Source organism: Marinactinospora endophytica (genome assembly GCF_054780875.1).
The window spans coordinates 801,169-858,839 of the sequence record NZ_BAAGVM010000001.1; the positions used below are offsets into that span (position 1 = coordinate 801,169).

The 57,671-nt window shown below is 71.5% G+C and carries 46 protein-coding genes (2 of these 46 only partly in view); 22 read left to right on the forward strand and 24 right to left on the reverse strand.

Features of this window, described 5'->3' with window-relative positions; all coding sequences use genetic code 11:
• The 5 genes from ACYVHU_RS03500 to ACYVHU_RS03520 form a co-directional block, all read right to left on the reverse strand.
• On the reverse strand, positions 1 to 596 hold the 5' portion of the coding sequence (locus ACYVHU_RS03500) for a transglutaminase-like domain-containing protein (protein ID WP_498947450.1). The gene continues 16 nt to the left of window position 1, outside the view; only the first 596 of its 612 coding nucleotides appear in the window; it begins with the start codon at positions 594 to 596; the stop codon falls past the left edge of the window.
• Positions 589 to 2,181: a macrolactam cyclase family protein gene (locus ACYVHU_RS03505; protein WP_498947451.1), complete on the reverse strand. Its 1,593-nt coding sequence runs from the start codon at positions 2,179 to 2,181 to the stop codon at positions 589 to 591. Before ACYVHU_RS03505 ends, ACYVHU_RS03500 begins: the two co-directional genes overlap by 8 nt.
• Positions 2,182 to 2,251: 70 nt before the next feature.
• Positions 2,252 to 2,380, reverse strand: coding sequence for an albusnodin family lasso peptide (locus ACYVHU_RS03510; protein ID WP_498947452.1), 129 nt, complete (start codon positions 2,378 to 2,380; stop codon positions 2,252 to 2,254).
• A 338-nt stretch (positions 2,381 to 2,718) separates the two neighbouring features.
• Entirely contained in the window at positions 2,719 to 2,982 is a 264-nt protein-coding gene (locus ACYVHU_RS03515) for a hypothetical protein (protein ID WP_498947453.1), read from the reverse strand.
• 1,061 nt (positions 2,983 to 4,043) lie between these two features.
• Entirely contained in the window at positions 4,044 to 4,586 is a 543-nt protein-coding gene (locus ACYVHU_RS03520; RefSeq protein WP_498947454.1) for an ATP-binding protein, read from the reverse strand.
• A gap of 131 nt (positions 4,587 to 4,717) precedes the next feature.
• Here ACYVHU_RS03520 and ACYVHU_RS03525 point away from each other — a divergent pair, with 131 nt between their 5' ends.
• The 7 genes from ACYVHU_RS03525 to ACYVHU_RS03555 all read left to right on the forward strand — a co-directional run bounded on the left by ACYVHU_RS03525 (position 4,718) and on the right by ACYVHU_RS03555 (position 8,242).
• A complete protein-coding gene (locus ACYVHU_RS03525) occupies positions 4,718 to 5,575 on the forward strand; it encodes a helix-turn-helix domain-containing protein (RefSeq protein WP_498947455.1) in 858 nt (285 codons plus the stop codon).
• Positions 5,572 to 5,883, forward strand: a complete 312-nt coding sequence (locus tag ACYVHU_RS03530; RefSeq protein ID WP_498947456.1) for a DUF397 domain-containing protein — start codon at positions 5,572 to 5,574, stop codon at positions 5,881 to 5,883. The genes ACYVHU_RS03525 and ACYVHU_RS03530 overlap by 4 nt, the downstream gene beginning before the upstream one ends.
• A 243-nt stretch (positions 5,884 to 6,126) precedes the next feature.
• A complete protein-coding gene (locus ACYVHU_RS03535) occupies positions 6,127 to 6,249 on the forward strand; it encodes a hypothetical protein (protein WP_498947457.1) in 123 nt (40 codons plus the stop codon).
• The gene (locus ACYVHU_RS03540) at positions 6,242 to 6,436 is read left to right on the forward strand and encodes a hypothetical protein (protein WP_498947458.1); all 195 of its coding nucleotides are present in this window, start codon (positions 6,242 to 6,244) and stop codon (positions 6,434 to 6,436) included. Before ACYVHU_RS03535 ends, ACYVHU_RS03540 begins: the two co-directional genes overlap by 8 nt.
• A 6-nt stretch (positions 6,437 to 6,442) precedes the next feature.
• Complete coding sequence (locus tag ACYVHU_RS03545) at positions 6,443 to 6,571, forward strand: hypothetical protein (protein WP_498947459.1); 129 nt, start codon at positions 6,443 to 6,445, stop codon at positions 6,569 to 6,571.
• 157 nt (positions 6,572 to 6,728) lie between these two features.
• Positions 6,729 to 7,358, forward strand: coding sequence for a DUF4352 domain-containing protein (locus ACYVHU_RS03550; RefSeq protein WP_078759833.1), 630 nt, complete (start codon positions 6,729 to 6,731; stop codon positions 7,356 to 7,358).
• Positions 7,359 to 7,762: 404 nt separating this feature from the next.
• Positions 7,763 to 8,242 carry a hypothetical protein gene (locus tag ACYVHU_RS03555; protein ID WP_200813480.1) on the forward strand — a complete coding sequence of 160 codons (480 nt, stop codon included), beginning with the start codon at positions 7,763 to 7,765 and terminating at the stop codon, positions 8,240 to 8,242.
• 544 nt (positions 8,243 to 8,786) lie between these two features.
• Here the strand turns inward: ACYVHU_RS03555 and ACYVHU_RS03560 are convergent.
• Complete coding sequence (locus ACYVHU_RS03560) at positions 8,787 to 9,629, reverse strand: Rossmann-fold NAD(P)-binding domain-containing protein (RefSeq protein ID WP_498947461.1); 843 nt, start codon at positions 9,627 to 9,629, stop codon at positions 8,787 to 8,789.
• Complete coding sequence (locus ACYVHU_RS03565) at positions 9,626 to 10,051, reverse strand: nuclear transport factor 2 family protein (RefSeq protein ID WP_078759831.1); 426 nt, start codon at positions 10,049 to 10,051, stop codon at positions 9,626 to 9,628. The genes ACYVHU_RS03560 and ACYVHU_RS03565 overlap by 4 nt, the downstream gene beginning before the upstream one ends.
• Before the next feature lie 87 nt (positions 10,052 to 10,138).
• On the opposite strand from ACYVHU_RS03565, the gene ACYVHU_RS03570 reads away from it, so the two are divergent.
• Entirely contained in the window at positions 10,139 to 10,747 is a 609-nt protein-coding gene (locus tag ACYVHU_RS03570; protein ID WP_498947463.1) for a TetR/AcrR family transcriptional regulator, read from the forward strand.
• Between the two features lie 170 nt (positions 10,748 to 10,917).
• On the opposite strand, the gene ACYVHU_RS03575 is transcribed toward ACYVHU_RS03570, so the two are convergent.
• Positions 10,918 to 13,524, reverse strand: coding sequence for a hypothetical protein (locus ACYVHU_RS03575; protein ID WP_498947465.1), 2,607 nt, complete (start codon positions 13,522 to 13,524; stop codon positions 10,918 to 10,920).
• Positions 13,525 to 13,950: 426 nt separating this feature from the next.
• On the opposite strand from ACYVHU_RS03575, the gene ACYVHU_RS03580 reads away from it, so the two are divergent.
• Positions 13,951 to 14,934, forward strand: a complete 984-nt coding sequence (locus tag ACYVHU_RS03580) for an AF_0692 family protein (protein WP_498947467.1) — start codon at positions 13,951 to 13,953, stop codon at positions 14,932 to 14,934.
• A 187-nt stretch (positions 14,935 to 15,121) separates the two neighbouring features.
• Here ACYVHU_RS03580 and ACYVHU_RS03585 read toward each other — a convergent pair whose 3' ends face one another.
• From ACYVHU_RS03585 to ACYVHU_RS03605, 5 genes are all read right to left on the reverse strand, one after another.
• Entirely contained in the window at positions 15,122 to 15,922 is an 801-nt protein-coding gene (locus ACYVHU_RS03585; protein WP_498947469.1) for a GNAT family N-acetyltransferase, read from the reverse strand.
• Positions 15,923 to 16,031: 109 nt separating this feature from the next.
• Positions 16,032 to 16,982, reverse strand: a complete 951-nt coding sequence (locus tag ACYVHU_RS03590; RefSeq protein WP_498947470.1) for an STM4015 family protein — start codon at positions 16,980 to 16,982, stop codon at positions 16,032 to 16,034.
• 568 nt (positions 16,983 to 17,550) lie between these two features.
• Complete coding sequence (locus ACYVHU_RS03595) at positions 17,551 to 18,540, reverse strand: aldo/keto reductase (protein WP_498947472.1); 990 nt, start codon at positions 18,538 to 18,540, stop codon at positions 17,551 to 17,553.
• Positions 18,541 to 18,549: 9 nt separating this feature from the next.
• On the reverse strand, positions 18,550 to 19,434 hold the full coding sequence (locus tag ACYVHU_RS03600) for an aldo-keto reductase family protein (protein WP_498947474.1): 885 nt from the start codon (positions 19,432 to 19,434) through the stop codon (positions 18,550 to 18,552).
• Between the two features lie 275 nt (positions 19,435 to 19,709).
• Positions 19,710 to 20,756: an MDR/zinc-dependent alcohol dehydrogenase-like family protein gene (locus tag ACYVHU_RS03605; protein ID WP_498947476.1), complete on the reverse strand. Its 1,047-nt coding sequence runs from the start codon at positions 20,754 to 20,756 to the stop codon at positions 19,710 to 19,712.
• Between the two features lie 276 nt (positions 20,757 to 21,032).
• Here ACYVHU_RS03605 and ACYVHU_RS03610 point away from each other — a divergent pair, with 276 nt between their 5' ends.
• A complete protein-coding gene (locus ACYVHU_RS03610) occupies positions 21,033 to 21,908 on the forward strand; it encodes a helix-turn-helix transcriptional regulator (RefSeq protein ID WP_432935715.1) in 876 nt (291 codons plus the stop codon).
• A 346-nt stretch (positions 21,909 to 22,254) separates the two neighbouring features.
• Here ACYVHU_RS03610 and ACYVHU_RS03615 read toward each other — a convergent pair whose 3' ends face one another.
• Complete coding sequence (locus ACYVHU_RS03615) at positions 22,255 to 23,127, reverse strand: alpha/beta hydrolase family protein (RefSeq protein WP_200813498.1); 873 nt, start codon at positions 23,125 to 23,127, stop codon at positions 22,255 to 22,257.
• 1,432 nt (positions 23,128 to 24,559) lie between these two features.
• On the opposite strand from ACYVHU_RS03615, the gene ACYVHU_RS03620 reads away from it, so the two are divergent.
• The 9 genes from ACYVHU_RS03620 (at position 24,560) to ACYVHU_RS03660 (ending at position 34,574) form a co-directional block, all read left to right on the forward strand.
• A complete protein-coding gene (locus ACYVHU_RS03620) occupies positions 24,560 to 25,051 on the forward strand; it encodes a hypothetical protein (RefSeq protein WP_498947478.1) in 492 nt (163 codons plus the stop codon).
• Between the two features lie 1,170 nt (positions 25,052 to 26,221).
• The gene (locus tag ACYVHU_RS03625) at positions 26,222 to 26,884 is read left to right on the forward strand and encodes a histidine phosphatase family protein (RefSeq protein WP_498947479.1); all 663 of its coding nucleotides are present in this window, start codon (positions 26,222 to 26,224) and stop codon (positions 26,882 to 26,884) included.
• An 812-nt stretch (positions 26,885 to 27,696) separates the two neighbouring features.
• On the forward strand, positions 27,697 to 28,320 hold the full coding sequence (locus ACYVHU_RS03630) for a TetR/AcrR family transcriptional regulator (RefSeq protein WP_498947481.1): 624 nt from the start codon (positions 27,697 to 27,699) through the stop codon (positions 28,318 to 28,320).
• Entirely contained in the window at positions 28,313 to 29,314 is a 1,002-nt protein-coding gene (locus tag ACYVHU_RS03635; RefSeq protein ID WP_144290655.1) for a glycoside hydrolase family 113 protein, read from the forward strand. The genes ACYVHU_RS03630 and ACYVHU_RS03635 overlap by 8 nt, the downstream gene beginning before the upstream one ends.
• Positions 29,311 to 30,141: a CPBP family intramembrane glutamic endopeptidase gene (locus ACYVHU_RS03640; protein ID WP_498947483.1), complete on the forward strand. Its 831-nt coding sequence runs from the start codon at positions 29,311 to 29,313 to the stop codon at positions 30,139 to 30,141. Before ACYVHU_RS03635 ends, ACYVHU_RS03640 begins: the two co-directional genes overlap by 4 nt.
• Positions 30,142 to 30,968: 827 nt before the next feature.
• Positions 30,969 to 31,607 (forward strand): TetR/AcrR family transcriptional regulator, encoded by a 639-nt coding sequence (locus ACYVHU_RS03645; RefSeq protein WP_159457199.1) that lies wholly within the window; start codon positions 30,969 to 30,971, stop codon positions 31,605 to 31,607.
• Positions 31,608 to 31,661: 54 nt separating this feature from the next.
• Entirely contained in the window at positions 31,662 to 32,300 is a 639-nt protein-coding gene (locus ACYVHU_RS03650; RefSeq protein WP_078759812.1) for a GNAT family N-acetyltransferase, read from the forward strand.
• A 773-nt stretch (positions 32,301 to 33,073) separates the two neighbouring features.
• Positions 33,074 to 33,592, forward strand: a complete 519-nt coding sequence (locus ACYVHU_RS03655; RefSeq protein ID WP_078759811.1) for a P-loop NTPase family protein — start codon at positions 33,074 to 33,076, stop codon at positions 33,590 to 33,592.
• 472 nt (positions 33,593 to 34,064) lie between these two features.
• Positions 34,065 to 34,574, forward strand: coding sequence for a DUF5956 family protein (locus ACYVHU_RS03660; protein WP_144290654.1), 510 nt, complete (start codon positions 34,065 to 34,067; stop codon positions 34,572 to 34,574).
• Positions 34,575 to 34,856: 282 nt separating this feature from the next.
• Here ACYVHU_RS03660 and fxlM read toward each other — a convergent pair whose 3' ends face one another.
• On the reverse strand, positions 34,857 to 36,104 hold the full coding sequence (gene fxlM, locus ACYVHU_RS03665) for a methyltransferase, FxLD system (protein WP_498947487.1): 1,248 nt from the start codon (positions 36,102 to 36,104) through the stop codon (positions 34,857 to 34,859).
• Positions 36,105 to 36,206: 102 nt separating this feature from the next.
• Between fxlM and ACYVHU_RS03670 the strand changes: the two genes are divergently transcribed.
• A complete protein-coding gene (locus ACYVHU_RS03670) occupies positions 36,207 to 37,055 on the forward strand; it encodes a DUF2637 domain-containing protein (RefSeq protein ID WP_078760033.1) in 849 nt (282 codons plus the stop codon).
• A gap of 84 nt (positions 37,056 to 37,139) precedes the next feature.
• On the opposite strand, the gene ACYVHU_RS03675 is transcribed toward ACYVHU_RS03670, so the two are convergent.
• The 9 genes from ACYVHU_RS03675 to ACYVHU_RS03715 all read right to left on the reverse strand — a co-directional run bounded on the left by ACYVHU_RS03675 (position 37,140) and on the right by ACYVHU_RS03715 (position 54,614).
• Positions 37,140 to 37,967 carry an SAM-dependent methyltransferase gene (locus ACYVHU_RS03675; protein WP_159457198.1) on the reverse strand — a complete coding sequence of 276 codons (828 nt, stop codon included), beginning with the start codon at positions 37,965 to 37,967 and terminating at the stop codon, positions 37,140 to 37,142.
• 76 nt (positions 37,968 to 38,043) lie between these two features.
• Positions 38,044 to 38,703, reverse strand: coding sequence for an O-methyltransferase (locus ACYVHU_RS03680; protein ID WP_432941452.1), 660 nt, complete (start codon positions 38,701 to 38,703; stop codon positions 38,044 to 38,046).
• Positions 38,704 to 38,763: 60 nt separating this feature from the next.
• The gene (locus ACYVHU_RS03685) at positions 38,764 to 40,245 is read right to left on the reverse strand and encodes an amino acid adenylation domain-containing protein (protein WP_432941449.1); all 1,482 of its coding nucleotides are present in this window, start codon (positions 40,243 to 40,245) and stop codon (positions 38,764 to 38,766) included.
• Between the two features lie 37 nt (positions 40,246 to 40,282).
• Positions 40,283 to 41,509 carry a GNAT family N-acetyltransferase gene (locus tag ACYVHU_RS03690; protein ID WP_078759805.1) on the reverse strand — a complete coding sequence of 409 codons (1,227 nt, stop codon included), beginning with the start codon at positions 41,507 to 41,509 and terminating at the stop codon, positions 40,283 to 40,285.
• A gap of 47 nt (positions 41,510 to 41,556) precedes the next feature.
• Positions 41,557 to 41,754: an MbtH family protein gene (locus ACYVHU_RS03695; protein WP_078759804.1), complete on the reverse strand. Its 198-nt coding sequence runs from the start codon at positions 41,752 to 41,754 to the stop codon at positions 41,557 to 41,559.
• A 23-nt stretch (positions 41,755 to 41,777) separates the two neighbouring features.
• Complete coding sequence (locus ACYVHU_RS03700; protein WP_078759803.1) at positions 41,778 to 44,087, reverse strand: M28 family peptidase; 2,310 nt, start codon at positions 44,085 to 44,087, stop codon at positions 41,778 to 41,780.
• Positions 44,088 to 44,140: 53 nt separating this feature from the next.
• Entirely contained in the window at positions 44,141 to 45,193 is a 1,053-nt protein-coding gene (locus ACYVHU_RS03705) for a 3-methyl-L-tyrosine peroxygenase-related protein (protein ID WP_078759802.1), read from the reverse strand.
• On the reverse strand, positions 45,193 to 52,752 hold the full coding sequence (locus ACYVHU_RS03710; protein WP_498947491.1) for a non-ribosomal peptide synthetase: 7,560 nt from the start codon (positions 52,750 to 52,752) through the stop codon (positions 45,193 to 45,195). Before ACYVHU_RS03710 ends, ACYVHU_RS03705 begins: the two co-directional genes overlap by 1 nt.
• A 62-nt stretch (positions 52,753 to 52,814) precedes the next feature.
• Positions 52,815 to 54,614 (reverse strand): condensation domain-containing protein, encoded by a 1,800-nt coding sequence (locus ACYVHU_RS03715; protein WP_078759800.1) that lies wholly within the window; start codon positions 54,612 to 54,614, stop codon positions 52,815 to 52,817.
• A gap of 363 nt (positions 54,615 to 54,977) precedes the next feature.
• Here ACYVHU_RS03715 and ACYVHU_RS03720 point away from each other — a divergent pair, with 363 nt between their 5' ends.
• Together ACYVHU_RS03720 and ACYVHU_RS03725 are read left to right on the forward strand one after the other, a co-directional pair.
• The gene (locus tag ACYVHU_RS03720) at positions 54,978 to 56,390 is read left to right on the forward strand and encodes a cytochrome P450 (RefSeq protein ID WP_432941441.1); all 1,413 of its coding nucleotides are present in this window, start codon (positions 54,978 to 54,980) and stop codon (positions 56,388 to 56,390) included.
• 22 nt (positions 56,391 to 56,412) lie between these two features.
• Positions 56,413 to 57,671: the 5' portion of an FAD-dependent monooxygenase gene (locus ACYVHU_RS03725; protein WP_078759798.1), read on the forward strand. It continues 232 nt past the right edge of the window; the window shows 1,259 of its 1,491 coding nt (coding positions 1-1,259); the start codon lies at positions 56,413 to 56,415; the stop codon falls past the right edge of the window.

Here is a 57,671-nt window from a genome sequence, read left to right on the forward strand (position 1 = left end):
TTCTTCTCGGGAGCGATGGTCAACAGCTTGGCGCACCGCCGGGTGCTCGGAGGTTCGGCGACAGGGGTCCCGCCGACCGAGATCCAGGCGTGCAGAACGATCGGGTCGCAGCGGACTCCGTGATGCCACGCCACCGCCCGCCCCTGGAGAGCGATCGCGACGACCGCGGCCACCGATGATTCCAGGCAGGCCATCCGGCCGGGCAGAAAACCGAAGTGTCGAACTGCGTTCACCGTCTCCTCGGCAAGGGCCGATGTCGCTATGCACCGGGGGATCGAGGATGCTCGGCGCACCAGCCCGACCATCCGGCGCATCCGCCTTCTTCGCGCTCCGATCGTGGCGACGATCAGCATCACGACGACGCCCAGGCCAGCGGCCAGGAGCGCCCGTGCGGATACCCGGGGCGGAGGCTCCCACCCCAGCGGCACTTCGTGGGTACTCCACGACGGCTCCCACGGTACGCGCGGGACCGGCGGCTCGGCGGAGGCTTCCCTCCACCGATCGGCAACAGCCGGAGCCAGGAGCCGGGTCCGCCCGGTCGCGTAGTCCACGACCAGCAGCCACCCGTGATCCAAGGCGCACGCGCGCTCAGACATCCGCCGCCTCCTTCCAAGGGACGGGCTCCAGTGCCCGCCACCACGCCTCGAAGGCGACGACGAGTTCGATCGGGCCAAGGTCTCCGGCCCCCGCGGCAAGAGAGCGCATCCGGGCGCGGGCTGCCGGAACGTCGATGAGGCCGACTTCGGCGAGGTGCCCGTCCAGAAGGGCGTCCACCTGCGGCAGGGATCGGCGCAACCCTTCGTAATGATCAGCGGTGGTGGTGGCCTTGGTGGTCCTATGACGCAGCGCGGAGGGCAACACGTCGGCCATCGCCTCTACCAGCACCGGCTTGTACCGGGCGGGCTCGGGCATCTCCTCCGAGCTCATCGACAGGTAGGCGTCGATGACCTGGGCGTCGAAGAAGGGGTTGTCCAGCCGCACCCCGAAAGCAGCAGCGAGTTCAATGTCAGCCCGCGCCGATCGGGCGCTGTCGATGAGCGTACTGATGATCTTGTGGTGCGTCCGGCTCGGCAGCTCCAGACCGGTACGCGGCAGTGTGGACGCCCGGCCATGGTTCAAAGCTTGGCGCAGGGACATGCGTCGCACCTGGGCGAACCGGCTCGCCGCCCCGAGAGTTCGGAAGGGATGCCTGCGAATCGTCTCAGCGAAGTAGACCGAGGGGGTCACCAGCAGCGCGTCTCCTCCGTCCCCGGTCATGTGAATGCCGGAGCCGTGGGTGTCCAGCCAGCGCATGTGGTCCCGAAAGCTGGCGAGGGAAACGGCGCTCACCGGGGGCTCGTCGGTCGGGGGAAGGACGAGATCGCTGTAGGGGGCGTGCGTGTGGTCCCGGCTGATCCAGGCATGGGCCAGGCCCGGGGCGCCGATCGCCCCGTGGATGTAGTCCAAGTCTCCTCCGCTCGTGATCCCTGCGGGGTGAAGCGTCGTCGCGATGATCGTTCGGGAGGTCGGGGCCAGCCGGCGGGCGGCGAGCAGGGAGAGGCTAGTGGAGTCGAGCCCTCCGGAGAAGTCGCTTGTGGGGTTCTCGAACCGGTCTACGCGGAGGGCGACGGCATCCTCCAGCGCCCTGCGGAGCCTGCGTGCGACCGGAACGGGCGACGGGCGCGGTGTCCATACCGGAGTCGCCGTCCACCCCCCTCGGTTCAGGTGGACGCGGTGTCCGGCGGGCAGGCGCTCGATATCGGCGAACAGGGCGTGCTCGATGGGTTGGCGTTTGATGAACGCCGCGACCGCGCCGAGGTCGAGCCTCAGCGGGGAACGCAGGGAAGCGAGCGCCCGGGCGCTGGTGGACCAGATGACCTCACCGTCGTCACCGTGGCGGACATAGACCGGGAGAGCGCCGAGGCTGGTCCAGATGCGGATCTGCTTGTCTTCGAGGTGGACGGCGACGTAGGCCCCGGGCCATCGCCAGGACACGTCATCGGGGACGCCTGGACGGACCGCATCGGCCACCTGCTCCCGGTTGGCTCCGCACAGCCCGAGTAGGACGAGGACGCCATTCTCCGTGATGGTAACGATGGGCGGGTCTGCTGTAGGCGTGGCCCAGAGATCGGGCAGCCCTGGCAGCGTACGCGTTCCTGAGGGGAGCTTTCGTCGGCGCGCCCCGGCTATGCCTCCGAACAACCTGCCTCCTCATCGTAGGGAGGGGCGCCCGCCCCGAGCAGGCGCCCCCGTGTTGCGAACAGGCAGGCGGCTAGTTGTAGATCTTCCGCTTGTCCTCGTTGTCGTCAGAGCCCTCGCCCAAAGTGAGGACGGCGGCGTCGCCCAGGTCGATAATGGCCTCCTCGGCCTCGGGTGGGGCAGGGGGCATCGGAGCGTTCATGCTTGGTGATCCTTTCTGTTCGAGGGTGGACGGGTACCGTTGGCCCGGCACCGGGATCACACACCAGGAGGAGGGCTCGCGGTGTGTGGAGCTTTCTTACTATGTCTTCGGGCCAGCAGCAGGCAACGGCCAGCCGCGAAGACGGCGGGAAGCGGACACATCCCCGACGCGTGCGCGGACATCTCTAGCCGTGCGTGGAACACCCCCACTGAGGGTGTGTCCGCTGAGTGCAGCCATGCACACCACACTCCGGACCGGTCTGCTCCCGGCTCATCTTCTCCATGGCGGTCTTCATCGCGTCTTCTTCGTCTGTCACAAGATTTCCTTCCCGTGGTGGACTACTCGGCTTCGTCTTCCTGCGGAGCGGGGACATATCGGGCGGCCCAGAGGCCCGGAAGCGGGCGTCCCGAGGTGATCCACCGGTGGAGCGCGTTGAACATGCTGTCCGCGTGCTGGAGGGCGAACAGCGCCTGCTCCCGGGTCACGTCGGGGTCCCTGTGGTCTCGGAGGGCATCCGAGACACAGTCGAAGAGGAAGTCCGCGCGTTCACGCTCTGCGCGGTCTTGTCCCTGTAGAGCGCTCTGGTTGTTCTCTCTGTTCATAAGGCTGTCCAGGTCGTAGGGGCTAGGGGACGGCGTTCGTCGCGCGGGCCACGGCAGCGGTCACCGCGGCCGCGCATCCGGTGCACGCTTTCGTGTGCGCGACGAGGGCCTCCACCGATGCCTCCCAGATCTGGACCATGAGGTCGGGGTCATAGGTCCGGATCCAGGCGTTCAGGCCCCGGCCGGCCGGACATGCGGGGGCAGGGATACGCACAGCGCGGCGTGAAGCCGTACCCGGCCCGCACCCTCGTCCGACAGCAGCGTCCAGCCGCGTTTCCGCAGCCGGGCGGACAGCTCAGGGAACGCGTGGTAAGCGTCCGGGGCCGGGCGGGAGGACGGTCCCCGCCCGGAACACGGATCGGCACCTCCACACATTGTGGTCACACGCCCTCCCCGACCTGTTACGCGATCCAGATGCGCCACCTGCTTCCCGCAGCCGGATCGTGCTTTCGATGTCCATCGTCAGCGGCGGTGATGTAGAAGCGTTGGTCATCTTCAGGCGTCCATGCCATCGGGTGGCCTGGATCCTCAGCACGTCCTCAATCAGGTACCTCCGGTGCTCCCCTGGGGGCCGGGAGTGTCGGATCGCGCCGCTCTTCGCCCACCTGAGGAGGGTGGTCTGATGAACCTGTAAGGGACGCCTTGTCTCAAGAGCGGTCATGAACAGGGACTTCAGAGGGCGAGCGGCATCATCAATGTCGTCGGGCTCCGAAGAGACGCCGATGCAGACCATAGGGGGCAACAAGGGCTCCTTCGTGGGATTCGTGAAAGGCGCGACGGTGCGGGGCGAGCGCATCAAAGGGACGGACGCTCTCACCACTGGGGAGGTGGGTTCACCGCACCGCCGCGCCGGTCTGGTGGGGTATGTCGGATGATCTGCCTATAGAGCAGATCAAGGTCAGGAGCGGAGAGCTTGAGAGGGTGGTCTCCTCCTCGTCGGAAGGCCCAGAAGCGGCGTGACCCAGGACCCCAGAACACGACCCATCTGGCCCCGATGTGCCGCTGGAAGTCGCGTGCTGCCCCTCGCTGAAGTGCATCGTCCTCGCGTTTCCAGGTCACCGCTACCGCTCCTGGGTGCGGTCGATGTCGAACCACACTGTGGTCCGGCCGCCCTCGTGATGTAGGAACCCCCACCGAGTGGACATGTCCTGCACCATTCGGAGGCCGAATCCGCCGAGGTCGCCCCCGCCGGCCTCGATATCGACGTCCTTGATCCGAGGCCCATGCCCAGGCTTCTTCGGTCCGTCGTCGATGACCTTCACTTGAGTGGTCGCCCCGGTCTTGCTGACGACGATGACGACTTCACCACCAGGGTCTCCGCTACGACTGTGGCGCACCGCGTTCGCGAAGAGCTCTGTGGTGAGGAGAGCGATGTCGTCGTTCTCGGCCATGGGGCGTCCTGCGCAGGCGCGGACCCATCGTCGGGCGACGACCGAGAGTTCCCGGAGGCCGTAGATCGCAACTGCGTCGCCCATCGGCAGGTCCCGATTCCGGCTGGTGATCACTGGCGTCCTCAGGTCCATGTCACGGACACGACGCGGGGGCGGCAGTTCGGGCACGGACGGCTTGGTCCTCTGTTCCTGCAACTTGATCACCTTGCCCACAGAGATCACCCTCAGTTACGACTCGGGGACGTTCGGGGTTCGCCGATAGAGCAAGAATGCACGTAAGCCCAGTCACATGCAAGGGGTTCAATGCAACCTGTCATATGCATGGCTCGGTGTAGAGTGCGGCCATGGGCAGGCATATCCCCACCGTGCGCACTCGAAGGCTTACGAGCGAGCTGCGAAGGCTCCGTGAGCAGGCTGGTATGACGTGGGAGGACGTCTATGAGCCGATGGGTTGGTCCGAGTCAAAGATGTATCGGATCGAGAACGACAAGTCGCGCGTCCTCCCTCGCGACGTCAAGCGGCTCCTCACCCTCTACGGCGTCACCGGCGAGGAGTTCGATGCGCTGATGGAGCTGGCCCGGAAAGCCACCGAGAAGGGCTGGTGGCACGAGTACGGCCAAGACCTGCCGACCTGGTTCAGCTTCTACGTCGGCCTGGAAGACGCAGCCGCCAGCCTTCGCGAATACCAGATGTCATTGGTTCCGGGGCTCCTTCAGACCGAGGCGTACATGCGCGCAATCCTGTCCACCGCACCTGTGACCGATAGCGATGACGGGATCGAACGCAAAGTCAAGGTTCGCCTTGCTCGGCAGGCCCGCGTCACCGCAGCCGACAACCCACTCAGCCTCTGGATGATTCTCGATGAGGCCGTGATCCGTCGTCTGGTGGGCGGTCCCAGTGTCATGCGCGGACAGCTGGACCACCTCGTTGACCTTGCAGGTCTTAGGACTGTAACTCTTCAGGTGCTTCCTTTCAGTGCTGGCGAGCACGCTTCGATGCTCGGTGCCTTCGTCCTTCTGGAGTTCCCTGGCGCCGACGACCCAGATGTGGCGTACCAGGAGTCTCAGACGGGAAGCCTCTACGTGGAGAAGCCCGAGCAGGTCGGCCGGTATAGCCTGATGTTTGATCACCTGCGAGAAAAGGCGCTCAGCGGTAAGGAGTCGCTGTCGCTCATCAAACAGGTTGCGAAGGACCTGAAGTGAACAGCACCGAGATAGCACAGGAGTCCCAGATGGACCTGTCACAGGCCCGATGGCGCAAGGCTCGAAGGAGCGGCAACAACGGAGGCGCTTGCGTCGAGGTGGCCGCGCTGCCAGGCCGCGACGTGGCCGTGGAGAACAAGCGTGGAGACGATGAGGTCTTCGTAGTCCGCGACTCCAAGAATCCGGGTCGGCCAGCGTTGGTCTACACCCGCGCCGAATGGGATGCCTTCGTTGAAGGCGTCAAAGACGGCGAGTTCGACAGCGAGAAGCTGATCGCCGCGATGAAGAGCACAGTGACGGCTGGGTAGTTCGTCCTGCCGCTTGCGTGCTCCTGTGCACTACCCCCATCTCCTCCTCTTCCTCCAGACCCTCAAGGCCCGCTCTTGGGGGTCTCTCTTCTGGGGGATCTCTACTCTGTGGACACGATGTCGCAGGCAGCGAAGGAGTGAATCGCGGTGGCGGAGACGCCGATTCAGCACTTCCGAGCGGCCCAGGATCTCTGGGATGCCGGCCTTGCCCGAGCAGCCCGTGAAGGGCGGTCTCTTCCCTCCGTGCTGCGTACTCTCCTGCGGGCCTACGGGGACGGCACCCTGGTGGTGGACGAGGGCCGTATCACGATCATCCAGCCGCACCAGCTTGAGCAGGCCAAGCGGAAGGCGGAGGGAGATGGGTAGGGCGCATGGGCGTCTGCTCCGCTGGGACGAGATCGAGCGGGACCACGGTATCCCGTGGGGGACCTTGGTGTCGTGGGTCCGCCGGGGCCACCTCCGCCACTTCGCCACCGCCGGCCGGACGCACCTCTACCTTGAGGCCGGCATGCTGAGGTGCCAGGCCGAGGCCGTCCAGAAGCCGTCGTCCTGATGGGTGATGGTGACCTCCGACGACGAGGTCACCATGCTGATCAGCCGGATGATGGCGAAGCTGGACGCGCCGAACCGGGTGCTCGTCGCCAACACGGTGCGCGACGCCCGGCTGGGGGATGACGGGCGGGACTAGGGCGTGTCCCGGCGCTCCACGGGCGCAAGGACGCGACGCGCGACGGCGCGTTCGGTTGACACGGTGGCCGAGGTCGGCCACCGTGTCCGATTTGCGAATTACGTGGTTCGTGTTGTCCGTATGGTCGGGATCCCCCAGTATGTCGAGGAGCCCCCGCATGGATCAGCACCCTCAACAGCCCGTTCCGTCCTCGTCGCCCGCGCCGTCGTCCTCCCCGAAATCCCGGAACGGCGCGCCCCGCTGGATCGTCCTGGTCGCCGCCGCGGCGGTCGCCTTCGGTGTCGGAATCGCCGCGGGCTGGTTCGGCCATCAGACCTTCGGGGTCACCACCATCGAAGGGGCGCTCGCCGGGGGCGGCGGGGAGCCGGCGCAGGCCGTCGATCAGGCCGGGGAGGCCCCCGAGGGACCCCCGCCCCTGGGCACCACCTCGGACGGCCTGTTCGAGTACGAGGTCGTCTCCATCGACCGGGCCGCCTCCTACGACGACACGGAGTGCGGTAACCAGTACCAGGCGGCGGGCGAGTTCGTGACCGTGACACTGGGCGCGACGAACATCGGCAACGCCGCGGCGATCCCCGCGGTCGACCCGGGCGAGGTCACCGCGTGGTCCGCCGAGGGCAACAGCTACTCGACGTTCATCGACATCTGCTCCTTCGCCGACTCCACCAATCCCGGCAACTCCACCGAGTACACCGTGACCTTCGACGTCCCCGAGGGGACCGAGTTCTCCGTACTGGAGATCACCTCCTACGAGTCGAGCAAGACCGCCGTCATCCTCGCCGAGTAGCCGGTCCGGACGCGCGGACGCCACCCCGTCCGTTCGAGCAGCCGCGCACAGGGCGTATGAGCCGGACCTCGCGGCCGATCTCGCCGACGTCGCGGCGACCACGTGGCCGGGATGGCCGTTGGGACGGTCCAGGGCCGCGGTGTCGGCTGACACGTTTCGCCGGCGGTCGCTTCGCCACCGCGCGGACACGGTTGGCGGGGTGGGGACGCGCGAACGTTCACGCCCCGCTGGACGTGGCGGCCGGTCCGCCCGGGGTGAGGGTCCGGCCGCCCGATCCCGGTGCGTTCCGACACCGCGGGGACCGGATCCCCTTGCAGGGCGGGGCGGGAACCGATCCGGCGGTTAGCGTGTCTTACCCGAGTCGGGCGATCGCGGTCTGCGGGCCGGTGCGGAAGGACGGTGGCGTGGTGGATCCCTCGGTTCTGGCGGGGCTGGCGGCGAGCGGGGCCGATGTGGTGGTGCAGGCCATGGCCACCGACGCCTGGATCATGGTGCGCGACCGGATCGCGGGCCTGTTCGGGGCGGGCCGCGAGCAGGTGGCCGGGGAACTGGAACAGGCCCGTGCCGAGGTCGTGGCCGATGACGCCCTGGCCGCCGACGCGGCCGCGGAGTGGCGCAGCCGGTTGCGCCGCCATCTGGCCGCCCATCCCGAATCGGTGGAGGAGCTGCGCGCCGTCCTGGCCGAGTTCGCCCCCGGTGAGCGGGGGCGGGTGGTCAACACGATCACCGGTGACGTGTACGGCACCGCCATCCAGGCCGGCACGATCCATGGCGGCGTGCGCACCACCACCTACGGCGGTGAGCACGCCGAGCGGCGCGGCCCCCGGGCCGGTCGTGACGTGTCCGAAGGGCAGGCCGGCCACGGAGGGACGGAACGCGGTTGAGCGTGGCCGCGGGGAGCCGGGCGGGCTCGGGGGCGCGGTGCTCCCGGACGGGGGAGCGTGGGGCCGGTGGGGCGCCGGCCGGTCGGCGCCTCGACCGCCTCCGGGGGGACGCGGTGCCGGCCTGACCCGTCCCGAGACGTCGTGGACCCGAGCGGAGGGGGAGCGGCCGTCGGTGTCGGCCGGAACAGGGGCGCGGGCGCCCTGCGCCACGACCGCCGGTTCGGCGTCCCCGGCCGAGGTCCCGCGTCCCCGTTCGACGCCGTGCGAACACGTCTCCGTGCCATCCGGTGTTCCGCCCTCCCGCGTCCGAAGCCGGACACGGGAGGGCGGGGCGCGAGTGGGGGCGGACGGTGGCGTCCCCTCGTGAGCGGCGACCGAGGGCTCGGGGCGGCCCTGACCGGGCGCTCGGCGGTGGGTCAGAGGCCGTGCCGGCCATCGGAGCGCGGGAGGCGACGGGGCGGTCGCCACGTGCCCGGCGCCGCGGCCACGACGGCCGGGCCGAGACCCCGCGGCGTAGACCGGGCCCCTCGACCGCCCCGGAACGTCAATCGCCGGGCCGCGTCTCCTGTTCGAGGAGGGCGCGGAAGGACCGCGCGGGTCGGCCGGTGACGCGCTGGACGGTGTCGGTGACACGCTCCTCGGCCCCCTCGGCGATGGCGTGGTCCATGTCCGCGAGCAGGGCGGCGAACCGCGCCGGAACCTGTGCCGTGAGGTGGTCGCGCATCTGCTCGCGGGACAGGCGGCGGTGGACCACCGGCCGGCCGGTGACCTCGGTGATGATCGTGGCGATGTCGTCGTAGCTGAGCGCCTCCGGTCCGGTGAGGACGAGATCGGTGTTGGGGGCATGCTCGTCGGTCAGGGCGTGGACGGCGACGGCAGCGATGTCCCCGGCGTCGACGAAGCCGACCCGGCCGTTCCCGGTGGCGGTCAGGAGGGCGCCGTGCTCACGGATGCCGTGGGCGTGTATATGGGTGCCGGTGAAGTTCTGCATGAACCACGAGGGCCGCAACACCGCCCACTCCGCGAACAGGTCGGGCAGGGCCTGGTGCACCGCTCCCACCGCGGGGCCGCCAGCGGGGATGGCGGAGGAGCTCAGCAGCACCGCGCGGTGTATGCCGGCGGCACGGGCCTTGTGGAGGAAGGGCAGCATGGTCGCCGCCGGGTCGAGGTCGCCCACGGGCGGTACGAGGTAGACGCGGTCGACCCCGTCGAGGGCCGCGCTGTGGGTCGAGGAGGCGTACCAGTCGAAGGCGACCGGCTCCGCGCCGGGGACCGGGGTGGCGTGGCGGCTGGCGGCTTTGACCCGGTGACCGGCGGCCGTCAAGCGCGCGGCGGTGCGGCTGCCGGTGGTGCCGGTGGCGCCGATGACCAGGGTGGGGGCGCTCATCGCCTGCCTCCGGTGAAGTCGATGCCGGGTTCGAGGACGGCGAGGGGGTTCCAGTAGTCGCGATAGGAGGTGATGTGACCGTCCTGAACGGTCACGACGGCGATGTAGGTCATGTCGAAGGGGCTGTCGGTCTCCACCACGCGGCCGACGCCGCGCATCTCGACCACGATGGTCTGCGGATCGGTGGTCTGGTGGATGCGCAGTGCGGGGAAGTCGTGCAGGTCGATGTGGTCGGGGTAGGCGCGCATGTAGGCGGCGATGGCGTCCCTGCCCTCCAGGCGCCGGGGCCAGCCGTCAGGGGCGAAGGGGAACTCCATGACGCCGTCCTCGGCCCATAGGCCGACCCAGGCGGGAATGTCCTTGTCCAGTAGCAGTCGCAGGCTGTGGCGGTACAGCTCTGCCGGGGAGGTCGGTGCGGACATGGGCGTCCTCCGTCTCGTAGAATCCGGACCTTGAGTCCGCTTCCAAAAATACGGACCCGCGGTCCGTTTTGCAACCGGAGGAGCCGCATGCCCGAGCACAGGTCCCGCAAGGACGCCGTCCGCAACCGCGAGGCCGTTCTCACGGCTGCCGACACCCTCTTCTCCCGCTGCGAGAGTCCCGAGGAGGTCACCATGGCCGATATCGCGGCGGCGGCCGGAGTCGGCAAGGGGACGCTCTTTCGGGCCTTCGGCGACCGCGTCGGGCTGCTGCGCGCGCTCTACGAGGCGCGGCTCGAACCGCTCAGGGAGGCCGTCGAAACCGGCCCGCCGCCCCTGGGGCCCGCCACCCCGCCGCGGCAGCGCGTCCCCGCCCTGCTCGACGCCCTCCTGTGCTTCAAGCTCGACAACCGGCACCTCGCGGTGGCCCTGGAGGAGAGCGGGAGCGCCAGCCCCTACCAGGTGGAGCACTACGAGCGCTGGCACGGCCTGCTCCGGGCCGCGCTGGGGCGGATCCCGGACCTGACCGACAGTGACTTCACCGCCCACGCCCTGCTGGCCGCGGTCCGCGCCGACCTCGTCGAACACCTGGCCGGCCAACAGCGCGTGCCGCGCGAGAGGCTGCGGGCGCGACTGGCGGACTACACCGCCAGGGTCCTGGCCCCCGGCCCGCCGGGGCAATCGACCACCGAGGACTGATCAGGCGTTCGGCGGAATCGTGCCGGCAGACCGGCCAGGGGTCCGGGGAGGATGCGCCGGGAGGCTCCGACGCCTGACCACGGGTCCTCGGCGGGCCGCCAGGAGACGGGACGGGAGGGCGCCCCTCGGGCGCCCTCCCGTCCGGGACGGCCGGCTCGGCCGAGGAAGGCTCAATCGGCGAGGCCGGCGCGGTCGGCGCGGACCCGCTCCACCAGCGCCTCGCGGCGGCGCAGGAGCTCGGCGGCGGCGGTCACCACCCGGACCACGCCCGCACGGGTCGCGCCGTGCGTCACCTCGGGCAGCCGCTCGGCCAGGACATGAAGCACCCCCTCCTCTCCCTCGGCCAGGTGGGCGTCGAGCAGGGCCCGGGCCTGGTCGGGGCCGACACCGCGCAGGGCGCGGGACGAGCCGGGGTCGCGGAGTTCGAGGAAGTGCCAGAAGCCGACGGGCGGGTAGAACGGCAGACCGCCCTTGGTCCGCTCGCGAAGCTCCACGGGCGCGATGAGCACCTCCCACTGGAGGGTGTCGTCGTCCGCCGAGTAGCAGCAGACCTCCTCCCGGTGAGTGATGTCGCGCCCCTGGGTGACGACGAGGTCGACGTCGGTGCCGGGGAAGCGCAGGATCGCGTAGGGGTCCCCCATGGCGCGGGGGCGGTGGTGCCGGGCCCGCCGGCCGTCGGCCCCCTCGATGACGTAGTCGTCGGAGTAGGCGCCGGGGCGTTCGGTGGCGGCGGCGATCCGGAACCCGGAGAGCCCGTCGGCGTGGCCGAGAGGCGAATCGACCCCGTCGGGAAGGCGGACCAGGGACAGGTTCTCGTAGTCCCAGCGCAGGCCCTCGCCCGGGTCGCCGGAGAAGAAGTCGGGCAGGGACGGATCCGAGGCGACGCCGTCGCCGGTCCAGGCGTGCCAGCCCGGGGGCTCTCCCCGGTCGTCACCGAACCACACGGTGGTGCCGTCGGTCATCTGCCCCGACCACCGGTGCTGCGGCGGGGTCGGCAGGAAGCGGTATCCCGACCACTCGCTCTTGGAGAAGGAGGAGTACTCCTTGGCCCAGCTCGCCGTCTCCTCGTCCTGTGCCCAGTCCGGCACGGGAGTGTCGGGCCGGTCGGACCAGTACGCGGTCTTGGGGTGCCCGTCGAGGTCGGCGACGAGGAAGCGGCCGTCCAGACGGCGCACCACCGGGGGTCTGCCCTCACGCGCGGGCAGGTCGAGGTCGGCGACCCGTCCTGTGTGGTCCACGGCGATCGCGCGGTCCCGCCCCACCAGGGTGAGGGTCGGCCAGGAGGAGCACACGCGCAGCACCGCGTCGGGGCCTCCGAGCTCGGCGACGGCCGCGTCAAAGGCCGGCCAGCCCAGTTCCTCGGGCAGGCCGCAGCGCAGGGCGCGCAGCAGGGGGCCGACCGGGTCGATGGCGGCCAGGTCGTCCTCGACCCCTTCAAACGCCGCGATCGCGGCGGGGTCCAACAGGCTGTCCAGGGCGCGCAGGCTGGAGGCGGCGCGAGGAAGCCCGGCCCCGCCGATCTCGGCCATGAGGCGTTCGACCCGGGAACGCACCAGGGGGACCACCTCCGCCACCTCCGGGAAGAGCCCGATGGCGCTGCGCGCGCCGGGGCGCACCGTGCGGTGCGGGTCACGGTGGTACCGCGAGACCTGCCGCTCCACGCGCGGCCCCAGCACGGGGTGGCCGAACAGGTGGCGCAGGTGGGGGCCTTCCAGGAAGAAGAACTCCAGGCCGCGCGGAGGGATCTGGACCGGGATGTCCTCGGCCAGACAGGCGGCGAGCAGCGCGGCGTCGAGCCTGACGTGTCCCACCTCCGATGACCAGGTGTCGATGGGGCGGTCCTCCGCCCTCAGCCGTGGGGCCAGCCGCGGGAGGATCCCGTACAGCCCGGACGGCATCCTCTGCACCATGACCCCCTGCTGGGTGCCGATGAACTTGTGCAGGCGGCTGAAGCGCTGGAGCCAGCCCGCCACCCCTCCCCGAGGGGTGATATCGCCGCGGGCCAGGGCGTCGACCGCCCCGGAGGCGTCGAGCATGCGCAGCCACGCGCCGCCGTCGTTCCTGGACCAGCGGTCGGGCGGGAACAACTCCCAGAACGCGGCCAGGTGCTCCCCGGGGGGCGGGGTCGCGGCGAACACCTTGGCCGCCCCCGTGAACAGGGCCGGTGGCACGGCGGTGCCCCGGGAGGCGGCGAGCACCCCGGCGAGCGCGCGGGACTGCTCCTCCTTCCCCACGCCGGCGGCCTTGGCGCTCTTGGCCAGCAGGCTGTGGGTGCTCGCCGCCGGGGCGCTGCCCGCGGCGGCGCGGGCGGTGACCAGTTCGGCGAGGGCCGGATAGGCCCGTTCCGGGGGGAGGGTCTGGGTGATCCACTTCTGGAAGGCGCTCACCTCCTTGGCGGGCAGGACGCCGTGCCGGGCCATGAGGAGGGTCTGTGCGGCGTGGTGGTCCACATCGACCGCGAGGCCGTGTTCGGCCTCGGCCTTGCGGGCCCGGGCGTGGGCGCGGGGCGCGGCCCACAGGCACTTGGCCCCGCCCGTCAGGAGCAACGCCCGCGCCACGCTGTCCCAGAACCAGGGCCGGAGTTCGGGGGGCAGTTCCTCGGCCTGGTAGTCCATGAAGCGCAGGAAGCGGTCGGCCTTGCGGTGCACGCTGGGCAGTTCCCTGCGTACCCGCTCCATGGCCGCTTCTGCCAGGGGGAGGGATTCGGGACGGTTTCGGCGCGTCCAGTCCGTCAACAGGCGAACATCGTCGAGGGGCGCGGGGGTGGTGAGGGACATGGCCGGATCATGGCAGGGGCCGGTGACAACCCCTACGTGACGGGCCGGCTCGCTGGTCACGGCCGGGCGGGGAGCCGGGGTCGCCTTCCCGAGGCCCTGTGCGGTGGCCGCGCGGCGCCGGCCGGAATCCGGTCCGCCGCCGGGCTCGGTGAAGCGCCGTCCGGTCCGGGCGGCGGCGGGCCCGGACCGTGCTCGGCCACCGCGGGGCGTGTCGCGGGTCGGCCGCGCCGTCTGCGCGGGCGCGAGGTGTGCTCCGCCTGTCCGACCGGTCAACCAGGGGCAACCGGAAATGTCAGATAAGTGGCTTTTAGGAGGGTGTCGGGTGGTGAGGCGTGACGAGAACATCGCCGTGACGGGCGACCCCGCCCTCCCGCATCCGGACACCGCCGGACGCGGTGGCCCGCCGTTCGAAGGCCCGTGATCCGCATGTCCCGTGTGCTGCCCGCCCTGGTGCTGTTCGTCCTGTCCCCGTTCGTCGCCGAGTACCTGTTGGGCAACCTGTCCCTCACCGACCCCACGACCCTCATGTCCTCCCTCCCGCTCGCCCTGCTCTACGGCGGCGGGGCGCTCCTCATCCGGGAGACGACCCGGCGCGCGGGCCGGGGGTGGCCGACGATCCTGCTGCTCGGCGCGGCCTACGGGCTGGTCGAGGAGGGCGTGGTGACCCAGTCGCTGTTCAACCCCGACTTCATGGGATACCGGCTGCTCGACTACGGCTACGTCCCGGCGCTGGGCACGGGACTGCCGTGGGCGGTGTATGTGATCGGCATCCACACCGTATGGAGCATCGCCGTGCCCATCGCGCTGACCGAGGCGCTGTTCCCCGGCCGCGCGCCGTGGCTGCGCCTGCCGGGGCTGGTCATCGTCGCGGTCGGCTACCTCCTCGCCGCCGCCGCGCTCACCGCCGGCCTGATGTACGGGAACGGGAGGTTCGCCTCGACGGCGCAGTGGGTGGTGGTGGGCGGCATCGTGCTCGCGCTGGTGACGGCGGCCTTCGTCCTGACCCGCCGGGTGCCCGGACCCGAGGCGGACGACGCCGCGGCGGCGGGCCCGCTGTGGGTGCCCGCCGCGGTGGGGTTCGGGGGCGGGGCGGTGTTCTTCCTCGCCTACGCCCAGGAGCCCCTTCTCCCGCCGGCCCTCGCCCTGGCGATCCAGGCGGCCGCGGTCGTCGCGGTGGTGGTGTGGGCGGTCCGGCGCTCGGCCCGCCGCGCCTGGACGGACCGGCACCGCTGCGCGCTGGCCGCGGGGACCGCGCTGGTCTACTGCTGGGGCGGATACGTCATCCACCTGTCCCACTTCGGGACCGCCTTCGCCGGACTGGCCGTGCACACCGCGGTGGTCGTGGTGGGCCTGGCCGTCGTGGCGGGCGCCGTCCGCAGATCCGCGACCCACGCCGCCGCGCCGCGCTGACCGTCCCACGCGCGCCTCGGACCTCCCCGTCCCTCCTCGGGGATGCCCACGCGGCGGACCGGGCCGGGCGGACACGGCACGCCCGCGAGGCCCGCCGGCATCGTCCCCGGGTTCCCCGCTTCCGGCGTCGCGAACGCGCTCCGAGGCTGTGGGGCGCCCACACGGCCGGGCGCCCCGAGGCGGCGGGTCAGTTCCTCAGGCCGTAGAAGTGCAGCGGCGAGTTCGGCTCGAAACCGATGCGGGGGTAGACGGGCGCTCCCGCCGCGGTCGCGTGCAGGGTGGCCCGGGTCAGGCCGGTGGCCCGGGCGCCCTCGTACAGGGCCTTTCGCGTCACCGCCTCCGCGTACCCCCGGCGCTGCCACTCCGGGGCCGTGGCGACGAGCGCGACGAAGAGACGACCGTCCGCCTCCACCGTCGCGGCGCACGACACCGCGACACCGTCGCGTAGCCCCAGGTAGGCGTGCGCGCGCTCCTTCCACAACGCCGACCCGAGGAGCCCGTCGCGGCCGTCCTCCAGCGGGAACCCGTAGGCGCGCGAGTTCAGGTCCGCGTAGGCCCGTAGCTGTTCGTCGGTGCCCACCCGCTCGAACGTCAGGTCGGGGTGGAACGGTTCGGGGATGGGAAGGAGGTCCCCGGCCATGCCGGCGCCGGAGAAGGCGTACTGTAGGCCGGCCCTCTCAGCGGCCGCCCGCACCCCCGCGCGCGCCTCCTCGTCGAGGAGGTCCTCGAAGAGCCACAGGAACCCGGCGCGCCTCTTGGCGCGCATGATGTCGGCCGCTTGCTCCAGGCGCTGTTCGAGGAGCGCGCCGTCCGCGCCGACCTCGGTCAACGTGACGCAGTTCCAAAACGCGAACCGGCAGTCGGCCCAGCGGACCGCGATGCCCGGAAGGTCCCGCACATCGGCGTCCGCGTCGCGGTCGAGCACCATGGCGCGCCAGGCCACGGCGAGCTGTTCCATCGATTCGATCGACTCAGCGCGAACCGTCATCACGACCCCCGGTGGTGGAGCTGGGAGAGAGCCCGTCCAGTAAACGCCACCCCACCGCCCCGCGTCCGGCCGATGGCGACATTCGTGACGCTCCCGACGGTCGCGACGCTCACTCGCCCGCCGCCACGTACCTTCCCCCCACCCGGCCGGCCTGCTGCCTTCCGGCGAGGTTGACCCGCACCCCCGAGGGTTCCAGGGCCGCGCGCAGGCGCCGCATCATCTCCTCCGACAGGAAGTGGTGTTCGAGGTCGAGCAGCCTGAGGTGGGTGAGCGGCTGCCCGTGGAGGAGGGCCTCGGCGCCGGCGTCCCCGAGGGTCCCCCGCCCCAGGTGCAGGGAGACGAGCCGGGCGACGACGGGGGCGTGGGCGACGGCGGCGGCGACATCGTCCTGTATGTCGCTGTCCTGGAGGCCCAGGTGTTCCAGCGAGGGCAGGAGGTCACCGTCGAGAATGGGGGCCAGGTCGGCGACGGCAGTGGTGCGCCCGTAGTACCACTCACCAAGCCACAGGTCCAGGTGGCTCAACGCGGGCAGGTCGGATTCGACGAGACCGCGCACCACCTGAACGGGCAGGCCGCCGTTCTCCAGGCGCAGGACACGCAGGTGCTCGTGCCGCACCGGCGACAACAGGTCCTCGCTGGCCCCGCGCACACCGAGTTCCTCCAGGTAGGGGTAGGCGGACAGGACGGGGGACACGTCGCTCTGGGCGATCCAGGACAGCTCCGACTCCTCGGAGTCGAGGTCGGCGAGGTAGACGGCCTTGAGCCCGGTGAGCCGGTCGGCGGCGGCGGCGAGCAGCTCGACCGTCTCGCCGGGCTCGTCGAACTCGATCTCGTTCCCGTAGGCGCCCGCGCCCAGGATCAGGGCCCGTACCCGGTCTGCGTCCACCGTGTCGAGGAAGCGTTCCCAGCACTCCTCGAACTTCTCATCGTGCTCTCTCTCGCCCGTGGCCAGCTTCCAGGCGACCGCGTCGGCCGCCGGCAGCGGTGCCTCCGGGGCGTCCGGCTCGGGGAACTCATAGACGGGGAGCCCGTACAGCTCGCTGAGGTGCTCAAGGGTCATGCGGCGGTTCCCTTCGGGGGGCGGACGACGGCCACGGGCGGCGGGCGCGCCGATCCCGGCCTGTGCGCTGTTGTTCTACCAGCGTCCGCCGACGCCCGTGGCACCCCGGCGAGGACGGGCGCGGGGAGGGGGGGGCCGCGCCGCGCCACACCGTGAGGCCGGCCTTCGGCGGGCGCGCCCCCGCGCGGGTCCGCCGGGCGACGGGCACCCGGCCGACGTCGCGCGCCGGGGCGAGGGGCACGGCGCCACCGCGTCGCCGAAGGGCCGTGCCGGCGACGCGGTGGCGTGCACGGCCGGGAATCGGGCCGGTCACGCCAGTCAGGACGACGGCGCGGGCACTTCGTGCCCGGCCCGGGGCGGCCCGCCGGTGACCGCCCGCGCGCTGGACGGGGCGCGGGGTCCACGACCGCGTGGACACGCCGCCGGCCGGCGCCCCCGCGACGCCCCGCCCGGCCCGCGCGCCGCCGGCCGCGGTCCCCGTCCACGTCGGGGCCGTCCCGGACGGGAACCTCCCCGCGACGCGAACGGGGCCGGACACACATCGCGCGTGTCCGGCCCCGCACCGTCCTCACCGGCCGACCATCGCCATCCCGGCGGCGTTGTAACGGTCCCCTCGGACGCCCACCCGCGCGGCGAGCGCGTCGAGGTCGGCGGTCTCGTCGGCCGAGAGCGCCACCCGGGTGGCGTCGGCGTTCTCGTCGACCCGGCTACGGCGTCGCGTCCCGGGGATCGGCACGATCCACGGCCGCTGGGCGAGCAGCCAGGCGAGCGCGACCTGTCCCGGCGTGCTCCCCTTCGTCTCGGCGAGGACACGGACGTGTTCCACCAGCGCCTTGTTGGCCTCGATGTTGTCCGCCTCGAACCGCGGGATGGTGGCCCGGATGTCGCCGGCGGTGAACTCGGTCGACGCGTCCACGGTTCCGGTCAGGAAGCCCTTGCCCAACGGGCTGAAGGGGACGAAGCCGATGCCCAGTTCGCCGCAGACCGCCAGCACCCCCGCCTCGGGGTCACGGGTCCACAGCGAGTACTCGCTCTGCACCGCCGTGACCGGGTGGACGGCGTGGGCCCGCCGGATCGTCTCGGCGCCGGCCTCGGACAGCCCGAAGTGGCGCACCTTGCCGGACTCGACGAGCTCGCCGACAGCGCCGGCGACGTCCTCGATCGGCACGTCGGGGTCGACCCGGTGCTGGTAGAAGAGGTCGATCACCTCGGTCCCGAGCCGTCGCAGCGAGGCGTCGGCGACCCGCCTGATCTGCTCGGGCCGGGAGTCGGTCCCGGCCATCCTGCCGTCGCGGATGTCCCAGCCGAACTTGGTGGCGATCACGACCTCGTCGCGCAACGGCGCCAGCGCCTCGCCGACGAGCTCCTCGTTGACGTAGGGCCCATAGACCTCGGCGGTGTCGAAGAAGGTGATCCCCGCCTCCTCGACGGCGTGCCGGATCACGCCGATCATCTCGCCGCGGTCGCCGGGGTTGGGGCCGTAGCTCTGCGACATGCCCATGCAGCCGAGTCCGATCGCGGAGACCTCCAGCCCCTGGCCGAGCGTGCGCGTGTGCATGGTGCCTCCTCAGGCTTCGGGGATGTCGATCCAGAAATTCTCGCGGGTGATGTCGGCGGGCTCGGGACCACCGCGGACACCGGTGTCCAGCGCGTCGATGGCGGCGAGCTGGTCGGCGGTGAGCTCGAAGTCGAAGACGTCGAAGTTCTCCGCGATCCGCGACGGCGTCACCGACTTGGGGATCACCTGCCGGTTCTGCTGGAGGTGCCAGCGCAGCATCACCTGGGCGGGCGTCCTGCCGTGCGCGGCCGCGATCTCGCCGATCACCGGGTCCTCCAGCGTGGAGCCCTTCGATCCGTCGCGGTAGAAGGTGATGCCGCCGATCGGCGACCACGCCTGGTTGAGGATCCCGTGCTCGGTGTCGTAGGCGAGCAGCTCGGACTGCCGGAAGTAGGGGTGCACCTCGATCTGGTTGACCGCGGGCACGACCTCGGTCTCGGCGAGCAGCCGGTCGAGGTGGTCGGGCATGAAGTTGGAGACGCCGACCGCGCGCACCCTGCCGTCGGCGTACAGCCTCTCCAGCGCCTTGTAGGCCTGCACGGTCCGCTCGAACTCCCCGGGCAGCGGCTGGTGCAGGATCAGCAGATCGATCTGGTCGATCCCGAGTTTGCCCGCGGACTTGTCGAAGGCGTGCAGCGTGTCGTCGTAGCCGTAGTCACTGATCCAGACCTTGGTCTCGACGAACACCTCGTCGCGGGCCAGGCCGGAGCGGCGGAGGGCCTCCCCGACCTCGCGCTCGTTGCCGTAGGCCGCGGCGGTGTCGATGTGCCGGTAGCCGGTCTCCAGGGCCGTCGTGACGGCCGCGATGGTCTCCTCCGGCGGTGTCTGGTAGACGCCGAACCCGAGGACCGGTATCCGTACATCGTTGTTCAGGGTGAAGTTCGGGATGCTCATGTTTTCCTCACGTTAAGTCGGTTGCGGCTCGCCCGGAAGCGTCCGACGTACCGGATACTCGCGCTGTCCCCGCGCCGGATCGGACCGCGCTCCAAAGAAAAGGGGCGGTGCGGGCTTGGGCGCCCACCCCTCGGCGCGGCGGCCCGGTGCACGATCGGCCGCTACCCGAAACGGGGCGTCAACGCTCTCCTCCGGTTCCCCGGAGGGGAGGCTGTCGGTAAAGACGGCGGATGGCCGGGCGGCGCGCCCCCGGCGCCGATGGCCGGACCAGGAGGTCAGGGGCGGATCATCGCCTTGAGCGCCTCGCGGGCGTCCATGGCGGCGTAGCCCTTCGGGGTCTCCTCCAGGCTCACCGTCCGGTCGAAGACCCTGCCGGGCCGGACCGTCCCGTCCAGGACCGCGGGCAGGAGCCGGTCGATGTAGGCGCGTACCGGGGCGGGGCCGCCGGTGAGGGTGACGTTGGGGCCGAACAGGCTGGCGAAACCGACCGGGGCCTCCTCGTACTGGGGAACGCCGACGCGGCTGATGACCCCTCCGGGACGGACCACGCCGACCGCCTGCTCGTAGGCGGGCATGTGGCCGACCGCCTCCAAGACGATCGCGCTACCGCCGGCGGTGAGGTCGCGGACCCGCTCGATCCCCTCGGCACCGCGTTCGGCGACGACGTCGGTGGCCCCGAACTCGCGGCCGAGGTCGGTACGCGCCCGGTGCCGTCCCATCAGCACGATCCGTTCGGCGCCCAGCTGCCGGGCGGAGAGCACCGCGAGCAGGCCGACGGCGCCGTCGCCGATGACCGTGACGGTGCTGCCCTCGGTCACGCCGCCCGTGACGGCGGCGTGCCAACCGGTGCCGTAGACGTCGGAGAGGGTCAGCAGCGAGGCCAGCAGCGCGTCATCGGCGCCCTCGTCGACCGGCGCCTTCACCAGGGTGCCGTCGGCGAGGGGGACGCGGACCGCCTCGGCCTGGCCGCCGGCGGTGCCGATGCCCGGATCGCTCCAGAAGCCGCCGCGCACGCAGGAGGTCTGCAGGCCGGCCCGGCAGAACTCGCACGCGCCGCAGGAGACGGCGAACGGCGCGATCACGAAGTCGCCCGCGCGCACCGAGGTGACCTCCGCGCCGACCTCCTCGACCACGCCGACGAACTCGTGTCCCATCGGCGTCCCCTCGGCGGAGGGCGGCATGGAGTGGTAGGGGTGCAGGTCGCTGCCGCACACGCAGGCCCGGACCACGCGCACCAGCGCGTCGGTGGGCTGCTCGATCTTCGGGTCGGCGGCGTCGACGACTCGGACGTCACCGGCCCCGTACATGTAGGTCGCTCGCATGGGCCCAGTCCACACCGGTTCCGCGGCCCGGGGGAGTCCCGCTCGTTCCGAGTACCGGCAGTACCTCCCAGAGCGAGGCGCCACGAGAACGGGGCGGCCGAAGGGCCGCGGCGCGGCGGGGCACGCGCGCCCCGCCGCCGGGCCACCACGGCCGCGCTCCGAGCCACCGCGACAGGCCACCCGTGTCGCAGGTGGCGGACCGGCGGGACCCGCCCCGGCCGACGCAGGGCATGACAGTACCTCCCTCGCCGTGCGGGGCCCGCCTACCGTGGAGACATGGGCACGATGGACCTGCGCAGTGAGATCCGTGAGTTCCTGAGCTCGCGGAGGGCGCGCATCACTCCGGCGGAGGCGGGGCTTCCCGCGTACGGCGGCAACCGCCGCGTCAAGGGGTTGCGCCGCGAAGAGGTGGCGATGCTCGCGGGCGTCTCGGTGGACTACTACGTGCGCATGGAGCGCGGCAGCCTGGCCGGAGCCTCCGAGAGCGTGCTCGACGCGCTGGCCTCGGCGTTGCGCCTGGACGAGGCCGAACGCGACCACCTGTTCGCGCTCGCGCGGGAGTCGGGGGCGCGGAGCCGCCGCCGCAGGCGCAGCGCCCCGGCGACCGTCCGGCCGGTACTACAGCAGGTCCTCGACGCGATCACCGAGGCGCCGGCCTGGATCCGCAACGGCCGCCACGACGTACTGGCGATGAACCGGCTCGCCCGGGCCCTGTACTCGCCGTTGTTCGCCGACCCGCGACGCCCGGTGAACACCACCCGGTTCGTCTACCTCGACCCCGAGGCGGCCAAGGAGTTCTTCGTCGACTACGACCAGATCGCCAGGGACGCCGCCGCGATGCTGCACCTGGAGGCGGGCCGTAACCCGCACGACCATTCGCTCGTCGAACTGGTCGGCGAGCTGTCGACCCGAAGCGAGCTGTTCCGGCAGCGATGGGCCTCCCAGGACGTCCGCTTCCACCGCTCCGGGCGCAAGCGGCTGCGCCATCCGGTCGTCGGCCAGCTCGACCTGGACTTCGAGACGCTGGAGCTGCCCTCCGAACCCGGGCTGTACCTGAACATCTACACCGCTCCCGCCGACACCCCGACGGCCGACGGTCTCAAACTGCTGGCCTCGTGGGTCGCCAGTCAGGAACGGCTCCCCGCCGAATAGCCCCGCTCGGCCGGGGCGCGCCCCGAGGACGGAACGCCGGCCCGGGGTGGCGCCCAGGGCGGCGAGGACAACGGCGCCATCGGCCGGCACCGCCTCCCCGCCCGGAGAACCCGGGCGCGCGAGCGGTGTCGGCGGGGCGCGGTGTTCGAGCGTTCGGCGCGCGGACGCGGGAGCGCCGGGGAACCCGCCGCGCCCGGGGTGGTTCTCCCGCTTCGCGTCCTTCACGGCCAGGTTCCGCCGATGAGTGGACGCGCGGGGCGGTGGCCCGGAGAGGGCGATCTCCGGGCCACCGCCGTGCCGCTGTCGCCGGCGGCGGGGGCGGGCGACCCCGCGTGCCGGCGCCGACTCAGGTGGTGTGGGGGCAGGAGTCCCGGTAGTCGGAGAAGTCCGAGAAGAGCCCGGTGTCGGGCGGCGGGCACAGGAACTGCTCGTAGCGCTCGTCCTCGTCGACGAAGCGCTTCAGCCAGGAGATGCTGTACTTGGCGATGACCGTGTTGGAGATGTTGGGCGCGAAGTGGCTCGCGCCGTCCAGCTCCAGGTAGGCGCGTTCCAGGTCCTCGTCCAGGCTCTCGTAGAACGGGATGGAGTGCGTCCTCACCGAGGCGACGGTGTCGTTCTCCGCGCCGATGATCATCGTGGGCACCTCGACGTCCGACCAGTTCTTCTGGAGGTGCCAAGGCGTCAACGGGATCGCCGCGCGCAGCTCGGGCCGGTTCTCGGCGGCCGCGAGCGTGCCCCCGCCGCCCATCGAGTGGCCCATCACCGCCAGGCGGTTGCCGTCCACCCGGTCGGCCACGTCGCTGTCCTCGACCAGGTAGTCCAGGGCCGCCTCGATCTGGCGACCCCGGCTGTCGGGCTGGTCGTAGCGGGTGATGGTGTCGATGGTGAACACCACGAAGCCCTGTGAGGCGATGCGGTGACCCATCCACGCCATCGAGGACTGGCTGGCCGTGTAGCCCGGGGCGATGACCACGCCGCCGAAGGTGCCCTCGCTGGTGTCGGTGGGGTAGTAGATCGTTCCGCCGCCGAACCCGCTCACCAGGGACGACACGGTATCGGTGTCGGTGTCGAAGTAGCCGCGCACGGCGGTGACGCTGGACTCGGTCGGCGCGGGGCCACGCTCGTAGGGGTTGGACGCGTGGGCCGGGGCGGTGACGCCCGCGGTCAGGCCGGCGGCGAGGGACAGGGTCACGCCCACGCGCGCGGCGAGCCGTGACATCCGGGACAGGGGGGTGCGGCGACCGCCGTCGGTCTCTTCGGGGGAAATGGAATGCGTTAGCACGACATGTTCCTTTTCTCGTGCAGTGGGGATCCGCGTGCCTCGCGTTGGACGCGGACCGGGGACTCCCGTGGGGGAAGGCCGACGGCTTCGCGCGGTGGGGGGTAGGGGGTCGGGGGTGCGCGGGGCCGACGGCGGACCGCCCGGCCTTTCGGTGACAGAAAGGCACGGTACGGGAACCGAGAGTACGGATCCCTACGGCCGTGGGAACACTATGGTGTCGTTTTAGCGAATTTGCAACTGTTAGATCACCAAGAGTGATTGGTTTAAGTTCGCGGATGTCCAGAGGGTCTTGCCCTGGTTCGCGGGGTGGCCCGACCGGATGATCACTACGTGGGGCTCACCATCCTGCGTCCCGCCCGCGAACCGGCGGAAATAGGCGCCGGGTGTTCGGGGGGCTGCGGCCACATCGTGGAACCCGCTGCGCCGGAACATGTCGCTCCACGACGGGACCACGGTCGTCGTCGGGAGGGGGCGACCGGTCTTCGGCGATCACCTGAAGGCTCCCTTGGGGCCCTGTGCGTCGTGATCGGCCGGGCCGGGTCTTCGCCGCGCAGGCCGGTGCCCGGCCCAGAGTGACGCCTGGGAAAGGGGAGACGCCATCGTCAGGCGTATTCGGCCGGCTGTGGCCACCGTTGAGCGCGCCCCGGCCGACCGCGAACGCGGGGGCGGCGATCGCGCAGGATCTTCCGGCGCTTGATCCGGGTGAAGGTGTGCTCGGCGCGGGATCCCGCTTGTGAGAACGGTTGTTCTCCCTGCGGCGGCGATGCGGGATGAGCAGGCCGGTGCCTTGGCGGCCGCCGGCGACCGTCGTCGTGGCACCGGCGGCGGTTCTGGTGCCGGGTTCCTTCCAGCCTCGGGAGCCGTGCCGGTTGCCGGGCAAGGCCCGACTGGTAACGGCGACCGGACGGGGCGGCGTCGACGACATGGTGGGCGGTGGTCTTCGGCCTGCCCGGCGATCGTGCGGTCGCCAGGGTGCCGTCCACGGTGGGCACGGTGCTCTCGCCGGCGTGGCCGGAAGGCGGGGAACCGGCCGAGAAGGTCGATAACCCGGCCGGCCGCCGACTTCGAGACACCGAAGAGCGGCGCGAGCCGCCGCATCGCCGGGTTCGCGCGCCATTACGCCGTGGCCGGCGGGAAGCGATCCTCCGGCGACGGACTCCACGGGCGGCCGCGCTGTCGATCCGCGGCCCGCTCGCGCGGTACGGCGGCTATCGGCGTGCCGAAGCAGCGTGGGGCCCGGCCCTGTGCAGGGACCCGTCCAGAACGGCGCCGACCCCGTGATCAGGTCAGCCGCACCGTGATCGTCTCGCTCTGGGCGAGGTTGCCGAGCGACGAGCCTGGCTCACGGATCGGCAGCAGAATGCTGCCCATGGGCGACGAGAATCGGAACGAGGCTGAGGCGCGGGCATTCCTGTCGGCCGCGATCGAGGTGGCCGGGTTGCTGGGCCTCGACACCGCGGCGAGCGTGCCGGAAGACCGGCGCGCGCGGCATCTGGCGCATGCGGTGCGCGGTCCACTGCTCGAACGTGTCAGCCTGCCCGAGGAGTTTTCCGTACCGTTGATGGCCGCGGCCGTATACGACCCCGACCCCAGTTTCTGCCGTTGGTTCATCGAGCCCGCGCTCTACGCGTTCGGGCGCCGGCGAGTGGCGGAGGCACTGCTCGACTATGCCCGGACGGGGACGGAAGCGGAGCGGGCGGGCGCCAAGCGGGCTTGGTACTGCGCCCACGTGCCGCTACGTGCTGGCCGGTCCCCGGCGTACGCGCCGGATGGAAGCCGTGATCCGGCTCTCGACGAGTCACGCGACGTGGTGGCCGAGTGGCTACAGCACATCGCCTCACAAGATCACAACAACCCCTGATCCTACGCACACGGTCACGGGACGGGTTTCGGCCGGGGAAAGCGCGATTTCGAGTTCTGGTGACGCCTCGCTTTCGGTGGCTGGTGGTGTGACCGCTCGCCGATCGGCTGGAAGTGCGGCAAGCTCCTGGAGGGATGCGTCTCTCAGGGGGTAAGCCGGCAGCAGAAGAAACCGGCGATTCGCGTCGTTGAAGGTGCGGACATTGGAAGCGGCGTGTTCGGCTACGGAGCCGACACCGTTCAGTGGGTGATTCCCCGGTTCTTGGGGGCCGTGAAGAAGAAGATATCGGGCGCGGCCTGGCAGTGGTCGAATCGGCAGGGCGCCCGGTCTCCTGGCGGAAGCGCCGGGATATCGTTCTCATTCTTGCGGAATCCGCCTCCGGGAGCGCTGAGTGGTGCTGAGAGGCCATTGGGCGGTGCCGCCTGGAGCGGCGGCCTCCGTGTTCGTTTCCCTGTTTTCTCCGGTGTCCTCCCCGGTGCTGAGTGCGGAAAACGGTGGGATTCCGGCGGAAGAGATGTTCTTCGGTTCCGTGGTCCCATCGTTTTCCGTGTGGTTCTTCCTGGAGGCCGCGCTCTGTCTCGCAATGAAATTCGGAGAATCCGGCCGTGGCCGAGAACTTATCCGCCAGGGTGGCTGTTTCAGTTCGGATGATCGATCGAGACGCCTGTGAGAGTGGTGTGGAGATATCGACTCGCGACGGACGGTCATGCGGGTCCATCGGCTTGGGGATCTCTCCCGGATGTGCTGGCCGGGTATCCGACGAATCGACGACGTGTGGAAAAGTCAAGGGCCTTCCTGGAAGAGAGGGGGGATGGGGAGGGGCGGCGCTGGCCATCGGAAAGCCGAATTTCAATATCCTTTCCCTCTGCTCGATTCTCTGCGCGTTTTCCATGGTCCATCTGCTTCTGGATGCTGTTCAATGACCTCCGCTACTCCGAGAACTCCGGGATCGTGATCGGTTGCCGCGGCGGCGGGGGAGCGGCGGCGTCGGGGCTCTGGAGAGGGCGAGGCGGTGACCGTCGAGAACCCCGCGGGCGCGCCCTTCCGGGGAGCGCCGGCGCCCTCCGGAGGCAGGAGGCGGCGAGTCGCAGCCGCCCACGTGCCCACCTGAGACGAAACGCACCTCCCCCATCCCCTGCCCCGGGAGCGTCGATACGGCACGATGAAGACGTGCGCCTCTCGATACTCCGCCACGGCCAGACCCCCTCGAACGTGATCGGCCTGCTCGACACCGCCGCCCCGGGACCCGGGCTGACCCCCCTCGGCGAACGCCAGGCCGAAGCGGTACCGGCCGTGCTCCGGGACCGCCGGATCGACGCGATCGTGGTGTCGTCCCTGGTGCGGACGCGGCTCACCGCGGCTCCCCTGGCCGGCGAGCTCGGGTTGGAGCCCGTGGTCCTGGAAGGGGTGCGCGAGGTCGAGGCCGGCGACCTGGAGATGGCGGGCGACCCCGCGGCGCACCAGACCTATCTGGACACGGTGTTCGCCTGGGCGCGCGGCCACGTCGAACGCCGCATGCCGGGGGGCTTTGACGGGCGGGCGTTCCTGGGCCGGTTCGACCACGCCATGGAGCAGATCGCCGCGCACGGCTGGGACGAGGTCGTCGTGGTCTCCCACGGCGCCGCGATCCGTTCATGGGCCAGCGCCCGCGTCGCCGGCGTCGACGTCGCCGAGGTCGAGCGCACTCCGCTGGCGAACACCGGCATGGTCGAGATCGAGGGGGACCCGGCATCGGGCTGGCGGCTGCTCGACTGGACCAGCGGCCCGGTCGGTGGCGTCCACCTCACCGCCCTGCGGGAGAACGACCCGACCGGCGAGGCCATCGACGCCTGAGCGACCGCCCGCGGGGCGTCCCCCGATCTGGCCGCGCACCCGTCACACACACGGTCCCGTGACTCCCCGGCGCTTGCCGCCGGCACCCGCGGCTTCCGCGCGCGGGCGCGGTGACGTCCTTCCTCTCCTGGCCCAACGCATCCTCACCGGCGGCTTCCGCGTCCGGACACGGTGACGGGCCTCGGCGGCTGCCCACCCACCTCGCGCGAGGCCGACGCCTCGCGCCCGTGAGTGAAGGGAGTGTCCGCCGACCGGAACACGCGGAGCCAGCCACTGTTCGGCAGCGCGCGCCCACCTCACCGTCGCCCCCGGTCCGGCGTCTCAGAACCGCCGGGAGACGGCCCGCCCCCCGCCCGGGGCCGGCCAAGGGGCGGGGCGGGCCGTCACACCGCCCGGAGCCGGGTGATCGCGGCCGGTCCGGCCTCCGGCGCCCCGGTGAACCTCCGAAGAGGACCGCGGAATCCGCCGGAGTGTTCTCCGCCCGCTCTGGAACAGGCCGCTCGCGGCCTGGGAAGGTCCGCGCGTCGGCCGTCGGCGCCGCGCTCCGGAGCCGTCCCCGATGGCCGAGTCACGCCGCTCGCCAGGTGGACGTCCAGCGCCGGCGCTTCTCCACACGCTGTCACCCCTGCCCGCGGGCTCGTCAGGGCACTGGGCGGATGGCCCCGAACGCCATGGCGGCGGGTTCGCGGCCCGAGGATGTGGACCCTCCTCCGCCACGGGACACGGCCACCTCCACGACCGCCGCGTCACGATCCTCCGCGATGGGGGACCGGTCGGAGTCGACTTCAGACCGATTGTTCTAATATCAGAACATGCGGTCTAAACCGGTAGGGCGAGCGGGATCCAGGTCATTCACCGAGACGGCTCGGCGCGAGCAGCTGACCTGGGCCGCGGTGAGGACGGTCAACGAGCTCGGTTACCACCGGGCCTCGCTGGCGGAGATCGCGAAGCGGGCGGACATCGCCAAGAGCGCGGTGGTGTACTACTTCTCCTCGAAGGAGACGCTGCTGCTCGAGGTGGTCCAGTCGGCGTTCGCGGCGTTGGGGGAGGAGGTCCTGGCCGCGGTGCGGGACGCGGACGGCACGGCCGCGCGGCTGCGCGCGTACGCGGACGCCTACCTGGGCCATGTCGACACCCACCGCGCCGCGATCGCCGCGGCGGTGGAGATCGCGGTCTCCCATCGCACCGCCGATGGCCGGCCGCTGTACCTCGTCGAGAACGACGAGGACACGGCGCTGCTGCGCGACATCCTGGCCCGTGGCATCGACGACGGCACGTTCCGCCCGATGCCGCTCGATGTCGCGGTCGGACTCGCCGAGAGCGTCCTGGACCGGTCGATCACCGTCGTCCAGCGCGACCCCCACGCCGATCTGGGCGAGTTGCGCAGGCACGCCGTGCCGTTCCTGTTCCGCGCCCTGGGGGCGGCGGATGCGTGACCCGGTTCGGGGGATCGGATATGACGCCGGGGTCGTGTACGAGAAGAACTTCGACAGCAACCCGGTTTTCTCCGAGCGGTCCGCGCGACGCGACTACCGCGCCATCCGCGCCGAACTCGGCTGCGACGCCGTGCTCGTCATGGCCGGCGACCCCGGCCGGCTCGCGGTCGCCGCGCGCTGCGCGGCGGAGGAGGGCCTGGGGGTGTGGCTGCAGCCGCGCCCGTTCGACAGGCCCGTCCCCGTGCTGCGCGCGGCCGTCCGGGCCGCGGCGGACACGGCCGAGCGGCTGCGCGCGGAGGGCGCCGAGGTGGGGCTGGTCGTCGGCTGCGAGCTGACCTTGTCCACGCCCGGCATGCTTCCGGGACCGACGTTTTGGACCAGGGGGACGCTGCTGACGGTGACGTTTCCGCTGCTGCCCCTGGCGAACGCGCGATTGCGGCGGCTGCTCGGCGCTCTCGTGCGCGATGCCCGGGAGCGGTTCGCGGGCCCGGTCTCCTACGGCGCCGGCTCCTGGGAACGGCCCGACTGGGAGCTCTTCGACGTCGTCGGCGTGGACCGCTACCGTGACGCCCGCAACGCGTGGCGGTTCGAGGACGACCTCCGCGCTCTCGTCGACCGCCAGCACGCGCGCGGCAGGCCCGTGTACGTCTTCGAGTTCGGCACGTGCGCCTACCGTGGCGCGGCGCAGAGGGCCTCCACGGCCGCCGGGGTCCTCGGCGGACGCGGCGAGCCGACCGTGCCCCGCCGACTCGTGCGCGACGAGCGCGAGCAGGCCGACTACCTCGTCGAGCTGCTGGACGTCTTCGACCGGGTGGGCGTCGACGGCACCTTCGTGTGGGGGTTCAGTGAGCCCGCGCTGACCAGGTCCGATGAGCCCGGCCGTGATCTCGACCTCGCCAGTTACGGCGTCGTCGCCGCGCACGCCGACGGCACCTGGACCCCCAAACAGGCCTATCACGCCCTCGCGCACCGCTATGGAGGAAGCCCCGCATGACCACACCCCCCACTCCGAGACGGCGTGGCCTCGCGTCCGCGGCCTGGCGGATCGCGCTCGCCACCACCGCCCTGGGAACATGCGTCGCCGCCGGCGCCGCCGTCCTGCCCGCGGGCGACCCGTCCGACACGGCGGTCCTGATGGCCAGGATCGCCTTCGGCGTCGCGATCAGCGCCCTGATGGTCGGGCTCATCGCCGTCCTCGCCCGCCGGGCCGACCGGGAGACCCTGCGCGGCATCGGGGTCACGACCAATCGGGTGGACTGGCGGCTCGCGCTGTGGGGCGCCGCGGTCTGGACCGTTCCCGCCGCTGCCGCCTTCGGTGTCCTCGCCCTCCTGGGAGCGCCGTTGACGGTCACCGTCTCCGCCGCGGAACTCGCGCGGACAGGGCTGCTGCTGCTCTTCGCCGTCCTGGTGGTCGAGGCCGTTCCCGAGGAGGTGGTCTTCCGCGGCTACGTCACCACCGTGCTCGGCCGAGTCACGCGCGGCTGGTGGATCATCGTCGTCCAGGCGCTGCTGTTCACGCTGTTCGCGGGTCTTCTGCGGCAGAACTGGAACCCGCTGGACCTCTCGCTCTTCGTCACGATGGGGATCGGCTTCGGCTACCTTCGCATGCTCACCGGCTCCGTCTGGATGCCCATCGGGTTCCACGCCGCGTTCCAGACCGGGGCGCAGCTCATCCTCGCCCACGACGCCGTGGAGTTCGCCGGTGGGACCGGCGCGGCCATGCTCGCCCTCGGGGCCGTCCCCTTCAGTGTCGCCGCCGTCCTGGTCACCGCGGCCGGCGTGCCCCGAAGCGTGGCGGCCACCCCGGGCGGGATGGACTGAACACGCGGATCCCGTTGCACCACCACGCCAGTCGAGACCGCCCGCGGCTGTCGTCCCAGGCGGAGGGGAGAGAGACCCGCTGCCTCACTGGAGCGCGAAGCCGATAGCGGGGCGGAATCCGCCATCGGGACGGCGCCGCCCGTGTCCGTTCCCCTCGGTAACCGTAGTCACTCCCTGGCCCACGGGCAGCGGCTCTTCGCCGCCGCTGCTCTGGAGAGGACGCGCGCCCGGGCGCTGTTCGACACACACGGCCTGTGTGACGATCGCCTTTTCCAGTCTGCCCTGCACGCCGCCCACAGCGCGGATGATCAAGCTCTGGGCGCGGACATCCCCTGGCATTCGTGGGGGTCAGCCTCAGTGGTGCAGGTCCTGGCCCCGGACGGGAAAGTGCTCGGGGCGGGATTCGTGGCCGCCGACAGGCTGATGGTGACGTGCGAGCATGTCCTCCCCTCCGCGACCGTCCCCGGTGACCGGGGGCGGGTGTGCTTCCCGCGGTTGGAGGGGGCGCCGGTGGCCGGCGCGCAGGTCGGGGTCGTGGACCCGACGGCACTGCGGCTGGACCTGATGCCCCGGGGCGCTGTTGTGGCGAGGGCGGCGTCGGGATGCAGTGGGCACCGGGTGTCCTCCTGCGGGTTCCCGCCCAGACCTTCCGGCAGGGGCGTTAAGGCTTTCCGGGGCACGTGGGCGGCCGCGGCCGCGGACTTCGTGGATCTTCCCGGTCGGGCGCGTCTTTCCGGCCGCTGCTCATCCGTTGTCGGCGATGGCTTCGTTGGTCATGTGACTTGGCCAACTGGCCAAGTCGTATGGCCAACTGTTACCTTGGGCGCATGAGTCACCAGGAGGACGCGGCGCCCCGCAAGCAGATCAGCGCGGACGAGCGCCGCCGGCGGCTTCTCGCGGCAGCGCTGCGCGTGATGAAGCGCGAGGGGATCGCGGCGGCGACCACCCGCGCGATCTGCGCGGAGGCGGGCATGCCACACGGGGCCTTCCACTACTGCTTCCGGTCCAAAAGAGAGCTCTACGGGGCCCTGCTCGCAAGCGACATCGAGATCGACCTGGCCCCCGTCTGGCCGGAGATCTCCCCGGCGGCGAGTCCGCGGGAGAACATCCGCACGCTGCTGCTGGCGTACTGGTCCCAGGTCGAAGCCGATCCCGACGCGCAACTGGTCCTTTTCGACCTTGGAAGCTTCGTGCTGCGCGACCCGGAGCTCCGGGAACTGCCCAGGGGGGAGTACGCGGCGTCCCTCGAAAAGGTCACGGGCTACATCGTCCGTCTGGGAGAGGAGGCCGGCCTCACCTATCTGTGTGAGGAGCGCGCGATCGCTGAACTCGTGGTCACCACGCTCAACGGCGTCGCGTGGTCGTGGCTCGCCCACCGTGATGGCGTGGCGGCCCGGGCGAGCCTCGAGAGGTTCGCGGAACTCGTCGCGGGTCTCGCCAGGAACAAGACCGACCGCTCGATGTGACCGCCACCGGCGGACCGAGCAGAACTCCTCTCCACAGACGAAGGACGGACAACCATGGCCGACATTGTCTACCGCCCCTACCACGAGCGCGATGCCGCGGACGTCAAGTCGATGATCAACGAGGCGTTCCACATCCACCGCTACATGAAGAAGAAGCACCTGCTCAACAGCGCCCTGGAGGTCTACCTGCGTGAACGCCTGCTGGCCAGCACCTACACGCGGGTCGCCGTCAAGGACGGGCGGGCGGTCGGAGTGATCATGGGGCGGGTGCCCGGCCGTCCCCGGGTTCCCCATGCCGGCCGGAACAGGCTGCTGACCTGGTTCCACATGGGCCGGATCGCTGTCACGGGCTTGTCCGACCTGCCGTCACTGGCGCAGTACTTCAAGTTCGACGGCGTTTACCGGAGGCTGCGCCACAGCACGTCCGCGCCGTTGACCGACGAACTCACCCTCTTCGCCGTCGACGCGTCCACCCGGGGAACCGGTGTCGGAAAGGTCCTGTACCAGGACTACCTCCGGCATCTGCGGGACCAAGGCCGGACGGACTTCTACCTGTACACGGACTCGCTCTGCTCGTACGGGTTCTACGAGAGCAGGGGCATGACCCGCGCCGCGGCCGAGGAGATGCAGATCCGGCTGGACGGCGAGACGGAGCCTCTCGGCGTCTTCCTGTACGCGGGACAAGTCCGCTAGGAAACCGGGCGGCGCGGCCACGCGCGAGCAGCGCGGCGGGCGGGGTTCTCGGGGGCGTGTCAGGAGCATGGCGTCCTGGAAAGATCCGAAGTGGGAGTGTTTCCGGATTGGCTGGCCGGACGGCCACCGCCGTTACGAACGTCGATCCGGGTGGTGTGCGGCCTCGGTCGTTATCCCCCTCCCCTCTCTTCTGTCATCACAGGTTCACCGAAGAGGGCGAACCCCTGGTCGTGTTGGGAGGCAAGGGATTTCTCGTTGCCAGACCCTCATGCTGCTTTCAACGGCCTTGTCGGCGCCTTCCCTGAAAAGGGAATAAGGGTAAGTGCCGGGTCCGGGCAGAGCCACCTTCCCTGCCGGTTCGTCAAGGAGAGGCGTGACTGTAACTACTCCTGTTGGAGACAGGAAAAACCCAGTTGCCGCCTCCGCGTCGCCCCCTTGGGGTGGTGGAGAGGTATCCCAGTGTTCAAGGGTGAAGCGACTCTTCAATGATTCTTTGGCGGTGTCAAGAGGAATTTGACTCGTCGTCTCTCCGGTGACTGGGAGATGCGATTTCTGCGCAGAAAACTGGTCGCCGTGGATGTCGACAATTCCGTGCGTTGGTCGGGTCGAAACCTCAACAGGGAACGCGGAATGCGTGTCATCTTCCTCTGCTGGGTCGCTTTGCCCCTAAAACCCTCTCCGCTCAAAGTCCGGTTTTCCTTAGCTGAAGCCGAGGCGCAGTGTATGCGCCTATTTCACTCCTCTTCTCCCTCGGCTTGGGTAGCGTCGGGTCCATGGACCAGCGGATCGTGATCATCGGCTGTGGGGGTTCCGGCAAGACCACTCTGGCCAACCGTCTGGCCGTGGGCTTCGGCATTCCGGTGACACACCTGGACGCCGTCTACTACGACGACGAGTGGAACCCGCTGCCACAGGAAGAGTTCGCCGCCGTCCAAGAGGAGCTGGTGGCCGATCCGGAATGGGTGATCGACGGCAACTACGCCTCGACCCTGCCGATCCGGCTACGTCGCGCCACCACCGTGGTCTTCCTCGATCTCCCGCCGTTGCCGTGCCTGTGGGGCATCGCCCAGCGCAGATGGCGTCACGGTGGTGGACAGGACGGCCGGACCGGGGTCTACAACCGCATCACCTGGGATTTCATCCGCTACGTGTGGAACTACCGCACCACGATGCGACCTCGGGTGCGGGCTTTGATCGCCGAGCACGCTCCCCACGTCGAGGTGCACGTCGCGACCTCGCGCAGAGCCGCCGATCGATTGGCCCGAAGGATCATCACCCGCCTCACGGACTGACCGAACGGATCGGAGACGCGAGTGTCCGATGACCCACCCCTTCCTCGACCCCGAACAGGTCCATGGTCACCCTGCGCAGCACCCACCTGGGGCGCCTTGATCAAGCCGCAACGAGACTAAGGGGAACGCCGTCTACGGAAATGCCAGAGCGCTGTCGGATCCTTTGACGTGGTCATCCGTACCCGGCTGAACGGTCGAGTCCCTTTGTGTGAGACCGCCTCCATTGAGGAATCGGGTCCGGAGTCGCTGTTCGACGAGGCCCACGCGCGGTGTCGTGCGGTCGAACCTAACTGGCCCGGCATGAACTGCGGAATGTTCATGGTGGACAATGAGCTCGGCCAGTTCGAGGTCAGCGAGATTAACCACCGGGAGAACACGGGTGTTCTACTGCCCGCCGATCGTTGCTGGGGACGAGTCCTGTTCTTTCCCTCTGGAGTGACGCGGCGAACGGCTCGAAAGGTTGGAGGTGTTCGTGGAGGCGCGTTCGTGGTCCGCATATCCGATCGTTCCGGAACCACCGATCGGAACCGGCGCGGGTGAGGACCGGGAGCGGCGATTCGCCGAGGTTCCCGAATCCGGATGGCACGCTTTGGTCACGTGGGCGATCGGTCCCGACCACGTGGTCCGCTGCCTGGACCTGCGTCCCCCCGAACCGGTCCGTGTGGTCTATGGAAGGAAAGGGCGGCGTACCGTCCAGGTCGAGGAGAGGACCCGCGGGGATCGGTCGGCCGTGGACGCGCAGATCCACGACTACCTCACCGATGCGCGGGTGCCCTCACAGCCGTGCGGGTACCGGTGGTTCGTCGAACTCCCCGACGGAGTCGACGACGGCGATCAGCTCTTCGGCCGTTTCAGAGCGGGACTGCTGGACATCCCGGCCGGCCACCGGCCCTCCCGCGAGCGCGACGCCATGATCGCGGCCGCCGAGGCTCTGTATGGGGCCGCACCTCGAAGACGGCCTGAGCAGCCCCCGGATGACTGACCCGGCATGGCGACGGCCCCGCGCTTCACGGCGCGGGGCCGTTTCGTACGTGAGGCCTCCCCGCCTCGGACACCCCCTCGGTCCCGCATTTCAGACCGGAGCGGCCGGGGCCTCCCACGGAACCCCCGGTTCCGGGCGGTCAAGGTGAGCGAGCACCACGGCGGATGCTCGTGTGCGGTCGCGGTCTGTCCGGCCTGGTGGGCGTGTTCCCACAGGCCGGCCACGCGCCGGGCGAGGGGCCGAGCGGGGCGGGGCGCGGAGTGCCCGGTGACGTCCAGCGCGTCACTCCCAGGTGAGGGTCATCGGGTTGTTCGGGCGGTCCAGCACCAGGCGGCCGGCGTCGCTGTCGGGCCGGGGACGGGTGTCCGGGATGCCGAAGCGGACGGTGCGGTCGCGGTACCCCTGATCCCAGGTGACGATCTCGCGCGCGACCTGTTCGGCGAGCCGCTGTCCTGCGATGCCGTGTCCGATGACGCCGACCTCGTAGCGTTTACCGCCGTCGGGGCCGGGGGCGGCGGCGCGGATGGTGAGGTAGGCGAAGCCGTCTGCGGCGGCGGTGGCCATGGCCACGGTGGGAAACGCCGGCTTGACCAGGCCGCTCTCCCTGGCCGAGGGGTCCACTTCCATGCGCATGAGGGGGTTGGGCAGCCGACAGGCCAGCCACAGGAACAGCCATTCGAAGGACTCCATCGGAGCGAAGCACGCCCCGGTCCAGCTTTCGTGGCGGGCTGTGGCGAACACCCCGGCAAGAGCGTCGGGGTCGGTGGCATGAGCGTTGTCCCGGTGGGTCTGCAGCCGCACCTCCGCGGTTCCGGTCAGGTCGATGACACCGCGGGCGTCGTCGCCGATGCCGCGCAGCGGCATGAACGTGCACATTTCACTACCGCGGTCGACCCAGCCGCCCTCACCGCGTTCGAAGATGATGCTGCGGGAGACGGCGCCGGCCAGCCGGACGGGAACGACCAGGCGGCCGCCAGGGGTGAGTTGCTCCAGCCAGGGGGTGGGGATCTCGAAACAGCCGACGGTGGCGATGACGCGGTCGAACGGTGCCGTTTCGTCGTGGCCGAGCGCGCCGTCGGAGACGACGACATCGACACGTGGGATACCGGCGGCGGCGAGGTGCTCGCGGGCGCCCGTGACGAGGTCGTCGTCGATGTCGATGGTGGTGACGTGACCGGCCGTGCCGGTGATCGTGGCCATGAGGGCGGCGTTGTAGCCGGTGCCCGCGCCGAGTTCGAGGATCCTGTGACCGGGGCGGATCTGGAGCTGCTCCAGCATCAACGCGACGATCCTCGGCTGGGAGGCCGCGCTGATATGAACGCCGGTCTCGTCGTATTTGGTGTAGACCGGCTCGTCGGCGTATGCCGTGGGAAGCGGGACGCCGGGCAGGAAGAGGTGCCGCGGCACCTGCCGCAAGGCGGTCTCCACAGCGGGGGTACGGACCGTGCCGTTCTCGACGAGCTCGTCGACGAGCTTGGCGCGCAGCTCGTCGACGGAGGCGGCGGAAGCATCACTCACAGTAGTCGTCACTCGGGAGACCTTACTGGTGTGGAACGGCGGTGGTAGCGGAAACGCCCCCGGAGTTCTCCCATGCCCGGCCCATCGGCCGGACCGGGCGCGTACCAGGCACTGATGTGGACCCGGGTGGGGACGGATCCGTCCTGTCGCCATCGCCTTGGCAAGGGCGCGCCCTCTCGCCGACGGTCATGGAGGCGGTGGTGGGCGGCCCAGCGTCTGCGTCGGCGCTCACGTACTGGTTCGCCCGGTCGGGCCTGGCCGACGCCGTCATCGAGCGGGCGAGCGCGGACAGGCCGATACCTGTCCCGACGCCTTCCGCGTGCGCGGTCAACGCCCGCGCGACCCCATCCCCGCCCTGCTCGCCGAAGTCCTCTCCGCGCACTGGGACGGTCCCTGATCATCGCTGATCCGGGCCATGGTCCTGCGGACGGCGACGCCTACCGGGGACCGGAGGAGATCCTCGCCGGCCCGGGCGGGATCACCGCCGCCCAGTTGGCCGCCGGGCCCCATCCGCCCCCTGAGGCGGCCGGACGCACCGGCCCGAAGCGGCCCTGGCCCGGCTGGAACAGTGGGCCTGCGGCGGAACCTGCCGCCTGCCCACCGGCGAGGGGCGGCAACGGTGCGGATCGGTCGATCCGTGAGCCGGCCAGGCCGGCGGTCCGCGGTGTGGCGGCGGTGGCCGTGGTGGTGTCCTGCCGGCACGCCCATGCCGTGGTCACCCGGTACGGCGAGACCGGGATGGCGGCGTGGATGATCCCGTTGACCGTCGACGGTCTGGTCCATGCGAGCTCGATGGTGATCCTGGACGCCGCGCGCAACCGGTCGAAGGCGCCGGTGCCGGCGTGGGTCCTGCCGTGGGCGGACCGTTCCGGCGCCCGAGGAGTCCGAGAAGAACCGGCCGGGCACCGTGACCCGGGAGACGGAGACCCGGCACGGGACATGCCGCCGACGGCCACCGGGTGAGCCCCTGGGCCCCTTCCCGGGGCCGGGATTCACGCGGTGGCCGTCGGTGCGCCGAGGAGGCCCCGCGGCGGCGGAGCCGAACCGCTAGCCGGGGTTACGCGCGGAGACCAGGGCGTAGCCGAGCTCCGGGGTGTGTTCGATCCTGCGCGCCTCTTCGACCCGCTTCTCGAACTCCTCGACGCCGATCGCCCGCACATACTCGTCGCGGCAGGAGAGCGCCCCTTCGATGAAGTAGCGGATCGAGCGCCGCGTGTTCCGCATGGCGTCGGTGACCTCGGTGGGGATCAGCCCGGCCTTTTCGAGGAGGTCACCGTACTCGTCGAACCTCGCCATGGCGTAGGTCTCCTCGGTCGAGGACGCGCCGGCGGAGTTGTAGCGTTCCTGCGCCGAGACCTCGTGCACGGTCAGGTCCGCGATGGAGACCCGGCCCCCGGGGCGCAGCACGCGGGCGATCTCGCGCAGCACCTGGACCTTGTCCGGCATGTGGACCATCGATTCCAGGGCCATCACGCCGTCGAACGAATCGTCCGGGTAGGGCAGTGACATCGCGTCGGCCACCTCGTAGCGCACCCGGTCGTCCAGCCCGGCCGCACGGGCGCCTTCGGTGGCGACCTCGATCTGGCGTGGGCTGATCGAGATGCCGACGATCTCGACCTCGTAGCGGCGGGCGAGGCGCAGGGCGGGGGAGCCGGTCCCGCAGCCGATGTCGAGGATGCGCTGCCCGGGGCGCGGGTCGAGGCGCGAGATGACCTCGTCCGTCATCCTGTCCAGGGCCTGGCCGAAGGTGCTCTGGTCGTTCTCGTCGTCCCAGTAACCGTAGTGGAGGTTGCCGTTCCACAGCTTCGCCACGACGGTGGTGATCTCGTCGTAGGCGTCGGCGACCTTGGAGCTGTCCGGGGCGTTCTGCGTCATTGGGCCTCCTGGTGTGTCAACGTGGTCGCTTTCCATAGGGGCGGGCGGGAGTGCGTCTTCGCCGGGGCCTTCGGGGTCAGTTCTTCTTGCGGGCGAGGGTGAGGCCGTCGCCGACGGACAGCAGCACCAGTTCGACCCGCTCGTCGGCCAGGGCGTGGTCGTTGAAGCCGCGGATGCCCTGGACGGCGTCGGAGGTCTTGGTGGGGTCGATGACCTCGCCCGCGTAAAGGGTGTTGTCGGCCAGGATGAGGCCGCCGGGGCGGACGCGCGGGACGATTTCGTTCCAGTAGTCGATGTAGCTCTGCTTGTCGGCGTCGATGAAGGCCATGTCGAACATCGGGTCGCGGGGGAGCGCGCGCAGGGTGTCCACCGCGGGGCCGATGCGCGAGGTGATCTTGTGCGCCACGCCGGCCTTCTCCCAGTAGCGGCGGGCCATCGACGCCCACTCTTCGTTGATGTCGCAGGTCAAGATGGTGCCGTCGTCCGGGATTCCAAGGGCCAGGCACAGGGACGAGTAGCCCGTGAACGTGCCGATCTCGATGATGTCGCGGGTGTGGGACAGCTGGGCGAGGAGCGTCATGAACCTGCCCTGCTCCGGACTGATCTGCATGATGACCGAGTCCGGGTGCCGGCGCTCGTTCTCCGCGGCGAGTTCCTGCAACACCGAGGCCGGCGGAGTGCTGTGTTCGACCAGGTATTCGTAGAGCTTCGGGCTGAAGATCTCGGAGGTGATCACCGGGTTCCCTTCATGACGCGGACGAGTGGACGGTCGTCTCTTCTGGTGGAGCGCACGGGGTCAGGTCATTTTCCGCAGTGCCTCCAGGTCGGTCTTCCCGGTGCCGCTGATGGGCATGGTCGGCTGCCGGCGGAACAGCGCGGGGACCATCTGCCGGGGGAGGTGTTCCTGGAGGAAGGCGCGGAGTTCCCCCGCCGAGGGTGCGTTCTCCGCGGCCGCGACGAAGTGCGCCGCGAGCATGGTCTCGCCCAGAGGGCTGAGGACGTCGACCACCGCGCACTCCTCGACCCCGGGATGTCTGCGCAGGGCCGCCTCGATCTCCCCCAGCTCGATCCTGTGGCCGCGCAGCTGGACCTGGCGGTCACGGCGCCCGAGGTAGTAGAGCGTGGCGCCGTACAGCCTCGCCCAGTCGCCGGTGCGGTAGGCCGCCTCTCCGTCGACCGTCACGAACCGCCGCGCCGTGGTCTCGGGCCGGTTCAGGTAGCCCGACGCCAGCCCCGCCCCCGACACCAGGAGCTCGCCCGGTTCCCCTTCGGGGACCTCTTTCAGCGTGTCGTCGACGAGGCGGACCCGCAGATGCGGCAGCGGCCGCCCGATGGGGGTGTGCCCGGGATCGGCGCTCGGGGGTGGCGGGTCGAGCGGGCAGCTGCTGACGACGACCGCGGTCTCGGTGAGGCCGTAGAGGTTGTACATCCGGGCCTGCGGCGCGGCACCGGTCCGCTTCCAGCGGGCGACGGTCTCCAGGTTCACGGCCTCCCCGCCGAGGAAGACGCGGCGCAGCGCGGGCAGCGGAGCGGGGTCGCCCTCCAGGGCGGACACGAGGTAGCCGAATTCGGTGGGGACCTGGTTGAGGACGCTGACGCCTTCGGCCCGCAGCAGGTCGAGGAAGCGCACCGGGTCGTGCGTCCTCTCTTTGGAGACCACGATCAGCCGGCCCCCGCTCAACAGGGCTCCCCACAGCTCCCAGACGCTGAAGTCGAAGGAGGGGGAGTGGAAGAGCGTCCACACGTCACCGGGCGTGGGGGCGATGAGGGGGCGCGCCGCGTCGAGCATCGCCAGGACCTGGCGGTGACCGACGACCACCCCCTTGGGGTGTCCGGTGGACCCGGAGGTGTAGATGACGTAGGCGGCCCCCTCGGCGATCTCCTCCTTCGCGTGGGGGGTCCGGCCGGTGCGCGCCACGCGGGGAGCACCGCCGTCCTCGTCCCATTCCACGATGGTCGAGAGCCGGGCGTCCTCCTCGATATAGGTCTGCCGTTCTTCCGGGTAGTGCGGATCGATCGGGACGTAGGCGGATCCGTGCGCCAGGATGCCGATGATCCCCACCGCGATGTCCACCCCGCGGGGCAGGCGCAGACCCACCAGGCCGCCGGGGGGCACACCGGCGTCGTGCAACGCGCGGGCCAGGGCCGACGCCCGCTGCTTCAGCCGGGCGTAGGTCAGCGCCCGCGAGTCGTCGCGGACCGCCACCGCGTCCGGACGCTCACGCACGACCTGCCAGAGTCTGCCGTGCAGGCTTGTCGAGGACTGTCCCAAAAGCATGTTCCTCACCTCGGAGAGGGGCCGTGGGGCGTCGGGGCTAGAAGATCTCCGGGCAGTGCGGTTCCCGGTCCTCCAGGAACGCGGCGGACAGGTCGCGGGCGACGCCGCGATCGACGATGTCGACCGTGCCCGCCGCGGCCAGCGTCCCCAGCCGGGTGCCGCCCAACAGGAGGGCGCCGAGGTCGGCGATGTCCATCCGTAGGTGGGGGGCGGCGGTGACGGGGTGGGCGTTCGCCGTACCGTCCGATTCGACCCTCAGGCGCCACCGGCCCTGGTTCCATGGACAGAGGCGGTCGGTGACCTCCAGCACCGCCTCGACGGGGCGGGCGTAGCGTCGGGCGCCGAGCGCGCGCTCCAGGTCGACCACGCGCACCCAGAGGTTGTCGCTGAGCTGTGGCCGGGGCGCGCGCAGGTCGGAGAGCAGGTCGAGGAGGGGTTCGTCGGGCGCCACCGAGTCCACCGCGATCTCGGCCACCAGGTCCAGGTCGAGGAGGTGACGCCACAGGGACCGGTAGGCCTGCGGGGTGGCCGCGACCAGTTCCACCACCGTGACCGTGCAGGCGGCGCCGAGGTCGTTGAACGCCGGGGCGACCCGGTACACCGCGTACCCCTGCGGGTGCACGGCGAACCGGGGAGGGTCGTCGGGGGCGTCGGCGCCGAGGATCTGCGCCCAGTGCCGGTGGTCGCGCTGCAGCCACCCGGTCCGCTGGGCGGACACCTCCGTGTAGGGCAGGAGCAGGCGGGGGTCATCCGGCGCGCACTCCACCTCGTCGACCAGGCCGTCGGTGTCCAGGCCCGGCCGAAACGCCGCCCGGCCGGGCACCCGGATCCGGGCCTGGCGCGTGGCGATCCCATAACCGAACCGCCGGTAGATGCCGCTTTCCGAGGCCAGCAGGATGCTGATGGGCTGCTCGCCGCGCCGGTAGGTCTCGTCCAGCTGCGCGCGTACCAGTGCGGTGAGCCCGCCGCGGCGACGGTGGGTGGCGGTGATCGACATGCCGGTCATGGCCGCGGCCGGGCACTGACGCTCTCCGGGCAGTGTGATGGTCCGAGCGAACGCGCCCCCGCCGCCGACCAGCCGTTCACGGTGGAAGACGCCGTGGAAGCGCTCGGAGCCGAACCGGTCCAGGTAGCGCCGGCGCTCCTGGGGGCCGGGGCGGTTGAAGAACACGGCGGCGGCGACGTCGTGGAAATCCGCGATCTCATCGGCGTCGAGCCTGCGTGCGACCAGCCGATCGTCGGCCCGGCCGGTGCTGTCCGGCATTTCGCCTCCTGGTTGCTTGAACGGTCCGTCTCGCCACGACTTCGATGTCAGGAGGGGGAGACCTCGGAGGCGGAGGCGTGGAGCCCTTCGATGTGGGCGAGGCAGTGCGCCCTGGTCCCGGAGAAACCCGCGGCGCGCCAGCCCGGGGGGATGTCGCGGTTTCGCGGCCACAGCGAGCGGTCTCCGGCCTCGTTCACCACCACGGTGCAGGGGTAGTCCGGGTCGTCCGACAGGAAGGCGGACATGGGGGGCTCCTTTCGTGCGAGGTTCACAGGGTCTTCTCCGTGACGGCCAGGGTCCCGTTGGACCATCCCTCGACGTCGAGGCAGGCCGCGGGGGTGTGGGCGGGGTTCCCCGCGGGCGTGGGGAAGCGGTCGTCCCCGGCCGGGTTAGGGAGGCCGTCGGAGCGGTCGGCCACGCGCAGCAGCACCGGTTCGCGCGTCAGCTCCAGCACCAGGCGGAAACCTTCGGCGGGGACGGCGTGCAGCCACAACTCCCACGGCCCGTCGTCGGCGGGGGAGGTGGGGACGGAAGCCGGCCCCCCGACCAGTGACCAGGAGCGCACCGCGCCGGAACGCACGGCCAGCGAGATCTGGCGGGCTCCTCGGGGGGAGGACACGTCGACCACCACGCGCCGCCCGTGCTCGTGCGTTTTCTCCGAGACCACGTCGAGCACGGGGGGTGGCAGCTCCAGCAGGGCTGCCGGCGCGTGCAGGAGGTCCCTGTTCCACCCCGGGAAGTAGACGTCGAGGGGGCCTTTGCCGGGGCGGTCACCCAGGAACGGCCGGGTGGCCTCCCCCGGCGCGTCGTCGGTGCTCAGCCAGAACGCCCGCCGCCGGTCGGTGTCGACCAGGTACATCAGCGCATAGGGGTGGGGGCGGTCCGGCGTCGGGCGCGCCAACCGGAACTGGCGTAGGGCCAGCGCGCCGGCGGCCGTCAGGCAGGTCCCCAGCAGCAGGCGCCGCGTCCGCTTCCCGGTCTGGCGCCACATGAGCGGTCCGGCGAGCTCTCCGCCCAGCTGTAGCAGCGCCATGGCCGGTACGGCGATCCGGGGGGTCAGCCCCTGGTAGGTGAGCGCGGCGCGCGGGGCGAGCAGCGCCACGGCGGGGACGGCCGCCGCCACCTGCCCGAGGAGGCGGACGCTCGACCTCGGGGAGGTGGCCGTGAGCAGGGCGATCCCGCTGCCCACCAGGGGCAGGGCGGGAAGATGCGCGGCGCCGGGCAGCCACCGGGCGCAGCCCAGGGCCGCGGCGGCCAGCGGGACCGCGGCCGAGGCCATCCGGAGCTCGTCCAAGCCCGGTCGGCGGGTGGCCGCACCGGCCATCGAGAGCAGCCCCAGCGTGGCGAACAGCTCCTCGGAGCGGTAGAAGTCGCCGTGGCGGCGGAACTCCGGGCGGACCCGGCCCAGCAGGGACACCAGCCCCTGGGCGGCCAACGCTCCTCCCGCCAGCCGCCCCCACAGCGCCGCCTGCCCGCGCAACAGGTCGCGCGGCGAGATGCCGGACCTTCGCATCCAGCGCGCGAGGGCCCCCGCCCAGAGCGCGGCCGCGGCGGCGGCCAGCGGGCCGGCCGCCCACCGGGGATAGGAGAGGGTCACGCCGTTGGCGACGGTGAAGTAGGCCGACTCCCGCTCCTCAAGAGCGGACAGGTCGGTGTTGCGCAGCCGCTCGGCGAGCGCGAGTGCGAGCTCCCCGTGGTGTTGCAGACTGGCGGGATCGACATGTTCGATGTCGTCCAGGCGCGTGTGGTAGTAGGCGAAGTCGCCGATGTGGGCGAAGTTGAGTCCGGGAATCCCCCACGCGCGCGCGACGGCGAAGTCGGTGCTGTTGGGGATGCGCCGGTACACCTCGCCGAACAGGGAATCGACGAAATGGGGAAGGCCGCTGCGGGTCAAGGCCGCCACCAGGTCCGCTTCGCCGGACCCGGTCTCGAACATCAGGACGGGGCCGGAGGTGCCGCGCGCCTCGAAGTTCAGCATCGCGCCGACCCGCCGGGCCAACGGCTCCTCCTCGAAGAGCGCTTTGGCGCCCAAGAGCCCCAGTTCCTCGCCGTCGGTGAGGGCGATGACGACATCGTTGCGGCCCGGACCGCGGCTCTGCAACGCGCGGGCGACCTCGACCAGCGCCGCGGCCGGGACGCCGGCGTCGCTGGCCCCGGGCCCCTGGGCGACCGAGTCGTAGTGGCTGGTCAGGAGCACCGCCTTGCCTCCGGGGGACGTTCCCGGCAGGCGGGCCACGATGTTGTGGATCTTGCCGGCGGCCAGGTTGGCGGGGCCGTAGGGCATGCGGCCGTACCCCTCGGCGGCCACGGTCTCCTGCACGTGGACGTCGAATCCCGCCCGCGTCAACTCCTCGACCAGGTAGGCTCGGGCCTTCTCCGCGGCGGGGGAGCCGGTGGGCCGCGGCTCCCGCGCGATCGTGTGCAGATGGCGTTGCGCCCGCTCCGCCGAGAAGTGGTCGGGCGGAGCCTCGGCAGTGACCGGCGCGGGCGGGCGCATGGCCCGGATCGCCGCCGCCGCCCCGGCCACAAGGGCCAGCGGCAGCCCGACCCCGGTCAGTGCCTTGGCGATGGGGGGCATGGACGTTCTCCTTCTTCGGAGCCGACGGTGGTCTGGCGGGTTTCGGCGACAGGTCACTCCCGCGGCGGCAAGGACAGCAGCGACAGCCTTTGGCGGCGCAGCCGGCCCAGCACGCTGGGGCCCGACAAGGAGGCCGGACCGCGCGACCCCGAGGAGGCGAGCAGGCTCGGCTCCTCGCCGACGAAGTGCGCGCAGACGTTGCGGTGCGCGTCGTAGGTGGTCGCCAGGACCGACTCGAACTCCTCCACCTGCCCGGGGGCGTGCCGGGCGAACTGGGCCCAGGAACGGCTCACGGCTCGGATCTGACGGATCAGCTCCTCGTGGTCCCGCCAGTGCAGGCCGCTCATCCTCGGAGGGGCGACGGGCGGCATGAGGGTGGGACGGATCCGCGTGGTGTAGTCGGTCGGGCTGGCATCGGCGGCGAAGCGCAGCGTGGCGCGTCCGCTGCCCATCATCACGGCGGCCACCCCGAGGGCGGTGCGGGCGGATGCCAGGGCTCCGCGCTGCTGCGCCTGGCGGGCGTGGGCCAGGGCGAGCGCGCACGCCTGGCAGATCGCCATGAACAGGTGGTGGCCTCGCACCCACCGGACGAGGACGCCATCGTCGGCGTTGGACTCCGGCCCCTCCTCGGGCGGGAAGGCCAGGGGCGGCGGAGAGGACGGCCGGTCGTCCCCGCCGAGCCAGCCGAGCACCGTGTCGAAGCCGTGCACCAGGTCGGCCCACTCCTCCGCGGGAATGCGCGTCCCGTAGTCCGCCGCCGCCTCGACCACCCCGGCGGCGGCCTTGAGCAGACCGTCGAGCATCAGCAGCAGCGGCGGTCCGGCCACCCGGACGATGCCGAACGCCTCGTCGTTGTCCCGGTTGGCCTGCGACTCCCTCGGGTCCGCCTCGACCGGTTCGGGGGCGGGGAGGGGCAGCGTCTTGCGCGCGGCCCGCATCGCCTCGGCGAACAGGGAGAGATCACCGCGGACATCGATGGCGCCGGTCCGTTCGGTGATCGGCGCGACCAGGTCTGGCACCGGGCCGATCGGGGGCAGGGCGGTCAGCTCTTCGGGGATTCCCAGATGGAACGGGATGTCGGCCGACTGGGACGGACTCCAATCCATCAGTGGCTCCTTCCGTTCGCGCTGGAGCCCTCGCCGGTGGGGCTCGGCAGGAACCCGATCCCCTCCAGATAGCGAAGGATCGAATGCGCCATCGATTCGTCGATGGGCGGGCAGGAGATTCCCGACCCCGCCAGCTGGCGAAGGGTGTTCGCGCATTCCTCTTCGGGCCGGGTCTCGTGGATGTAGCGGGGGTCCAGGGCCCGGTAGGTCTCTACGGAGGCGTCTCGGACCAGCGGGGCGATGGGGTAGAGCGGGTGGGCCGGGCCGACTTCCAGGGCCCGCCGTCGGCCTTCCTCGAACGGGACGGTGTCGAATTCATAGCCGTAGGTTCTGACCCACTCGGCGAACTGCTGCGTCGGAATGGGGCGCGGATTGAACACGTGGTAGAACTCGCCCAGGGAATCGCTTTGCAGCGAGATGTGCACGATCGCCTGCGCGGTGTAGTCCACCGGCACGGAGTCGAGGATCCTCGGGAAGTCGGGAACGACCCCCATGGCCAGATAGCCGCGCAGCGCCACCAGCAGGTAGTCGGTGGTCTGGGTCACGCCCGAGCGCGTGTGGCCCATGATCAGGCCGGGGCGGAAGATGGTCACCGGGATGCCGCGCTCCCGCGCCATGTTCACGACCTTCTCCGCCGCCCACTTGCTCCCGGTGTAGCCGGCCGGCACACCGACGGCGGAGTGCAGTGGCGCGTCGTTCTCCAGGAACGGCCGAGGGCTGTGGGTGGCCAGGAGCGTGTCGATCGTCGAGACGTAGTGCACCGCCTTCAAGGTGCGGGTGCAGGCGAGCTCGATGATGCGGTGGGTCCCGACGACGTTGGGCTCCTTCAGCGCGGAGTAGGGGTAGACGAAGTTGACCAGCGCCCCGTTGTGGTAGATCGCATCGACCGTCTCGGCCAGCTCGTTCCACTTCTGTTCCGCCAGTCCGAGCCGGGGCTCGCCCAGGTCGCCGGCCAGGCAGCGGACCCGCTCGATGCGCCTGCCGACATCGATGCCATAGCCGCGCAGGCCCTCGACGATGCGCTGCTGCGCGGCCTCGTCGTCTCGCGCCCGGCACAGGCACACGACTTCCGCGTCCGTGCGGAGCAGGAGCTCTTCGAGCAGATGCAGCCCGAGGTAGCCGGTGGCGCCGGTCAGGAGCACCCGGTTCGGCGCCGTCCAGTTCGCGTGCGGGAGCCCGTCGGGGCTCACCCCGGCGTCCAACCGCCCGTCGGCCTCCAGGGTCGCCGAGTGCTTGCGGGCCAAGACGCCGTCCATCCCCTCCTTGCGGTAGATGCCGATCACCTCGGCCACACCGGCCACAGTGGGCACCTTGAAGAACTCGTGCAGCGGGATCTCCACCCCCAGGCGCTCGACCAGCACCGAGGTGAGCCGGGCGATGCTGATCGAGGTCCCGCCGGCCTCGAAGAAACCGGTGTGCACGTCGATCTCGTCCAGGCCGAGGACGTCGCAGAACAGGTCGGCGACCTCGCGCTCCACCTCGTCGCGCGGTGCGGTGCGCACCGGCGAGGTGGTCGGCGTCGAGAACAGGGCGGCGATGGCCGCCCGGTCCACCTTTCCGTGCGGGGTCCGCGGCAGCTCCGAGACGGTTTCCACCACATCGGGCACCATGTGCGCGGGCAGGGAGGCGCGCAGCGCTGCGCGGAAGCCCTCCGCGGCCGGCCCCGCCTCCTCCTCGGCGACGATGGCCGCGGCCAGCCGCGCCGAGGCGCTGCCCGCGTCGAGCACCACGCAGGCCGCCTCCCGGATATCGGCGCGGCTGGTCAGGGCCGCGTCCACCTCGCCCAGCTCCACCCGGTACCCGCGGACCTTGACCTGGTCGTCGACGCGGCCGAGGAACTGGACGGCGCCGTCGGGCAGTCTCCGGCCGAGGTCGCCGGTGCGGTAGAGGCGCGCGCCCGGGATAGGGCCGAACGGGTCGGGCAGGAACCGCTCCGCGGTCAGGCCGGGGCGGCGGTGGTAGCCGCGGGCGACCCCGGCACCGCCGAGCACGATCTCGCCGACCACCCCGTCGGGGACCGGCCTCAGCTCGGAGTCGACGACGTGGATCTGGGTGTTGGCCAGCGGCCCGCCGATGGGGACGGGGGCGGGGAGCCGTTCCTCGGCGGCCCCAAGGGGGATCCGGTAGGCCGAACCGTCGATGGTCGCCTCCGTGGGCCCGTACAGCTGGGCGACCTCGGCCAGCCACCGCCCGCGGACGCGGGTGATGAGCGCCTCGGGAAGGGCCTCGCCCCCGGTGAGCACGAGGCGGATCCGGCTGCACTCCCCGGCGGCCGGGTGCTCCGCCAAGGCCCCGATCAGCGACGGCACCCCGCCCAGGACGGACACGCCTTCGTCGCGCAGCAGCCGGATCAGCCCCACGGGGTCGCCCATCTCCTCATCGGAGGCGAGGACGACGGCGGCGCCGGCGGTCAGCGGCCACAACAGGGCCCACAGCGAGGGGTCGAAGGTGAAGGCGTGGTTGTGCAGGACGCGGTCCTCACGGGTGAGCCCCCAGGTTTCCTGGCGCCAGGCGATGTTGTTCAGCAGGCCCGCGTGGGGCACCTCCACCCCCTTGGGCGCGCCGCTGCTGCCCGAGGTGTAGATCAGGCAGGCGATGCCCTCCGGCCGGGCCTCGAACGGGGCGCCGCCGGCGGGGCGCGCGGTGAGCTGGTCGAGCCGGAGCACCCGGCCGGGTGGTTCCCAGCCCCCCGTGGCCGCGGACTCGGTCAGCACCACGCGCGGGGCGCAGTCGTCCAACAGGTATTCGACGCGCTGCCGGGGGTGCGCGGGATCGATCGGGACGTGGACCGCCCCGGCGCGCATGGTCCCGATCGCCGCCGCCAGCGCGTCGGGGGTGCGCCGCATCATCACGGCGACCCGGTCGCCCGGGGCCACGCCGGCCTCGGCCAGGATCGCCGCCACGACGGAGGCGCGGTCCCACAGCGTGGCGTAGTCGATGCCGGCGCCCCGGCAGCGGACGGCCGTCGCCTGGGGGGTCGTCCGTGCCCGCTCGCCGATGAGGTGGACGACCGTCTCCGGTCCCCGCTCCCGCCGCGGCCCCCGGCCGGCGGCCAGGACCCGCTCTTGCTCCTGCGGGGCGAGCAGCGGCAGATCCTCCACGCCCGCCTCCGGCGCCGGGCCCTGGAGCACCGCCTCCAGGGCCAGCAGGTAGGCGTCCAGCACTCCGCGGACGAACGCCTCGGTGTACAGGTCGGCGTCGAAGTCGGCCCGCACGCGCAGCACGTCCGCGTCCGCGTGCACGAGCAGCGCCACATCGGCGTCGGTGGCCGAGGGGACCTCGGGCAGGGGCCGCGGCCCTCGGCCGGCGCCCTGCGGACGGGGGCGGGCGTCGACGACGCGCAGCTGCGTCTGGAAGGACGGCGCCCGGCTCAGGTCCCGCTTGGGCGGGTGGCGTTCGAGGAGGTAGGCCAGCGGCGGACGCGGGGCGGTGTGGTCGAGCTCGGCCAGGGCGGCGCGCAGCACCTCGGCGATCGTGCCGCCCTCGGCCGAGGTCTGCACGGGACGCATCTCGTCCAGGGCCCCGAGCAGGGGACCATAGGAGTCGGGACGCGGCCGGAAGAGCCCGCTGCGCGCGGTGCGCAGCCCGCAGTGCCGCATGAGGACCAGGTGCCAGGCGGCGAGGGCGGCGGCGGTCAACAGACGGGTGTCGACCGCCTGGAGCGGCAGGCCGGCACGGTCCACGGCGGCGTGGGACCTGCGGGCTCCGCGGACGGCGGGGCGCGCCACGGGCGGCGGGATCTCGGTCGCCGCGGGCCGCTGCTCCCGCGCGGCCCACTCGGCCACCTCCGCGCGCGCCTCGTGGCCCGCCAACCACTCCCGCCGCTGGGCCAGCACGGTGCTGAGCCGCGCTGCGGCGGCCCGCGGGGCGCCGGACACCGCTGCCGCGATGTGCTCCAGGGAGGTCTCGTCGAAGAGCAGCCGGTGCCCCACGAGCAGCAGCTCGGTTCCGCCCTCGCTCAGGACCGCCCGCAGGAGCGGTCCCGTGGACGTGGAGAACGGCTCCTCGGTGATGTGCGCGAAGGCCGCCGCGTCGGGGCCGCCCCGGAACAGGGCGATGTCGGCGGTGGGCAGCACCAGCCGCACGGGAACCCCGGCGACCTCGGTGAAGACGCTGCGCAACGCCTCCTCGGCGGCCACCAGGGCCCCGAGGTTCCGCTGCGCTTCGGCGAAGTCCAGCGGCTCCTCCAGGCGGAACCGGGCACGCACACCGGCCTGGGCGCCCCCGAGATCCTCCAGCAGCCACGCCCGACGCTGCTCGACGGAGAGCGGATGGGCGGCCGTCGCACCGAAGTCGGCGACAGCGCGGTGCAGCTCTGCGTCGAACCACGGCGTTGCGCCCGGGACGAAATCCCAGTCGGGGGAGGCGTCGCCCACGGGCGCCTGCGCCCGCGACCCCGTGCCGTCCAGGCGTCCCTGACCGCGCGCCACCGCCGCGGCGATCCGGTCCACCGTGGGTTCCAGGTACAGCTGTTTGACGGGGAGGCGGACCCCCAGTTCGGCGTCGATCCTCTGGACCAGCTGCGCGGCGAGCATGGAGTGGCCGCCGACCAGGAAGAAGTCGTCGTGCACGCCGACCCGCTCGGTGCCGAGGAGGTCGCGCCAGATATCGGCGACGCGGCGCTCCAGTTCGGTGCGCGGCTCGGTGTACTCGGCGCCCAGGTCCATGCGGCGTCCCAGCCCCGCGAGCGCGCGGCGGTCCACCTTGCCGTGCGGGGTGAGGGGCACGCGGTCGATCTCATACAGTTCGGCCGGTACGACGGCCTCGGGCAGCGTCTGCGCGGCGTGCTCCCGGACGGTGCGCGCCCACGCCTGGTCGGCGGCGGCCCCCGGGGCCGGCACGATGTGGGCCACGACGCGCGCCGAGGCCCCCTGGCCGGCGACGGTGACCGCGCAGTCGTCGACTCCGGGGGCGCCGCGAAGGGCGCTCTCCACCTCTGCCGGCTCCAACCGGTGGCCGCGGACCTTGACCTGGTCGTCGGTGCGGCCGACGAACTCCAACCGGCCGTCGGGGCGCCGCCGCACGATGTCGCCGGTGCGGTACAGAAGGCCCGGGCGCCACGGGTCGGGCAGGAAGCGTTCGGCGGTGGCGCCGGGGTGGCCCGGGTAGCCGAGACCGACCCCGCGGCCGCCGATCAGCAGTTCCCCGCAGATTCCCGGGGGGACCGGCCGCATCTCCGTGTCGACCACGACCGCCGCCGTGCCGGGGATGGGGGAGCCGATGGTCACGGGGGAGCCGGGGGTCAGCCGAGCGGCGCACGACCAGATGGTCGTCTCGGTGGGCCCGTACAGGTTCCACACCTGGGCGTCCGTGGCCGTCAGCTCCTCGGCGAGGTCGGCGGGCAGGGCTTCGCCGCCGCACAGTATGCGAAACCCGGCGGGCGGGCGCCAGCCGCCGTCCAGGGCCAGCCGCCAGACCGCGGGGGTGGCCTGCGCCGTGGTCACGCCCGGCCGGGAGAGCAGCGCGGCCAAGGTGGCTCCGTCGGCGGCCACGTCATCGCCCGCGACGTGCACGGTGCCGCCGGTGACGAGCGGGCCGAGGAGCTCCAGCAGGGAGATGTCGAAGGTCGTGGTGGTGAGCGCGAGCAGCGTCTCCTTCTCCGCCAGGCCGATCAGCGAGGTCAGGCCCTCGAGGAAGACGGCGAGGTTGCCGTGTGAGAGCAGCACCGGTTTGGGTCGCCCGGTGGTGCCCGAGGTGAACATCACATAGGCGGGCGCTGTGGCCTGCGGCGCCCGGTCGCCGGGGAAGTCCTGTCCCGGGCCGGAGTCGGCGGCCAGGGCGATGGGCAGGGTCGCGTTCGCGAAGGGCGGGGGGACCTCGTCCGGGGCGTCGCAGAGGACGGAACGGACTCCGGCCTGCGTGAGCATGGCCGTCCTGCGGGCCACCGGCAGGTCGGGGGCGACCGGGACGTAGACGGCCGAGGCGCACCAGCAGGCCAGCAGGGCCACCACGGTGCGGCGTCCGCGGTGGCAGTGCACCCCCACCCGGTCACCCGGGCGGATGCCGGCGGCCTGTAGTGCGGTGGCCGTTTCGCGGACGGCGGCCACCAGTTCGCGGTAGGTCAGCGTCCCGTCATCGGCCACCACCGCGGTGAGGTCGGGCCGGCTCTCGGCTCGGCGCAGCACCGCCGGCCAGGGCGCGTAGGCGGCATGGGGCTCCAGGTCCCGCTCAGGGGCCGACGGGGGTGAGGCGGAGCGGGCGGACTCCTGTCCCTCCTCGGCCCGGGACAGCGGCAGCACCGACACCGGGGAGGGGTCCTCGGCGCTCAGCCGCTCCAACAGGACCAGGAACTGCCGGACCAGCCGTTCGGCGGTGGAGCGTTCGAAGAGCTCATCGGAGTACTCCAGAACGCCGCGGCACCCGCCGGAGGCGCTCTCGACGAGGAACAGGGCCAGGTCCAGCCGAGCGGTACCGGAGGCGACCTCGGACACCTCGGCGGTGAGGTCCGGGAGCCGGTATTCGGTCGTGGCCTCCTGCTGAAGGCTCAGCATGACCTGGAACAGCGGGTTGCGGTCGAGCGTCCGTTCGGCTCCGACCGACTTCACCAGGTCGGAGAAGGGGAGATGGGCATGGGGGAGCAGGCCGGTGACGGCCCGTCCCATCCGCCGGGCAAGGGTGCCCAGATCCGGGTCGTCGCGCAGGTCGGCGCGGACCGGGCAGGTGTTGGCCAGGTAGCCGACGACGCCCGCCAGTTCGGGGCGGTCGCGGTTGGCCACGGGTAGGCCGATCAGCAGGTCGTCGGTTCCGCCGTTGCGGCTCAGCACAGCGGCGTAGGCGGCCAGGAAGACGCCGGCCAAGGTGGTCCGGTTGCGCGCGGCCCACGCGCGCAGGTCCGCGGTGAGGCCGGCGGGAACGGCCACCGGGACCTGTCCGCCCGAGAAGGAGGGCTGGGCCGGACGCGCCCTGTCGGTGGGCAGGTCCAATGACCGCGGTGCTCCCGCGAGGGTCTCCTCCCAGTACTTCTCGGCGGCCTTACGCGCCGGGGGCGCGCCGTCGGCCGGCTCGGGGTAGGCGTGCCCGACGAAGTCGGCGAAGTGCAGCTCGACCTCGGCCAGAGCGGGGGGCTGCCCGGCGGCGTGCGCGCGGTAGGCCGCCAACAGCTCATCCGCCACGATCTGCAACGACAGGCCGTCGCACACCGCGTGGTGCACGCACAACGCCAGCACGTGGTGGGCGGGGTCGAGCCTTGCGAGCAAGGCGCGCATCAGCGGCGGCCGGGCCAGGTGCCATCCGCGGCGGGCCTCGCCGGCGAGCAGCCGGGGCAGGTCTTCGGCGTCGGTGTCGGTACTGCGCAACGTCACCGCCGCGCTGGGGACGATCACTTGGAGCAGGCGGCCCTCGACGGTCCGCAGGCCGGTGCGCAGCGCCTCGTGCCGGTCCACGACGGTGTTGAGCGCCGCCTGGAGGGCGCGCTGGTCGAGCGTTCCCCGCAGGTCGATGCGGACGCAGACGTTGTAGGCGCGGGTCGCGGCGGCGTTGAGCTCGCCGAGGAACCACAGGCGCTGCTGCCCCGGCGAGGCCGGAACGGCGACCGGGCCGCTGTTCACAAGGTCGGTCACAGGGGTCTCCTTACGCGGTGGGGAGGTGATCGGCCGGGGCGCGTCCGCTGAGCGCGGGGCCGTCACCGTGCGTCTCCCGTCTCGCTGCTGAGGGAGGCGTCTGAGGCGAAGGTGTGCAGGGGGCGGCGGGGGATGGGACGGATCGCCTCGGAGGCGGGCGCCGGGCCGTTTCGCGTTCCGGGGGCGCTGAGACATCCGGCGATGAACCGGGCCTGCTCACGGACAGAGGGGTGGTTCGTCACGTCGCCGGGCCGGACGTCGACGCCGAACTCCACCGAGAGCGCGCGCGCCAGGGTGGCCGCCAGCAGGGAGTGTCCGCCCAGCGTGTAGAAGTCGTCGTCTGGGCCCACCGTGGGCAGGGAGAGCGTCTGCGCCCACGTTTCGGCGACGCGCTGGGTCAGCGCTTCGACGGGCGTCGCGGTGGCCGGGGCCGCTCCGGTCCGCGGCGTGGCCGCGGCGCGCGCCCGCCTGATCGTGGCCTGCGGGGGACCGATGAGGTCGTCGACGGCCTCGATCAGCTCCTCGCGCAGCCGCTCGGCGGTGTGCGGGGCGCAGCGGAGGGGGTCGAATTCGAGGCGCCCCACAAGGCGCCCTCCGTGTTCGGCGAGGGCGGTGACGATGGGGAGCGGTCCCACGCTGGGCAGCCCGAACACCGGGGTGAGGGTGAGCGGCCCGGACCGCAGGGCCCCGGTGCCCAGAAGCACACCGGCGGTGGAGTCCGGGGCGCCGGGGGTCCGCTCGTAGACGACCAGACTGAGCTCCGGCTCCGGCAGGTGCGCCACGTCCGCGCGGTGGTGCAGGGCCAACTCGTCGAAGTCGACCCACTGATGGGCCCGGGCCTCGCGGATGCGGCCGCCGACCGCGCGGATGATCTCCGCCGGGGTGGCGCCCCGCAGGTCAAGCGGGAGAACGTAATTGGACGAGACGAAGTCGACCACCGTCATCGTCGAGGCGGACCGGCGGTGCTGCGGCATCGTGAGGGGGAGGCGCTCCGCGCCGGTCACCCGGGCCGCGGCCAGGGCCTGGGCGGCGAACAGCAGGGTGTGCCGGGTGGTGTGATGCGCCTTGGCCGCGGCCGCCAGCGCGCTGGTCCGCTCCGGGCCCAGGTCGATGGGCAGGTGGACGGCTTCGCGGGCGAGCGTGGGGCTGTCGGCGGGGGTGGAGCCCGGAAACGGCGGGGAGGTGAGCCGCAGCGGCGGTGTCGGGTCGGCGTAGAGCGCGGTCCAGTAGGGCAACGACCGTTCGCGGCCACGGCGCGCCCTCTCCCGGGCCTGGCCGTCCTGCGGGCGGGAGAGGGGGAACGGCGCCGGCTCCCCGCCGGTCTCCTCCTCGTAGAACAGGCCGAGGAGAGATGCGAGGAGGCCCGTGGACCACAGGTCGACCACGCAATGGTGGATCGCCACCGCCAGGAAAACACCACCAGCCCCGGTGACCAGGTGAGCGCGGAACAGCGCGCCGGAATCAAGGGAGGGAACCACACGGCAGAATCGCCGTAGCGCCTCCGTCACCTCGCTTTCCGGGGCGGTGGGAGAAAACGTTTCCACAGACCAATGCCCATTACCGGGAACGCTGTTGCGAGACGGTATGTACACCTCCCACCCTGATTCACCGCGACGGAACACCGAGCGCAGGACCGGATAGCGCAGAAGCAGGCGGAGAACCGATGTTCTGAGCGCGTCGACATCGGTTTCGCAAGGCAGTCGGAATGCCACTGAGAGCATCAGCCCTGGAGTGGACGGATCGAGTTGGTGCAGCGTACACAGGGCGGCCTGGCGTGCGGTCGCCCGCTTCCACTCCCCGCTATCCGCGCCCGGGAAAGGCTGCTTCGGTGGCTTTCTCTTCGGTGATTCACGCCGATCCATTTCACCTCCGATAACACGCCTGAGCAGTAGAGAGAACGAACTCGACGCCCCTCTGAAGCTCTTCCAGGACGGCCTTGTGGTGTCGGGTCGCGGACATCGGCGCCAACAGGCGAGTTCCGTCCGAGCCACCGAGACCTTACGACCGCGATCGTCCAAGACGGCCGAACCTGTTTTTCTCTGGACAGGGAATGGACAGGTTTGAGAAAGATTTCACCTGTATCCGTCTGCCACCTGCTTCTCTGAGAACAGAGCCGATCAGTGGAATGCGCGGACGTCTTCTGGAGGCGCGGATATGTGCGGCATCGCCGATATGCAGGCCGCGACCTGGTGGCCGTTTGGACACGGAACGAAGGAGAGGCGTTGATGGCGGTGAGTGGAGATGCGCACGGACCCGACCGGCTTCCCGGCCCCGGGCTCCTGCCCGCAGCGTGGCCGCTGCGGGCGGCGTCCATGCTGCGCGACCCCTCGGCGGCACTGACCAGGATGGCCCGGCGCCACGGCGGCCTGTGCGCATGGAACCCGCGCGACCCCCGCCACGTCTTCGTGTTCTCCCCTGACCGCCTGCGGGAGGTCTTCTCTCAGCCCGACGTGTTCGTGGTCGACTCCTTCCGGGAGTTCCGAACCCCGCCGGGTTCCTCCTTCGACCGTCTCGGAGCCGGCCTGACCAGGCTGAACGGGGCCGAGCACCGCCGGCACCGCCAGATCATGCAGCCGCCGCTGCGCCAGCAGCGCGTGCTCGGGCACCGCGAGGCCGTCATCGAACTGACCGAACGCGAGCTGCGCCGCTGGCGGGACCGGCCGCTGATCCGGCTCGACCAGCGGATGTCCGCGCTGATCACCGAGATCGCGGTGCGCACCGTGTTCGGGGTGGAAGCACCGCGGCGCGCCGACCGGCTGCGCCGGTTGGTGAGCCGCTTCCTCGCCCAGGCCGGCTCACCGGCCACCCTGGCCCTGCAGCGGGACCTCCCCGGGACCCCCTACCGCCGGACCATGCGCCTGGCCGAGGAGATCGAGGCGACCATCCGGGAGATCATGGCGGAGCGCCGCAGACAGGGCGCGGAGGGCTCCGACCTGCTTTCCGCGATGCTCACCGCGCGCGATGAGCACGCCCCCGCGCTCACCGACGACGAGATCGTCAGCGAGGCCTACACGGCGTTCTGCCATGAGAGCAGCGCCTCCGCCTTGACCTGGACCCTGTTCCTGCTCGACCAGCACCCCACGGTGCTGGCCGACCTGCGCGACGAGTTGGACGGCGTGCTCGGTGGACGGCCACCGGATGAGGAGGACCTGCCCAAGCTCGAACTGCTCCAGGCGGTCCTCAAGGAGAGCCTGCGCCTGCTGCCGCCCACCCCGCTGTCGATGCGCTACGCGGCCGAGGAGTGCGAGCTGGGGGGCTACCGGATCCCGGCGGGCGCCACGGTCTTCTACAGCCCCTATGTGACCCACCGCAACGCGGCGGTCTTCCCCCGGGCGGCCCGCTTCGACCCCGGGCGGTGGCGGACCGCGCGGCCCACGGTCTATGAGTACCTGCCTTTCGGGGCCGGGCCGCACCACTGCGTCGGGCGGCACTTCGCCCTGCTGGAGATCACGATCGTGCTGAGCATGCTGCTCCAGCGACACCGCTTGTCCCTGGTTCCCGGCACCCGGATCGACCGGGCCAACCGCATGGCCCTGGTGCCCAGGAACGGGATGCCCATGAGGGTCCTCCCGCCGTCGTCGGCGGCCCCCGCGCCGTGGGTGCGGGGCGACATCCGAACCTCGATCGACCTCTCCTGACCCCCACAGCCCGGGAGGCACCATGCCGACCTCGTCCGTACTGATCGTGGGAGCCGGGCCCACCGGCCTGGCGCTCGCCGCCGAGCTCGCCGAGCTCGGCGTCAGCTGCCGGGTGCTCGAACGGCGCCGCGAACCCTCTTCCCTCTCCCGCGCCTTCAGCCTGATGCCGCGCACCCTGGAACTGATGGACATGCGCGGCTGCGCCGACAGGTTCGTCACCGAGGGCCTGCCCTACCGCTTCGCCCCGCTCGGGGATGGACGCCAGCGCAGCCTCGACTACGGGCTGCTGCGCGGCGGCTACCCCTACATCCTGGTCATGCCCCAGTCCAAGATCGAGGAGATCCTGGAGAAGCGGGCCGTCGCCGCCGGGGCCGAGATCCTGCGCGGCGCCGCGGTCACCGGTCTCGCCCAGGACGCGGACGGCGTGCAGATCCAGGTCGAGACGGATGAAGGCGAGCGCACCGAAAGCGCCGACTACCTCGTGGGGTGCGACGGGGTGCGCAGCACCGTACGGGACCTGCTCGGAGTGCGCTTCGTCGGCCGCTCCTACCGCGAATCGGTGATCGTCGCCGACGTGCGGATGGACCGCCCTCCCCGCCCGCCGGTCTACGGGCGCGCCGGGCGCCGGGGCAGCGTGGCGATCTTCCCCTACGGGAACGGCGTCTTCCGCCTCATCGTCCTCGACCACGCGCGGATGGGGATCGCCCCCCAGGTGCCGATCACCCGCGCCGAACTCGAGGAGAGCCTGGAGGCCATCGCCGGGGTCGACTTCGGCCTGCACGACCCTGTGTGGGCATCGCGTTTCCGAAGCGACCAACGGCAGTCCGCACGCTACCGGGTCGGCAGGGTGTTCCTGGCGGGCGACGCCGCGCACACCCACATCCCCTCCGGTGGGCAGGGGCTCCAGATGGGCATCCACGACGCCGCCAACCTGGCCTGGAAGCTCGCCGCCGAGCTGTCGGGCTGGGCGCAACCCTGGCTTCTGGGATCCTATGAGCGGGAACGCCGTTCCATCGCCGAGGAGACGCTCCGCAAGACCGATCTGGTCTTCCGGTTCGAAACGTCGCGCTCCGCGGCGGCCCGCGGGGCGCGCTGGCTCGGCACCCAGCTCATGGGGATCAGCGCTTTGCAGCCGCTGGTCATCGAGCAGTTCGCGGGGATGACGCAAAGGTACCCGCGCGGCAAGGGGGAACACCGCCTCACCGGGGCCCGCATCCCCGACCTCACGCTGCAAGACTATGACGGCGCCACCCACACGGTCTTCCAGCTGCTGCGCCGCCG

Coding starts and splice junctions, on each gene's coding strand:
- ACYVHU_RS03510 (WP_498947452.1), bottom strand. CDS start 2,380: ATGAACGCTCCGATGCCCCCTGCCCCACCCGAGGCCGAGGAGGCCATT.
- ACYVHU_RS03515 (WP_498947453.1), bottom strand. CDS start 2,982: ATGAACAGAGAGAACAACCAGAGCGCTCTACAGGGACAAGACCGCGCA.
- ACYVHU_RS03525 (WP_498947455.1), top strand. CDS start 4,718: ATGGGCAGGCATATCCCCACCGTGCGCACTCGAAGGCTTACGAGCGAG.
- ACYVHU_RS03540 (WP_498947458.1), top strand. CDS start 6,242: ATGGGTAGGGCGCATGGGCGTCTGCTCCGCTGGGACGAGATCGAGCGG.
- ACYVHU_RS03545 (WP_498947459.1), top strand. CDS start 6,443: ATGGTGACCTCCGACGACGAGGTCACCATGCTGATCAGCCGGATGATG.
- ACYVHU_RS03550 (WP_078759833.1), top strand. CDS start 6,729: ATGGATCAGCACCCTCAACAGCCCGTTCCGTCCTCGTCGCCCGCGCCG.
- ACYVHU_RS03560 (WP_498947461.1), bottom strand. CDS start 9,629: ATGAGCGCCCCCACCCTGGTCATCGGCGCCACCGGCACCACCGGCAGC.
- ACYVHU_RS03565 (WP_078759831.1), bottom strand. CDS start 10,051: ATGTCCGCACCGACCTCCCCGGCAGAGCTGTACCGCCACAGCCTGCGA.
- ACYVHU_RS03570 (WP_498947463.1), top strand. CDS start 10,139: ATGCCCGAGCACAGGTCCCGCAAGGACGCCGTCCGCAACCGCGAGGCC.
- ACYVHU_RS03575 (WP_498947465.1), bottom strand. CDS start 13,524: ATGTCCCTCACCACCCCCGCGCCCCTCGACGATGTTCGCCTGTTGACG.
- ACYVHU_RS03580 (WP_498947467.1), top strand. CDS start 13,951: ATGTCCCGTGTGCTGCCCGCCCTGGTGCTGTTCGTCCTGTCCCCGTTC.
- ACYVHU_RS03585 (WP_498947469.1), bottom strand. CDS start 15,922: ATGACGGTTCGCGCTGAGTCGATCGAATCGATGGAACAGCTCGCCGTG.
- ACYVHU_RS03590 (WP_498947470.1), bottom strand. CDS start 16,982: ATGACCCTTGAGCACCTCAGCGAGCTGTACGGGCTCCCCGTCTATGAG.
- ACYVHU_RS03595 (WP_498947472.1), bottom strand. CDS start 18,540: ATGCACACGCGCACGCTCGGCCAGGGGCTGGAGGTCTCCGCGATCGGA.
- ACYVHU_RS03600 (WP_498947474.1), bottom strand. CDS start 19,434: ATGAGCATCCCGAACTTCACCCTGAACAACGATGTACGGATACCGGTC.
- ACYVHU_RS03605 (WP_498947476.1), bottom strand. CDS start 20,756: ATGCGAGCGACCTACATGTACGGGGCCGGTGACGTCCGAGTCGTCGAC.
- ACYVHU_RS03610 (WP_432935715.1), top strand. CDS start 21,033: ATGGGCACGATGGACCTGCGCAGTGAGATCCGTGAGTTCCTGAGCTCG.
- ACYVHU_RS03615 (WP_200813498.1), bottom strand. CDS start 23,127: ATGTCACGGCTCGCCGCGCGCGTGGGCGTGACCCTGTCCCTCGCCGCC.
- ACYVHU_RS03620 (WP_498947478.1), top strand. CDS start 24,560: ATGGGCGACGAGAATCGGAACGAGGCTGAGGCGCGGGCATTCCTGTCG.
- ACYVHU_RS03630 (WP_498947481.1), top strand. CDS start 27,697: ATGCGGTCTAAACCGGTAGGGCGAGCGGGATCCAGGTCATTCACCGAG.
- ACYVHU_RS03635 (WP_144290655.1), top strand. CDS start 28,313: ATGCGTGACCCGGTTCGGGGGATCGGATATGACGCCGGGGTCGTGTAC.
- ACYVHU_RS03640 (WP_498947483.1), top strand. CDS start 29,311: ATGACCACACCCCCCACTCCGAGACGGCGTGGCCTCGCGTCCGCGGCC.
- ACYVHU_RS03645 (WP_159457199.1), top strand. CDS start 30,969: ATGAGTCACCAGGAGGACGCGGCGCCCCGCAAGCAGATCAGCGCGGAC.
- ACYVHU_RS03650 (WP_078759812.1), top strand. CDS start 31,662: ATGGCCGACATTGTCTACCGCCCCTACCACGAGCGCGATGCCGCGGAC.
- ACYVHU_RS03655 (WP_078759811.1), top strand. CDS start 33,074: ATGGACCAGCGGATCGTGATCATCGGCTGTGGGGGTTCCGGCAAGACC.
- ACYVHU_RS03670 (WP_078760033.1), top strand. CDS start 36,207: ATGTGGACCCGGGTGGGGACGGATCCGTCCTGTCGCCATCGCCTTGGC.
- ACYVHU_RS03675 (WP_159457198.1), bottom strand. CDS start 37,967: ATGACGCAGAACGCCCCGGACAGCTCCAAGGTCGCCGACGCCTACGAC.
- ACYVHU_RS03685 (WP_432941449.1), bottom strand. CDS start 40,245: ATGCTTTTGGGACAGTCCTCGACAAGCCTGCACGGCAGACTCTGGCAG.
- ACYVHU_RS03690 (WP_078759805.1), bottom strand. CDS start 41,509: ATGCCGGACAGCACCGGCCGGGCCGACGATCGGCTGGTCGCACGCAGG.
- ACYVHU_RS03695 (WP_078759804.1), bottom strand. CDS start 41,754: ATGTCCGCCTTCCTGTCGGACGACCCGGACTACCCCTGCACCGTGGTG.
- ACYVHU_RS03700 (WP_078759803.1), bottom strand. CDS start 44,087: ATGCCCCCCATCGCCAAGGCACTGACCGGGGTCGGGCTGCCGCTGGCC.
- ACYVHU_RS03705 (WP_078759802.1), bottom strand. CDS start 45,193: ATGGATTGGAGTCCGTCCCAGTCGGCCGACATCCCGTTCCATCTGGGA.
- ACYVHU_RS03715 (WP_078759800.1), bottom strand. CDS start 54,614: ATGGATCGGCGTGAATCACCGAAGAGAAAGCCACCGAAGCAGCCTTTC.
- ACYVHU_RS03720 (WP_432941441.1), top strand. CDS start 54,978: ATGGCGGTGAGTGGAGATGCGCACGGACCCGACCGGCTTCCCGGCCCC.